Below are 57,671 nucleotides of genomic sequence, written 5' to 3'. Positions count from 1 at the left end.
AGTGCAAAAGACAAGCCATTTTTTGTGAACTTGGCGCTAAGTGTCCCTCACATACCACTGGAGCAGCACGCGCCAGCTAAGTATATGGATCGCTTCGATACCGGAAATGTGGAAGTCGATAATTATTATGCGCACGTGAATGCTGCGGATGAAGGGATTGGAAAGATCATTGACAAGTTGAAGGAGCTTGGTGAATACGACAATACGCTGATCTTCTTCCTATCAGATAATGGGGCTGTGTTTGAATCGCCAATGCCAATGAATGGCATGGACAGAGCATTTAAAGGACAGCGTTATCGCGGTGGGGTGCATGTTCCATTCATCGCTCACTGGAATGGTGTTATTCCAAAAGGGCAAAGCAATGATACGATGATCTCGGCGATGGACATCCTGCCTACAGCGATGTCAGCCGCGGGAATTGATATTCCTGAAAGTTTGGATGTCAATGGACAAAATATCTTGCCGCTACTTAAAGGTGAAGAGCAGCAGCCACACAAATACTTATACTGGGCAGGACCACGAGCACACCATTATGATTCAAAAAATGCCCAGTTTTGGAGTCATTACTGGAAGTGGATTACGTACGAAGAGCAGGAATTTGTACCAAGTAATCATATAGAAAGGCTTTCAAAAGGAGAGTGGGCGATTAAAGATCAAAACTGGTCCCTGCACTACTATGACGATGGGTTAGCGGAGTACGAATTGTATCATTACGCTTCGGATCCAGCAGAGTCTATAAACGTTGCTGACAAGCATCCAGAAAAAGTGGCAGAGCTAAAAGCGGCTTTTTATGAATGGATTAAAGAAAAACCTGCCCCGGTAAATTGGGGTCAAGATCGCTATGAAGTACTGACTGATTCAGCGAAGTAAAGAGTCTAACCAGCCTTAGCTTTAAGGCTGGTTTTTTTGTTGCCTTATTATAATAGGGTAGATTATGTCCAAGTTTATCACCCCTACTACCAGACCGATCATTGCTTACGAACATCCTACTTTTCAAATGCATGCGGAAATCTTTCGTGAGCATTTAGTTCGCCAGATTAAGAAACGCCCTCGGCTCTCTCAATACGATGAATTTATTAAAAATGTATTCTCTCGAAATGATCAAGACTTAAAAGAACAGTGCGATATCTTGCTAAGATATTTTACGGAAGCTTTCGTTCACTACTCGGCCTGGGATTATACTCATGCTTATTACCCGGGAAGACCAAGTCAACAAAATGCACGGACTGATGCGCTCGAAGGGTGTTCAAGGTTTTTGCCATTGCTTGCATCTTGGTTGAGTCAACAGGGTGAGCCGGAACCTATTTTGTATGGACTATCAGGTAAGTCTTTTGATGCGGTTGAAATAATCAAAAAGGCGCTATTGTCGGGGACAGACCGAAACCATCCAGGCTACTGGGGAACGTTAGGAAATTACGATCAAAGAGTCTGTGAAAGTGCCGATTTAGCACTTACATTGTGGCTGAGTCGAAATTGGGTCTGGAACCACTTTGATTCCCGACAGAAAAAGCAGGTTGTTGATTGGTTCTCACAAGTCAATCAATGCAAAACCGTAGACAACAACTGGCACCTTTTTCCTTTAACAGTACAAATTGTGCTGCGAAATCTCACAGGAGATAACCACGTACAACTTGATAGGTACCAAAGACTCAAAGAGTTTTATGTAGGGAATGGCTGGTTTCGAGATGGCGCAAAGGGAAACTATGATTACTACAATGCGTGGGGATTTCACTATTCACTGTTTTGGATAGATCAAATAGACCCAGATTTTGACTCTTGTTTTATCCAACAAGCGGTACGTGAATTTAATGAGAACTACCGGTTCTTTTTCTCTTCTCACGGCGTCCCATTTTTTGGTCGTAGTGTCTGTTATCGATTGGCAGCGCCAGCACCACTGCTGTCAGCACTTCAGTATTCAGAGTCAGGAGTTTCTGTGCAGCAGGCCAAGCGAATCTTCTCCAACTGCTTAAAAACATTTATCAGTAATGGCGCTTTAAGATATGGCTTACCTACTCAAGGGTTATATGGTGCAGACGCGAGGCTGACTGATAATTACAGTGGCCCTGCAAGTAGCCTATGGTCGTTAAGAGCGCTGATTGTTGCATTTTATAATGGACAACAGACAGGCTTGTGGACAACATCGGAGGGAAAATTAGAAGTTGAGTGCTCTGACTTTTCGTTTCATATCGAAAGTATTGATGCGAAAGTGCAAGGTTGTCAGAGAACTCAAGAAGTAACGGTGACATTTCAATATGAATATATTGATCAGCAATCTCCCTTTTCACGCACACTAAAGACACAATCATGGCTAGATCTTGCGAAAGAACGCATTACAGGCAGAGCGAATAGGCCTAAGAACAACTTACTTCGACAAGGGGTGACAAGTTACTCTTCAAAAATGACAGGTTTCTTTTAGTTTCATACTTCTTTGAATTGAAAGTTGTGATGTGATCTAGATCTTATAATTTTCTTTTGTTTTCGTTTAGTATGTAAATTGAAAGCTAATGAAGGATATTTTGGGGTAATTTATGTTTTTAGTCTCTTCGAGAGAAATGCTCTTTAAGGCACAGTTAGGTGGGTATGCTGTGCCTGCATTCAATATTCATAACTTAGAAACTGTACAAGTTATCGTTGAAACTGCAGCTGAAATGCGTTCACCTGTGATCTTAGCGGGCACTCCGGGCACATTTTCATATGCAGGAACCGACTACTTGGTACAGATTTGTCGACAAGCAGCGGTTAAGCACAAGATGCCAATTGCACTACACCTTGATCACCACGAATCTTTTTCAGATATCCAAGCGAAGGTAGAGAGTGGCATTAAGTCGGCTATGATCGACGGCTCACACTTTGAGTTTGAGCAAAATATTGAGTTGGTGCGTAATGTCGTTCAATTCTGCCACAAGTGGGATTGCTCGGTGGAAGCTGAGCTGGGTCGCTTGAGTGGGCAGGAAGATGATTTGATTGTGGACGAAAAAAATGCGTTGTACACCGACCCTGATGCGGCTGTAGAGTTCATTAACCGTACTGGTATTGATTCTTTGGCAATCGCTATAGGGACAGCCCACGGTATGTATAAAGAGGAGCCTAAGTTAGATTTTGACCGCTTGGGTGAAATTCGCTGCAAGACAGATATTCCTTTGGTGCTTCATGGCGCATCTGGTGTTCCAGATGAAGATGTTCGTCGCTGCATTGAGTTAGGTATTAATAAAGTGAACGTAGCTACTGAGTTAAAAATCGCGTTTTCAGATGCTGTTAAGCATTACTTTATTGAAAACCCGAAAGCGAATGATCCGAGGCATTACATTATTCCTGGTAAGCATGCGATGAAAGAAATCGTTCAGCAAAAGATTCGCGTTTGTGGAAGTGAAGGTAAGCTCTAAATCCATCGTGCTTTTCTGATCGTAAAGTGCAAGCATCTCTTGTTGTAAAGCGGTATTGTTCTCAACACCGCTTTTTTATGCAAAGACCCAATGAGTCTGCAATCATAATAATGTAGCTCTTGATTCACTTGATATAGAAAAGCCTCTTTTTAAAGAGGCTTTTTCATTAATAGATGTTAGGTATAAGCATTAAGCACATTCTCTGGTACTTCGGTAGGACGCCACGGATCACCAGTGCGCTCCAACCAAGGAAGTAACTCTTCTGATATCAACTTTTCGACAAGCATTGGCTGCTCTTCGGCTATGTTTTTCATTTGATATGGATCATTGACGTTGTCATGTAAAACATAGGTGATTGGCTTGCCTACCTTTCGATCAGCCACTAGGGTATAGTCTCCCGTTCGGATTCCACGTCGGCCAAAAGATTGACCGCCATATGGCATAAAGGTGTATAGCTGCGATGTCGGTCTTTCGTCGCCTTCGAGGCCTTTTACGGTATTGGCGAAATTGCTGCCTTCGACGGAGCCTGGAATATGTTCTTCTAGTCCCATTAGGCCTAGCATTGTCGGGTAGATATCTGGTGCTGAAAATAGAATGTCGTCTTGGTTCGGGTTTAGTGTCCCTGGCCATCTAAAGATCATTGGGATGCGCATTGCCTCCTCGTAATGAACATTCTTCGTTGGGTGGCCATTCGAGCCCAAGCAGCAACCATGATCTGAAAACATTACAACTAAGGTGTCTTCGGTAAGCTTAAGTCTATCAAGCTCGTCGACGATTCGGCCGACCTGTTCATCGACACCATAAACCATGGCTAAATACTCTTTGAAGTATTTTGGTCCGTAGCCTTCGTCGTATTCTTTGTCCCAATCTACGTTTTTACGAGTATTTAGCGATTCGGACGTTTCCCCGTCAAACTTGTCGAGATACTTCTGAGGTACTTGGTCATAAGGTGAGTGTGGCGGGTTCATCGAAACCACAAGCGTAAATGGTTTGTCATTATCTCGGTATTTGCCACCTTCGTTTCTAAGGTAGCTAATGGCAATGTCAGCTTCATGTTCTGCACTCCACTGATCGACAATAATGGGTTTGTCTCTCGGTGTATCATTTGTCCAGTACATTGGTGTCAAATGCAGATCATACGTTCCATAACTGTACCAAAAATCAAAACCATGGCGACGATCTGGTGCGGTCCAGTCGTTCCAGTATCGACCTCCCAATGGGTTATTGTAGCCAGGAACAAATGGTGGCTCTGGTGCATCTAGATGCCACTTACCGATATAACCCATGCTATAGCCTTGCTCTTTAAGAACATCAGACCAAGTGATGTCTGAACGTTTTAGCTCGATGCCAAAGTCATGGCCGCCAAAATTCCCGGGTACACCTGTGTGGCTGTTGCCTTGAATTCCGTTTCTGTACGGGTATTGGCCCGTCATTAACATCCCTCGAAATGGTGTGCATAAAGGAAAGTTCGAAACTGCCTGTCTGAAGAACACGCCTTGTTTTGCAAGTTTATCGATATTAGGCGTGATAGAGCGATCTTGTTTCATAAAACCCAGTGACTGAGTTCGCATTTCGTCGGGGAACAAGATAAGCAAATTAGGTTTCTTTTTAGGCGTTACTTCATTTTGCGATGTTTCACCTGATGCTAAAGCTTTCGGAGTGAAAGAGGAACAGCCCGAAATTGAAGCAGCAAGGCCTCCGGCACCAGTAACAGCAATGCCTTTAAGTATGTTTCTACGTGATATTGACATAATATTCTCACAACTAGAGTTTTTTCTTGTATTCTTGCGGGGAAGTTTTATTCTATTCGAAAACGTACCTGGTTTACGTTGACTTATATCGCAAGATAGTGAAAGTTACATTTTTACAGTTTCTTCCAACTAGTATTACTGAAGCGCTGCTCAAAATGTAGCTACATGGTGACTCCTATTTCCTTAAATCCTAGTCAGTTCATAGTATGTAGGTAATAGGAGTACTTATTTAGCTTTGTTATTATGACGATAAATGAAACTTTCTTTTAGTAAAGAATCGGAATTTTACGAAAGATTGTGAAAGAGATCTCAATACTATTGCTTTCGTGTTGTTACGAAATCTTTTGGGTGTAATATTAATTTCGAAAGCAAGCGAAAGCTTGTTTTCATAGGAGACTAAAGAGTGAAAAGTGCGATCGAAAGGCGGATGGAAATCGTTGATGTTGTAAACAGTGACGGTAAAGCGCGTGTAGAAGATTTAGCATCTCGATTTGGTGTCTCGAGTGTCACTATTAGAAGTGATCTGAGTTTTTTGGAGAAGAACGGCTATGTAGTGCGTTCTCATGGTTCAGCCATACCAAATACCGGTGCATTAGCTGAGCTGACAATTCAAGAAAAACGCCATCAAAACGCAGGTATTAAGTGCCAGCTAGGCATGGCGGCAGCTGAGCTAATCAATAATGGTGACACAGTTATTCTAGATTCTGGTACTACCACACGTGAAATCGCTTCAAATCTGAAGAATGTGGAAGATGTGGTAGTAATGACCAACGGTCTGGATGTCGCGATGGAGTTGTCATCTGCTTCGGGAGTCGAAGTATTGATGACTGGGGGAGTTCTTCGGAAGAAGGCACTTTCTTTTTCAGGTTCACAGGCAGAAAGCAGTCTAAAAAATTATCGTTTTGATAAAGTCTTTTTGGGTGTGGACGGATTTGATTTACGAACTGGAATTTCAACATACAACGAGCAAGAAGCTAGCCTAAATAGGCTTATGTGTGAAATATCAGAGCAAGTGATTGCTGTAGCAGATTCAAGTAAGTTTGGTAAACGCAGTTGCCATATGATTCGTGAATTTGGAAATATTCATACACTTGTGACAGACACTGATATCCCTCAGGAATATATACAGGGATTACGTGACTTGGATGTAAATTTAATCTTAGTCGAGAAAAAGTAAGTACAACCCCTCTTAAACTAACTCCATAGTCGGCATGCTGGCCTGATTGTGGAGTTAGTACATGAACACCCTTTTAACGATTATTCAACGCCATAAGCAAGGTGAGAACAATGGAATTTACTCCGTGTGTTCTGCACATCCGCTTGTTATAGAAGCGTCAATTCTTCAAGCTAAAAATGACAATTCTGTAATATTGATTGAAGCGACATCAAACCAAGTCGATCAATATGGTGGCTACACTGGTATGACTCCAGAGGACTTTCGAAATTTCGTTTTCGATTTAGCCGAGAAGAATCAATTCCCTATTTCCAACCTCATCTTAGGTGGTGACCATTTAGGTCCAAACCGTTGGCAAGATCTCTCCCCTGCTGAAGCTATGAATAAGGCTGATGCTCTAATTGAAGCATACGTTGCAGCTGGATTTAAGAAAATCCACTTAGATTGCAGTATGTCCTGTGCTGGCGACCCTGTCCCTCTTACGGACGAGGTGGTAGCAGAACGTGCTGCTAGGTTGGCAAAAGTTGCTGAACTTACTGCGGAAAAAGAATTTGGTCGAAGTGATGTAGTTTATGTTATTGGCACGGAAGTACCAGTACCAGGCGGCGCTGCTGAAGAGTTAGGTGAACTAGAGGTCACCACTCCTGAAGCAGCGACAGAAACCATTAATTGTCACTATCACGCATTCAAAGCGCAAGGGCTAGCAGATTGTTGGTCACGTGTGATTGGTTTGGTTGTTCAGCCTGGTGTTGAGTTTGACCACACAGCCGTGATTGATTATCAGCCGGAGAAAGCGCTTGAGTTGAGTAAAATGATCGGTGCGCACAATCATATGGTTTATGAAGCGCATTCTACCGATTATCAGACTCAACGTGCTTATGATGCATTAGTTCGCGACCACTTCGCTATTTTGAAAGTAGGGCCAGCATTAACATTCGCAATGCGTGAAGCTCTGTTCAGTCTCTGCAATATTGAAGAGGAAATCGTAACCAAAGCGAGTTGCTCCCACCTAAAAGAGCATATTGAACAGCAGATGTGCTCTAACCCAAGCAACTGGAAGAAATACTATCAAGGTGACTCTAATCAGCAGCGCTTTGCCCGTAGTTTTAGCTTTAGTGATCGAATTCGTTATTACTGGCCAGATCAACAAATTGCCCGAGCGCAAGACAAGTTGTTTTCCAATTTAACGCATTCAGGTTTGCCTTTCCCTCTGTTAAGCCAGTATTTACCTGACCAGTTTAATGCAATTCGAAATAGCGACCTTGAAAGCTCTCCAAAAGCCATTGTGATCGACAAAATTCAGCAAGTTTTGCGCGCGTATGCGAAGGCTTGCAAGCTTCAGAAATAAGGAAAAATAATGAACAGTTATCTAGGTTATTCGGAAACTAAGCTCAATGAGAATAAAGGTTACTGGACTGCGAAAGAAATTATGCAGCAACCAGAATGTTGGAGAAAAACCTTCAATATCGTCAACGAGTGTAGCGCTCAACTTTCAGACTTTATGTCTCAGTTTATTGATAAGCCCGATTTACGCATTATCTTAACAGGTGCTGGAACCTCAGCGTTTGCGGGCAAAGCGGTTGCTCCAACCCTCACAAAGTTGACTAATCACCGCATCGAAGCCATTGCGAGTACAGATCTTGTTTCCAATCCAGCAGATTATTTTGCGGAAGACCTACCTACTTTGGTCGTTTCATTTGCTCGATCTGGTAACAGTCCAGAGAGTGTGGCTGCTGTTGACCTAGCGGACCAGTGCTTGAGTGAATGTTATCACCTGTTCTTAACATGTAACGCCGAAGGTGAGCTTTATAAGAGTAGTTTAAAAAGTGATAAGCGCTTTGCGTTAGCAATGCCACCAGAAAGTAATGACCAATCTTTCGCAATGACATCAAGCTTTACTTCGATGATGCTTTCACTATGTATCGTTTTTTCCGAAGATTGTTTCAATAAAAAAGAAATTGAAAATATTTGCACTAGTTCTGAGGCATGGATCACCGCAATTAATCCGTCATTGATTACTATGTCAGACGAATATGTTGAGCGGGTGATTTACCTTGGTAGTGGTGGTTTTCAGGGTTTAGCACAAGAGTCTTCGCTTAAGCTTCTAGAGCTAACTGCGGGGAAAATCGTATCGTGCTTTGATTCCCCACTGGGCTTTCGCCATGGACCAAAATCTATCGTTGACGATAAAACAATAGTCTTTGTTTTTGTTTCGAATGACCCTTATACGCGTAAATATGATCTTGACTTACTGAATGAACTGCGTCAAGACAATATCGCTAAGCGTGTCATTGCAATCTCGGCTCAAGCCGATGATATCCCTGTCGACGACAATCATTCACTTGTACCTGATATGTCGGACGCTTCAGACGTACAACTCTTATTCCCCTACATAACTTTCGCACAAATTTATGCGTTTCATAGCGCACTTAAATTAGGAAATACCCCAGATAACCCTTGTCCTACCGGTGAAGTAAACCGTGTGGTTCAGGGCGTTAACATTCATAACTTTAACAAATAACTACAAGGAAGCATTATGACTTCACCAAATATCGTTTGGACTCGTATCGATGAGCGCTTACTTCATGGTCAAATTCGTATCACTTGGGGTAAACATACTGAAGCGAATTTAATCTTGGTGGCAAACGATGAGGCCGCTGAAGGACCGAATGCTGCATTTATGCAGGCAGGAATGAAGGCATCTGCAGGTGGTGAATATGCGGTTCGTTTTTTCTCTATCCAAAAGACGATAGATGTTATCCACAAAGCTTCACCTCAACAGAAGATTTTTGTTCTATGTAACAGCCCTACTGACGTAGCTCGATTAGTCGAAGGGGGAGTGCCTATTACGCACTGTAATGTTGGCAACATGCACTTCCATGAAGGTAAACAGCAAATCGCTAAGACGGTTTCTGTTGATGCTAAAGACATTGAAGCGTTTGAGCGCTTAACTGCGAAAGGTGTGGCTTGTACGATTCAAAATACACCGGATCAGTCACCTATTGATGTTTTGGAGCAAGCCAAGGCGTCTGCGTAACCAACCCGAGGAAATAGATCATGTTTATGGAAGCACTTTTGGTCGGGGTATGGGCATTTTTCTGTGGTATCGATAAATACGATGTCGCATTAAATATCCATCGACCACTAATCACAGGCCCTGTTGTGGGTCTGATAATGGGAGATATGCAGGTTGGCCTAATTGCGGGTGCAACACTTGAACTTGCCTGGCTTGGCCTAGTGCCTAACGCAGGTGCTCAGCCGCCTGATGTGACTTTAGGTACGATTGCCGCTGTCGCATTTGCAGTGATGACAGGTCACTCGGCTGAAGTTGCTATGGGTGTCGGCATGCCTATTGCGGTATTAATGCAGATGCTAGTGATTGGTTTCTTTGCGGTAACTTCTTTCACAATGGGGACAGCAGACCGCTTTGCTGAGCGAGGCAGTAGTCGGGGCATCGATATGTTGTTGATTACCACTATATCGGCGCGTGCCATGTTATATGCAGTCGTTGGTTTTGTGACGGTCTACTTTGGTGAACGAGGTGCTGCTTGGATTGATGAGAATGCGCCGACGGTTCTACTTGAAGGTTTGGGTATCGGTGCACGCATGGTTCCTGCGATTGGTTTCGCAATGCTTCTTAAGATCATGTGGTCAAAGGAAGTAGCGGGTGTGTTCTTTATTGGTTTCGTAATGACAACCTATCTACACCTTCCAATCATGGCAGTAGCGGTATTAGGAGCTTCAGCAGCAGCGTTGTACTACTTCTTTAGCGGCGATGGCCAATCAAATAACAAACAAGCCGAGGAATTTGAAGATGGCATCTAATATCACAACAACGGATACTTTGGATACAGAAGCATCTACGCTAGACACCACGCATGTGAATCTTGTCGATGACATCGATGGATATGAGGATACCACTCCTCGCAAAGTTATCACCAAGAAAGACCTTTGGATATGCTCGATTCGAGGCCTATTCATGGAAGGTAACTTTAACTTCGAACGTATGCAGGCAGGCGGTTTTGCTTACTCCATTATTCCGGCGCTTAAGAAGATCCATGGAAACAACAAGCGTGATTTTGCGAAATCTTTGAAGAACCACCTACAGTTCTTTAACGCTAGTCCAAAGCTTTTTACGTTCCTATTGGGTACGGCAATAGCGATGGAAGAAAACAAAGAAAAACCATCGACGGTCAATGTAGTGAAAGTTGCAGGTATGGGACCTACAGGTGGTATCGGTGATGCGATTGACCACATGACCTTAATGCCTCTGACTCTGGCTTTAGGTGCGTCGATTGCATTGGAAGGCTCAATTGCTGGTCCTTTTGTTTTCTTCGCTCTGTACCAAGCAGTTCACTTTTTTGTTTACTTCTGGCTGATGTTTATGGGCTACAAAGCTGGTACCGCAGCGATGGTGAACTTAAGTGGTGCTACTGAGAAGCTTGCCAAGGCGGCAAATATCATGGGTATTTTTGTTATTGGTGCCTTGTCCGCGACCTTTATACGGGTGAATACCACTGCCACGCTGGAGCTAGGGGGGGCCGAGGTTAACCTACAAACGGACCTCTTTGACAAGATAATGCCGAACTTGCTTCCGCTTTGTCTGGTGTTCTTTATGTTCAAAATGGTGAAGGGCACAGGGTTTTGGGCCAAACCACCAGTGCTTATCTTTGGTGCACTAGCCGGTGGTGTTATTGGCCACGCACTGGGCATTCTTTAGTTCCATATGAGGGGTGATTCGCCCCTCCTTTCTTTGAGGTATTACTATGATAGGTCTGGTTATTTCTGGTCACCTAAATTTTGCTACGGGTATGCAATCAGCAATGTGCGCGATTGCTGGACAACAATCAAAAGTGGAATTTGTCGATTTTGTTGAGAGCATGTCGACGGAGGAGCTAGAAGTTCAACTTAGAGCGGCACGCGATAAAGTGGAAAGCGGTAGCGGAGTGTTGTTCCTAACCGATATCCCAGGTGGCTCGCCTTGCAATCGTGCAATGAACATCATGATGGACACGCCTAATGTAGAGCTACTGGCCGGGGTGAATCTTCCAATGATTGCTAATGCCGCGTTTGAACGAGAAGACACAACGCTGGTTGAGCTAGTTGAAACACTGCAAGAAATTGGCGTGAGCTGTTTACAGAATATGCGCAAGGAGCTCGAAGCTTCGATGAAAGCCGAGCCTATTTTATGTGAAGAAGGCGGACTGTAATATATGCTTTTTGCCGTGAAATGTGCTCGAACATTTACTCACTCTGGCATAGAGACTGATAGCTATGTTGTTGTAGAAGATGGCACGATCCAAGCGATAACAAAGCGAGAACCAAAAGGTATGCAGGTGCATACCTTTCCTAACTTGTCTCTATTACCTGGCTTTATTGATATACACATCCATGGGCGCCATGGCTCAGATGTTATGGATGCCACTTCTGAGTCGTTGCAAACCATCTCAAATGCACTGCCTGCAACAGGCGTTGTTGCGTGGGTCGGTACAACAGTGACTGCACCAATGCCAGAAATTTTACGTGCGCTAGAAAATGTCAAAGCTTACTTACCGCAACAAGATCGTTGTGGCGCTCAATTGCTCGGTAGCTTTCTAGAAGGGCCTTACTTTACTGAAACTAATCGAGGTTCCCATCCTACTTCGTTTCTAAAACCCGCCAACATCGAAGAGCTTGAACTGTTGCTAGCTGCAGCAGATAAGTCATTGCTTCGCGTAGCGCTGGCACCTGAAACTGAAGGTGCTATGGACTGCATTGAATGGCTAAAAGCGCGCAATATTCTAGTTTCAATCGCACATACAGACGCAAATTATGATCAAGTAACAGAGGCTTTTCACAAAGGAGCAGACTGTGGTGTGCACCTGTTTAATGGCATGAGTGGACTGCATCATCGTGAGCCTGGATGCGCCGGGGCAGTTTTGTTCCATGACATGTTGGCGGAGCTAATTGCTGATGGCATTCATGTTAATCCAGTGATGATGCAATTGGCTTATCGAATGAAGAGCTATCGTGGTATTGCTTTGATTACGGATTGTATGCGAGCTGGTGGATTGGATGATGGTGACTATCAACTCGGCGCTCAAATGGTACAAGTGAGAGATGGGCAAGCAAGAACAAAGTGTGGATCGCTTGCAGGAAGCACATGCAGTCTCAATCAAGCTGTGCGCAACATGATATTCAAAGCCGGCGTTCCAGAGTGGGAAGCGGTGCAAATGGCAAGTGCGGTGCCTGCATCGTATTTAGGTATTGAAGACAGATTGGGAGCGGTGGCTGTCGGTATGGATGCTTCATTTACCCTAGTGGATAGTGATTTGAATGTTCATCGCACAATCATTGATGGTGAATGGGTCTATCAGTCGTAGTGGAGACATACAGATAACGGGCTCGAGATAGAACAAACTTTGTTAAGTCATCGTTTCTGCTCTTATTTACCAAGTAGAAAAAGGTCAGAAACGAAGGTGGAAAGAACAAAAGGTCACGCATGAGTATATCTGCCATTGACATGGGTGACCTTTTAGCTAGGTAAGGAGCAAACAATGGTATTTGGAACAAAGAGCGACGTCTTAGAGTCAATGAAAAGGGTTTATCGCTATCAAGCTGAGAACCAGACTCGTAGCGTAGTTCGCCGCAGTGGTAAAACGAGATTCATCAAAGATACAGACTGGGAACGTGGCGTCTTTTGGTCCTGTGTTTCAGCTGCATGGAAAGCGACGGACGATACGGAATATCTAAATGGTGTACTGAATTATGCGTTACATACTGGGTTTAGAACTGGCCCTAATCCTCGCTTTGCTGATGATCACATTTGTTGCCAAGCATATATCGATGTGTATCCAGTGGTAGATAAGATTGAAGCGCTAGAGCCTACTATCAAAGCACTAGATCTGATGGTAGAACAGCCTGACGCTGGTCGCAAAGATTGGTGGTGGTGTGACGCGTTATTTATGGCTCCTCCATCGTTTGCTGCCTTGTCGCAACATTTGGGTGATGACCGATACCTAAAATATATGCACACAGCTTATTGGGATAGTGTAGAGCACCTTCGAGACCCCGAGACAGGGTTGTTCTACCGAGATCATCGTTATATCCCTGATGGCAACGGTAATGAACTGCGTGAAAGTAATGGTGAGAAAGTATTTTGGAGTAGAGGGTTGGGTTGGGTATTAGCCTCTGTTCCTCGCCTAATGGCACGCATACCAGCAGACTTTCATGGCCGGTCTCAATACTTGGCTATGTTTTTGGAACTTGCTCACGAAGTTATTAAGTATCAGCAAGAAGATGGTTTTTGGCGTACCAGTTTATTGGATCCTGAGAGTTTCCCAGCACCGGAAAGTAGTGCAACATCGCTGTTTTGTTATGGCCTTGCTTGGGGGATTAATGAAGGTTTTCTCGATGAGGAAACTTACGTGCCTATTGTCGCAAAAGCATGGGCGGCCTTGCAAACTTGTATTCATGAAAATGGCATGATTGGTTGGGTTCAATTACCGGCATTTAATCCAAGAGACGTTAAGTTTGAGCACAATATTGATTATGGTGCTGGGGCATTTATGCTCGCGGCTACTGAAGTGGTCAGGCTTTGTAAATAGTTGATAAGTCAGTGTTAAGGTCGGTTTTAATAGTATTAAAATCGGCCTTTCTTACATTAAGGAGATGAAATGTACACGAAGTTATTACCCGTTCTGGTTGTGATGAGTAGCTCCGTCTTTGCGATGGAGAATAGTGAAATAACGAATAAAGTTTATCAGATTAAATACGCGAAAGTGATGCCAACACTGGGTGACAGCGTAAGTAGCAGTGTATGGGATAGTGCAAACACGCTTACTGATTTTACCTTGCCTTGGCGAGACGCAGTGCCTCCTAACACTGAGTTTAAAGCGTTATGGAACGACGATGCACTCTATATTCAGTATCGTGTTGAAGACCAAAATGTAGTGATCGGAGAAAACCCAGAGAGAGGGGCGCTAGACTCAGACCGAGTGGAGATTTTTCTTTCTCAGGATAAGCAGTTGTCTAACTATTACACTTTGGAAGTGGATGCAACGACTCAGTTTTATAGTATGCATGCTCAGTATGATTTAGATAGAAAGAAGATTGGCAGTCGTAATGATAAATGGCATTGGGACAATGTTGAAACTTATGGCAGCAAAACCAATAACGGTTACCACGTAGAAATGAAAATACCGCTAGAAACTATTACAAAACTCGACCTTTGGCAGAATTCAGATAAGACGGTACTACTATGTGCGCTGATGCGTGCAGAGTTTACACGTTTGGATAGTGGCGATATTGATATGGCCTGGATGACATGGGTCGATCCGAAGACAGAGAAGCCAAATTTTCATAACCCTGATACATTTGGTGAGTGTCACTTGGTTAATTAGAACTGTTTTGCCGATTTGGCTTCAAAAATCCGTTGAGTGCGTTTTGCCACCAGAATATACAATAGTGGTTCAGGTGGCGTTTAACGAACAATTAATTTCATTGAGAAAAGGTCAATGTGAAAAAAGTAGTGATGTTTCTTGGTTGAGTGTAGTTAGTAAGAGTGTCTTTCTGTTGATTACGTCAATTCGGCGACTTTTTTGAGCTTCTAACTTCAATAATTTTTTAATGAGTTCAACGTGTTCTGCATTGAACAATTCCGTTTGACTTACGGACGTCTCTCTAAATTTACTAGTAGACTTCATCAAATAACTATCGTTAAAGGTCCAAGTGCCATACTCAGATATTTTGAGGTGGGAAATAGAGCCTGTGTGAAGATTAGACCAAATTACGGTGAGCTCTTGTAAGTATGTCCCATTAGGTAAATAGCGAACTTGCGATTTCACGTTAAGGTCACGTAGAGACATTGGCTCGGCAACCATAATGTAGTGAGGAATAACAAGACCTTGGATATTTGTTTGCCATTCTGTTGAAGTTAAAACACGCTCTATATTGAGATCACTTCGGTCGTATAACCACCAACTATACACTGCAGACAATGTAAGTATGATTAGAGTAAGGAGTATCTTCATATCGCACTAACTTTGCAAAGCACATCGTTCATTGGTGCTGTTTGTTGTCTGATTTGCCAAGTGCATTGTCGTATTTTGGCCAGAACGTTCCAATGCGTGAACAAAATTCAACGTAATGACTTTATCTAGATTTGTAGTGACAATGACTTGGGTCGGGCGTTGATCCGATAAAGTGGTTTTGATGTAACGGTTAATACACTGTTCGATAGTTGCTTGCCACTGAGCCAGATTTTGGGAGTGTTCAGGAATGAGAATTTCAACATTGCTAACGTGTCCCACTGTTCTTAATGAGCGGGTTGGAAGATCATTGTATGCGTACACAATCAACGGTAGTAACATGGCCGTCAACATTACGAATGACATCAATATATAACTGCGTTTGATCGCAGAAATTACAGAGAGAATAGGCTTGGTAGTGTCGGCTTCTGTTGTCGTGCTGGCAATGGTAGTTGAGAGGTTCACGTCTTTATGGGGTGGTTGAACTTCACTGAAACCGCCTATCCATTTGTAGCCCCGTCTGGGTACAGTTTGGATAAACTTAGGACACTTGGTGGAGTCGCATAGCTGCTTGCGCAGTGTAGAAATGGCTTGAGTTAAACTAGAATCTTCGACTTCGATACCTTGTTCTCGCCAAACATACTCATGAAACTCGTTACGGCTGATGATTTCATTTGGTCTAGAAATAAATAACTGCAAAATACGGTTCTCATTGCTACCCAGCTGCTGGGTGTCTAAGTTATTGTTTTTCTCTGTAATAGTATGGTCGTTAGGGTTAAAAATATACTCCTGGCCTAGGGTAAACATGCCTTCCATGTTGTTCATGATAAGTTCCTTCGTTTTGTAACAAGTGATTGATTCTGATATGAAAGTAAAAGTGGAAAATAACCTATTGAGATATAGGCTATTTTCTTCATCAATTACAAATTAAACATATAGCTTATCGCTAGTTTGGTATTAGTTCGGTCTCCCCGATTCGGGAATGGATCGTTTTCAACGATATTGGCTAGTGTGTCATCTGGTCTGTGGAATGCCTGTTGCAGGTTGAAGACAAATCCTTTCAGTGCACCAGTCCTAGGTCGATATCGAAGTGTGATGGCGTGTTCATATTCACTGCCATACTTGGTCGCTCCTGTTGCCTTTTCAATAATTGGTGCTTCGCCCCAGTGATATCCGTATTCAACGTACAGATCTGGATGACCAAAGTTTCGGAAGTCGTATCTTAGCTGAACTACTCTTGCGTCCATGCCATCACGTCGAAAACCATGGTAGTTACCGTTGGTCGGTAGGTTCAGATAGCCTTTTGCATTTCCGAATCCATAGCTAAATGAACCGTTGCCATTTTTCCTAGGGGCATCGATATGTGTAAAGCCATACATTAGTTCTAGAGCATCGTATTGGAGACGAAACTCGTAGGACGCAGCGGATGCGTATGTATCAAACGCGGCTTGTCCCTTATCTACGTCTTGTTGCCAAAGGTCACCGGCTGCACGGTTGTAGTAATATTGACCTTTTACATAGACACTGGTTACGGAAGAGAGGGGGTGGCGATACCAAACATCGACATGTGATCGTCTTAGGAAGTCTTTTGCTTCTCCATATGCCGCTCGATATCCAGAATTTTGGTAATTTTTACGAACACGCATTGTGTACAAGTAGTCGTATGTCAATGGATAGGGGTCATAGTAATTGGAGTTACCGGTTAGGTTGCCCATTTTTGACTCATTACCTCCCATAAATCCGGTAACGAAGCCACCATCAAAGATGTAGCCATTTTGACTGTGTTGAGCCATAACACCGCGATAACTAGATAGCAACGCACTGTCTAGGTCTGCTGACGTAATCATACCGGTATTGTAGAAACCGTCTCCGACGCGCATAAAGCCACGTTGTTGACCTTTCCCCCAGTCTAATCGAACGTTGGCAACGGGAAGTTTTCCATAGCCACTCGTGTCATTACACTTATATTGGCCTTTATAGGGTTCCCCTCCGGTCCAAAAACAGTCTTTACTCATGAAGATTTTTTCACCTGCATTCCAGTTATGGACACCGCCAGGATAAGAATCCGCGAGCTTAAACATGTGGTTGTAGCCTACGTCAAAGCTCATTGCGAGAGTACTGTCCTTGGAGAAAGACGCTTTCCCAGATGTATAGAACAGACCTACTGATTGCCCCCACTCATATTGACGATACATGCCATCCACATTTTTATCTGGATAACGAGTATATCTTTCAGTTGATTTCAAATGGTTTAAAAGTGTTAAAGACACTTGTTGTCCTGTAACAAGTTCGCTATAAAACTGGCCTACTGATGTTGCCGAAGCCGTTGGAATGTTTGATAGCAGGGCTATCGATGTTGTAATAGCTAAAGCGTTAGTTTTAAGGGCATTGATTCTTACGCTGCCAGTGTTTAAAAACATGGGTTACATAGTCTCCGCAACTTTCTTAATGCAAAAATTAAATTCGTATTGAATGGTCAAATTGGTTCAATGTTCTTACGTTAATGATACACCTTTCTTTCGATATCTTTCGTGTTTTTCATCACGAAAACATAAATAAGTTGAAAACCCAAAAATATAGTCGTGATCACTGAATTTATAATTTGCTTCTCATACAATGAAAGCATGTGAAAGCCGTGGTGGCTTTTGGTTGCGAATTATACGGTTTAACTTTTTGTTTTCTTACACGAGGGATTTATGATGGCAGTACAGAGTGCCAGCCAGATATCATCACCATCCAAGCTTTCGTTAGCAGTTTTGATTGGATTCTGTTTTGTGACGCCGCAGTCTCAAGCAGAAATGGAATTATTTCCAAGCCAAAGCGTGTTTGTCAGTTCACAGTCAGTGAATCCGCTATTCAACGATTTCAATTTAGTGACACCAGTGCAGAGTACTACTGAGATGCCTGTGATTGATGCGGCTATCCGTGGTGGAGCAGATTCAACGGAAGTTTATGTGTTGAGCACGTTGGTGGAACAGGCGCAGGTTACGGGAAATACGGAGTTAATGAATTTACTTTCATCAGCAGCGACGGATGAAGAAGCGGCAAGACTGGCGAGAGCTTTGACACCAGATCGTAGCGGAGCCAACATATACGCGGTGCTGCAATCTCAAGAAGTGTTTGCTAACGCCATCAAGAAAAGAACTCGCGATAATATTCATGGCATTCCCGCTCAGTCGAATTTTTGGCTGAGTTTATTGGGTAATGACCAGACGTCTTATGTGAACTCTGACGGCTCAAATCGCTACGATGGTTTTAATTCTTCGTCCTACGGCGCCGCTTTTGGTTTTGATAAAATTTTCTCAGGCAATAGTTTGTTAGGTTTGGCGTTTAGCCATCAACATATTGAGACTGGCTCTCGACTTACCGCGAACTCTTCTGAAATTGAGACGCTTCAAGCCGCTGTCTATGGTGAAACAATGTGGCATGACATCAACTTTTCGGGAAGAGGGATTGTTGGGCGTGGCTCTCACAAAATTAGTCGTAACATCGAAGGGGGATCTGACTTTTCTGGCCATACCAATGCTGATGGTCGGACGCAAAGTACCACTGCATCGTTACAGGTGGATATGAGTTACCCTATTTACGTCTCTAGTTTCACTTTCTTACCCGTCGTGTCTTCAAGTTACAACTACGCCATGTTAGATGGTTACTCTGAAGACTACGTCCGCACTTATAACAACAATGGTGTACTTACCAAATCAACGGGTTCAGCTGCTGCGTTGTCATATGATACTCAATTCTACGATGAGCTGTTGTTTGGTGCTGGATTGGAAATCGCACATACCTGGTTTACTGGTATTGGTGCGTTACATAGTCGCCTAGGTGGTCATGTCAATTACAACGCTTTAGATACAGATCTCAATATCACATCTCGCCTAGTTAGTGGGGGAGATAGTTTTACCGTTCAAGCCAATTCTCGCGAAAAACTTCGCTATCAAAGCTACTTCGATATGGTGCTAGAAACAGACGGTAGATTCTCGTGGAGTCTTGGCGTTCAGTATGATTGGGATGACTCCTCAAAGAATGCTATGGCCTATGGTCGAGCGATTTATTCCTTTTAATTACCCTATTAATCAAAGATTTATTTAGATGAATATGTTTAAATTCTCAAAGTTGGCGTTGGTCATTGGTTCTGTAACACTTTTGGGCTGTGGTGAACCTGAGTCCAACGCAAATAGCTTAGATACAAGTTCTTACTTGCAGCCTGGCGGGTATATGTATTTTTTCGAAAATGGTATGCCTAACACGATTTTTTCTTCTAAAGAGAATGCTCTTCAGCTTAATCAAAAATACGCAAAAGATGGCGACCATAGTTTGTCTTGGGAGTTTGTTCCGGGTGCAACGCTGTCTTTTAACCAACCTATTGGTTATCGGCACTTTGTTGAAAATGATGTTGATCAATCGATAAGTACCTTCTCCACTTGGATCTACAATGATACTCCGCAGAAAGAGCACGCACGCTTCGCTTTTGGTACGGGAAAAGAAGTCCAAGCTTATTTCGACATTGATCTGAATTTCTCTGGTTGGCGTCATCTGCTTATTCCATTCCGTGACATGGAGGGATCACCTTCAGAAAGTATGGATTTCTTGCAAGTAAATATGCCAGAAAACATTCAGCCGGGGACATTATATTTTGATCAGCTTATGCCAAGCATTCCGGTTGACCCTCGTTGGCCAACGCGAGACAAGGTAGTACCGTTTATTAATACCGCTGCGGATAGTGCCCCGAATCGTCACTGGTTGGCACATTATCTATACAACGGGTATATGCAAGCAGGATTAGAGCAAGCTAACGCGACAAAGTTGGACAGTACAGCGGTCGCAACGATAAGCAAACGACTTGACTCTTTTATTACTCAAGGACGCAATAACAAAGTGGACTTGGCGGATATTCAGCGTCAATTTGATGCCTTTGAGCTACAAGAAATTGATGGATATGTTGCTGGTAAGACAATAGGCAACGGAAATCGATTAAAAATTTTCCTTGATAAGGGGGTTAATAAGGGACTTCTCAATCAAGAGGGATATGACACTTTATTCGACGTTATCGATGTTCGTAATTACAGTGACTTGGTTTTACAGATCACTCGCGCTATGAATTCCGACGTTTCGGCGCAAGCCAAGAAGGATTTGACGGAGAAGTACATTCTGCTTACTCGATTCGCGCTTGATCAAGGATACGAAGCGGGGAGTGGACTCGGTACTTCTCATCATATTGGCTATGGCTTTCGGCCTTTGTTTGAGGCGCACTTTTTAAATCGGGATGTGTTAGAGCAGAATGGGTTGTTGACTGAAGTGAGTCAAATGATGTCGTGGTTCTCCAATGCAGGGCGCATATTTACCCCTGAGAATGAGTTGACCAACTTCAATGTCGACATTATGAATACGCAGTTGCGCGCCATGCTTTACAGTATTCTGATGCAGCCAAACGAGCAAGTAAAAGCGATTCAATTGGCTCAATTCTCTCAGTGGCTTTCTAAGTCCATAGTTACCTCTGAAGGGATGTCAGGAGGCTTTAAGGTTGATGGCTCAGTATTCCACCATATTCAGCACTATCCGGCGTACGCAAGTGGCGCATTGAAAGGGGTAACTCCTGTAGTAGAGGCGTTGAGTAAGACGAGTTATGCCATTGATACTTCTGCCCACGAACAATTAAAACACGTTGTCGCAATGGGAGAATTGTACAGTTTTGATCAGCATACCCTAATGTCGGTAGCAGGTCGGCACCCAACGGGCTTGCAGACTATTGACCTAGAGCCTTTCCAGCACCTTGCAAAGTCGGGGTCTCCAGATGGTAAGCAGCCAATAGATATTGACATGGCCCAAGCCTATTTACGTTTGGCTCGTTCAAATACACCTTTTAGCAAACAACTAGCCGAACTTGGAATCGAGTCCGCTCCTATTGCTAGTGGTAACTGGGCCATGAATTTCGCCAGCTTGTCGCTACAACGTCGTGATGGCTGGATGGCGGGAGTAAGGGGATTTAGCCGATACCTTGTGGGTAACGAAAGTTATGCTAACGCCAATCGTTATGGTCGCTACATTAACTACGGGCAATTGGAAATTATGTCAGGCGACAGCGATAAGCGAGCCTTTAGCCATGATGGATGGGACTGGAATCGTTGGCCTGGAATTACGTCCGTACAATTACCCTTCGAGCAGTTGAATGCACAGTTGCGTAATGTTGACCGTTATAGTGGTTTGGAAGAAATGCTACTTAGCGAACAATCTTATGCGGGAGGTCTAAGCCATCGAGATAATGGGATGTATGCTCTCAAGCTGCAAGGGCACCCCAAATACGATGGTAGCTTCTATGCCAATAAGAGTGTGTTTTTCTTTGATGACCGCATCGTGGCGTTAGGTTCAGATATTACTACGGAAGAAAGTCGATATCCGACGCAAACAACTTTGTTCCAACATGCAATTCGCCAAGATGAGCATGCTTACGCAGACGGACATGAATTCCCGTCGGAGCTCAAAAAGCTACCAATTGAAAATAAGAGTACAACGGTTTTGATTGACCCAGCGAATAATGCTTATGTGGTTCCACATGGTCAATCGGTGTCCATTAGGCAAGGTGAGCAACACTCAGTTCATCAGAAAAACAGTAAGCCTACCAAAGGGTCTTTCGCTACTGCCGTTATCGATCACGGTAACGCTCCAGAGTCTGGTAGCTATCAGTATGTTGTGTTGGTGGACTCCGATGAGCAGCAAGCAAAACAATTTGCTGAGCTGGTGGCATCTGAGCAGAGTCCAATTGAGGTACTTCAGCAGAATACCCAAGCTCATATCGTGTGGGATAGAGAATCTAGCACCAAGGCTTTTGCCATCTTTGAAGCCGGTGTCTCGATAAATGACGAATTGATCAAGGAAGTAGATGTTCCTGCCATGTTAATGGCGTCCTTTGAAGGCCAGCGACTAGCCTTGTCAGTTGTTAATCCAGACTTCAGCTTCTACCAAGGTATTGATGAAAGCCAGTATGACGAGGGCGGTGTTCTAAAAGAAGTCAGTATTTACTCTCGTCCTTGGAAAGACTCACCGTCTCAGCCTGTTAAAACTAATGTAACACTTAAGGGACAGTGGAAATCTACGGTGCCAACGAAGGGGGTCTACATTGAGTTGGACTATCAAGGTAATACTTTGCTTACGGTAACGACCGTGAATGCACAAGGTGTTCACTTAAATCTGGAGCAAATCTAACCCCATCGTTTTCAAAGAGCCAGAGGCGACTTTGGCTCTCTATAAAGGCAGGTTTGGATCTTGCCTTTGATAAGGAATCTAACATGAAGACAAACGTCTCTTTGCTAAAAATAACGCCAATAGCAGCGATGATTTCCTCATTGCTATTTTGTGGTGTTGCGGTTGCCCAAACGACTGAAGTAGATAAAAACGAAAGTGAAGTGCAACAGGTGGTTGTTGAGCACAACCCTTTAGAGGCTCAAATTATCGGCTTTGTTGACGATACCATGCCTGACTACGTAACGGTAACTGAAGGCTCTCATATAGAGCTAACCAAGAAACGCTCAATTTATGGTGATCAGTCACTAAAATGGGACTGGAAGTCGGGTGATGAGTTACACATTGATCATACTTTTTATTATTACACGCCAGAAGAGTCCTTTAGGGCTTATGGACGTGGTTCGTCGACGGTTTTTTCTGTTTGGGTGTATAACGAAAAGGCGAGTGATGGCGAGCTTAAGTTTGAGTTTGGGTCAAGCAGCAGTAACTTTACTATGAAGCTTAACTTTACAGGTTGGAGAACGGTTGGTTTAGCGTTTCATCGAGACATGTTGGGTTCGCCATCGTCTGAGATGCGAGGGGTTACGGTTACGGCTCAAAACTCTGATGAAGGTGGCGAGTTGTACATTGATCGTATGATGGTCAGTTTAGACGATATTCGTTATCAATGGAGTGATGACATGGTGACCACAAAGATCACCAAGCCTGAAATAGATTATGAGCTGCCAGAAGTTCTCCCAGAGCCTACGATCGAAGAGCTAGTTGCCTTGGACCGAATTAAGTCTGAGTTGATCGATTTTCATGTTGCTAACATGGGTTCAGGCAAGCGAGTGATCAATGATATTCGTAAGCAATATGATCGCTACAATTTGCGAAAAGAGGATGGGGTGATTCGAGGCGCTCACCTTCTGACCAAAAACCAGATCACCATCTATCGTCCAGAACATCTTAATGATACGGACAAAGTATATGTCGATGAATATGAGCGCTTGCGAACGTATGCTGAGTTGATGGAGCGCATCGCGCGACTCTGGAAAGTGACGGAAGATGCAGAGATTAAACAAGAGATGCATGATAAATACATGCTGATGACCGAGCACTTATTGGATCAGGGCTTTCAAAAAGGGGCGAGCTTGGTAGCAACGCACCACTGGGGATACCCAACTCGTGGTTGGTATGCTTCGATTCTTTTGATGGAAGAGCCAATGCGTGAGGCTGGTCTAATGGAGCCAGTACATGAATCACTGATGTGGTTCTCTCGTGAGTTCCGTGACCGTGGCTTTGCAATGAAAGTAGGACCAAAGAGTTCGGATATGGACTACTACAATACCTTGCTTTTGGCCCAGATGATCATGTTATTGCTCGAAGATGACGTGAAAGAGCGTGTGGCTTTGTATCACAAATTCTCAGATTTTATCTCTGGAAACTTAGCTCAAACACCAGTGGGCTATGCTGACGGCTTTAGACCGGATGGTACGGCATGGCGACATCGTGGTAACTACCCAGGATATTCATTTGCAGCGTTACGGTTTGCTTCCTTTAGTGCCTATCTGTTGCGAGAGTCGCCGTTTGAGTTATCACAAGAGGCAAGGGAATACCTAAAGCTTGCGATGATGTCTGCTCGTGTCTATAGCAACCCAAATCCAGGTGTGGGGACAAATGGCCGTCGACCTTTCTTTGGTATTTCTATTGAGCGTGTCGCGAGTGGTTTTGAATGGCTAGCTAAAGCGGGTGTTCATGGTGAGGGCATTGATCGAGAGTTAGCTCAGGCATACCTGCGTATTACTGAGAAAACGGCTGAAGAAGGTAAAAGAATATTCGGAGTGCCTGTTGCTCCGGAAGATCACCCACAAGGCGCTTACACCTTCAATTATGCTGCAATGGGCGTTTATCGCTATCAAGACAAAATGGTTACGATGAAGGGGTGGAACCGCTACGTTTGGTCATCGGAAATTTATCAGCGAGCGAACCGTTTCGGTCGCTACCAGAGTCATGGCAGTGTACAAATTCACAAGTGGGGAAATGAAAAAGACTACGGTTACTTCGAGGAAGGTTGGGATTGGAACCGAATGCCTGGAGCAACAACCATTCACCTACCTTGGGAGTTACTCAATTCACCACGTGAACACACGACTATGCTTCATAATGAAAGTCGTTACAACGGGGCGACGGATCTAAAAGGTAAGTATGGTGCTTTTGGCTTCGTACTTGAAAATCCGACTCGCTGGCCGGAATTCATAGATCCGAGTTTTACTGCTAAAAAATCCGTCTTTAGCTTTGATAATCGATTGGTAATGGTCGGGAGTAACATTAGCAACGGCCGAACCGCATACAATACAGATACAACGCTTTTCCAATATGGCCTCACGGATAAGACACAGTCTATGTATGTCAATGGTGAAAAAATCGAAGCATTTCCTTACTCTACAATGTTGTCTGAGGGAGATTGGGTGATCGATGGCATGGGAAATGGTTACTACATAGTGAAAGGAGGTGACATTCACGTACAACGTCAGCGCCAGGAGTCCTTAGATAACCAACGAATGCAGCCAACGGAAGGTGATTTTGCCTCCGCGTGGATTGACCATGGTAAAGCGCCATCAAAAGCAAAGTACGAGTACATAGTTGTATTGGATGCTACACCAGAGTCTATGGCCAAACTTGCTCAAGAGATGAGCCAGACACCAAGTCAACCATATCGAGTAATTCGCCAAGATGGCAACGCCCATATTGTTCATGATAATGAATCGGGCGTGACCGGTTACACTGCGTTTGGTTTTGTTCGTACTAATGATAAGTGGGTACGCGCTATCAGTACATCTGCTGTGGTGATGGCACAAGAAAAAGACAATATTTTGGCGCTAAGTGTTGCTAATCCTGATTTAAATATGGAGAGCGATACACGCAGTCGTGTTGCCCCTGTCGCTGTTACTTTGATTGGTTCGTGGGAGTTGAGAGAACCAATGGAAAACGTAACAATTCGAAGAAAAGGCCCAACCACGGTAGTGACGGTGAATTGTATAGATGGTATACCCGTTCAGATAGATCTAAATAAAATTTAAAGGCACTTGAAAGAAAAAACCTCCCATTGTGGAGGTTTTTTTCTTTCGAGACGTAGTTAACATATTTTCATGTGCTGTCGTTTTAAGATCACACATTTCATATTGAAAGCTAAAATGTTTTTGTTGAAAGTATGTATAATGAAATTCGAAAGAAAACGAAGGTTTGATGTACATTTGTAGAATTAAATAATTGAGCGGAAGATATAATATGAAATTTAGAAAAAGTGCCGTAGCTGTTGTTGTAATGACAGCACTTCTAGGTTGTTCAGAAGACAATTTAGATATCGGTGAAGACAATAATATTTATCCACCCAGAGCTACCGAGGTTTCGATACCTGCATTGAATGTTGGAGAAACAGCTGAAGGCTTATACACCTATTTCGACCCAAATCCTACTGCTAGGCCGGAAGGGGACACTAAGTATTCTTGGGTGAATCAAAACCAAGAAGTCCTTAGCTCTGAAAGAAGCTTACTATTGTTGAATGAATATGAAGGTCAGACTGTAAACTTTTGTGTGATACCAGTGGCTCAAGGTACCGTCAATAAAGTTGGTGAAGAGCAGTGTAGCAACACAAGGGTCGTTAACCCTCCTCTTGGTGAGCGACCTGAAGCGAGCAATGTAGTTATCGATAAAATGTCGCCAGCAATTGGTGATACACTAACGGGCTCTTACGATTATTTCCATCCTGAAGACACTCCTGAAGGTAATAGTGACATCGAATGGCAAGCTGATCTGCAGGCAATAGCAGGAGAGACTAAATCGACTTTATTGCTTACTGCGGCCAATTCTGAGAATAAATCTATTCGTTTTTGTGTAACGCCGAAAACCCAACAAAATGTGCCCATCATTGGTGATAGAGTTTGCTCAGAAGCTACGAATTTGATAGAGCCAGTACTGGGCTCTGCCCCTGAGGCGCGTAACGTTAAAGCTTTAGGTGAACCGTTTGTTGGCGCTGTAGTGACAGGTAGTTACGATTTTTATGACGAAGATAGAGATTTAGAAGGGGCTTCTACGTTTCAATGGAAGCGAGATAACACAGAAATTCAAGGGGCCGAGAATAAACAATATAGAGTACTCGATACGGATGATGGGACCCGATTGTCATTCTGTGTTACGCCGGTTTCAGCTACTGGATTACCAACAACAGGCAATGAGACATGTGCTCCAATGGATGAAGATATTTCCATTAAGATTGAAACTCCACCAACGGCATCAGGAGTTGGGTTTACAGGTCTACAGGAAGTGGGGCAAACTATTGTTGGTCAATATACCTATCACCAATTGGAGGATGCGCCTGAAGGAAACTCAACAGCATATTGGCAAGTTGGTGGCATTAAGCAAGATACTTGTTCTTCCGCTACCAATTGCGAGCTAACGGTAACAAAGGAACATCTTGGTAACTCTTTGTCGTTCTGTGTAGAGCCCAAAACCCTGCTTGGTACACCATCCGACACTAGTTTCTGCTCTCCAAATACCGATGCTATGGGTATAAAGTTAACGGGGACACTGGAGTATGACAAAGATCTTATTGCAATCGTTTACGGTTATAAAGAATCTGCTAGTACGGGTGATTGGATTGTGGCTATCGATAATCAATCTGGTCCCTCTGGTGATGGTGTCGGTACAGTTCAACACACGGGTAATATTTATACGATAGGGGTTAGGGACGACGTTACTGACTCAAATGGTAATGGTGTTATTGATGATTATGATTGGTTGACGGTTGGTGGGCAATCAGTTGATGCTCGTAACTTCATTGGTAAAGATGTTAAGTATTGTTTATCGACTGAGTATGGTGAGCGTTGTGCGTTCGGTGCTGAGGAAGAAGGCGTGACGGGAGGGCTTTACTTTGATAGCAACGATGCGACGAAGCGAGGGATCGAGCCTATTCGTGTGATGGAGATTGGGGCTTTAGCATATCATCGTCCTTTGACTGTTGCTGAAACACAACTTAAAGATCAGGCAAAAATGGGAGCACTAATTCCTAATGCACATGAAGCAGACATCATTAATGGAATTGAATGGGCGTTATTTAACCACATAGGTTTAGATACAAATCCAGAAATCGTAAAATCTTGTCGCAACCTCTACGCTGAAAGTGGCGATTGGTATTTACCTATGGGCACGCGCAGCACCAGCTATGACAATAACTTTTACGAAAACTCTGGAAATGCTGGGGTTCCTGAGTTTACCAATAACGTAGATGCGATGGTGGTTCTGACTAGTGAGATGGTTAGCTCAAATGGTGAGCCAGGTTACCAAATGGGTCCAGTAACAGGTTGGCCAGTGAGTACATCAGACAACGCTGGTATTGAACGTCGAATCTATACGAATGCAACGCGTCGAAATCAACCTGAGCACGCTCAACACGGTAACTTTTATGCGCTACGTTTTTATGCGGGACCAACCGGGAATACGCAAACATCGACTATAGAGACAGGAGGGTATGTCTCGTGTGTAAAAGTACGCTAATCAATGAGGAACTGGTTGACACTATCAACTGGGGCTGAACCGTTCTGATACTGGTTTAGGCTTTTAACTAAAATGCCCGATGTACTCCATTGGGCGTTTTGTGCTTTAAGGCGCTATAAGGCGTCATCTGATTATAGATATCTACCGATACCGTTAACACCTTTCTTGCCTGTCTTAAGTCGCTTTGGTTCTCTTAAGACGTATTCCATCTTTAAAATACGGCTTACCCTGTCTGTTACTGCATTTTGATAGCAGTCGTATCCATCGGTCATTGAGCATATTGCTAAATATTTTATGTGCAGGGCCGGATACCCCCTTGAGCAGTATTGTGAACTTCTTTAGGGGTGAAGGATAAGAGTTCTTTGCTACGGCGTTACTGTGGAGCTCTTGTTGGGGCCAGTTTCATTTATCCCGTTCGTATATTGTCATAGACATGATAGCAAACGATTTTTCTAGAGTAAGCATCTGTTTCTAAGCTGACATAGCCATCACCTCAGCAAGTAGAAAGGCACTTAATTTCATCAATCCATAGTTGCTCTGGTTTTTCTGGTGTGGCTATTTGTGATTTTGATCGCTGAAACAATATTAACGTTACTGGTAACATAATTATTAACGTTACCCGTAACGTTAATAATTACTCTAACTCGTACCAAATTACTTTTTCATCCTAACGGAAACAAGAAACTAAAAGGATACTTACCATGAAGGCAATGACAAAGACTTTGCTTACTGTTGCAGTTACCAGCCTGTTTTCCGCAACGACCCTCGCTGCAGATTTCAAACTGAAAATTCAATCTTCAGATCCATCGGGTGACCTGAACTACCAAGTTCAACAGAAGTGGGTTGAGCGCGTTGAGAAGATGTCTGATGGCCGAATCGAAATCGATCTTTTGCCGGTAGGTGCCGTGGTGAAGCATACCGAGACCCTGGGGGCAATCAAGATGGGGGTTCTGGACGGTCATGTAACGGCGACAGGTTATTTCTCCGGTAAAGATCCTGCCTTCGGTTTGATCGGTAACATGGTCGGTGCCTGGTCAGATACGACTCAATTGCTGCAATACATGAACTATGGCGGCGGTAACGAACTGATGACTGAGCTATATAAACCCTATGGTGTTCAGTTTGTTGGTGCTTCGACGACGGGCGTAGAGTCCTTTATCTCCAAAAAACCACTGAATGGTGTCGATGATCTAAAAGGTCTGAAACTTCGTGCTCCGGAAGGTTTGGTTCAGCAGGTTTTTGCAGCGGCGGGCGCTACACCGGTTAACTTGCCAGGCTCGGAAGTGTTTACTGGATTGAGTAAGGGCGTGATTGATGCTGCCGATTACACGGTTTTCTCCACTAACCAGAAAGCAGGGATGAATGACATTGCCACACATCCGGTTCAGCCTGGTTTCCACTCACTGCCATTGATTGATATCTCTATTTCGCAGAAAAAATGGGACAAGATGCCAGAAGATTTACAGACAATTCTTAAGACATCGGTACGTGATTTCTCATACGACATGACGACTCAGTTGAAGATTGCGGATCAGGCAGCGGTGAAAGAGGCGGCAGCCAATCCGAAAATCACTATTCACAACTGGTCTGATGAAGAGCGCAAGAAGTTCCGTGAAATCGCAAAAACACAATGGAAAGTCTTTGCGGATCGTTCTCCGAACGCACAAAAAGTTTATGACTCAGTAACCGTATTCTTAGAAACAAACGGTCTACTTTAATTCTTGTCGCTTGTGGGAGGGCTAGGCTCTCCCACCTTTCAATTTAGATAGTGATTGTCATGGATACAAAACCATCAAATAGCCCGCAGGGACACGATGAAGAACCAAGAAACCTTCTCGACAGAGCAGTGATTTGGTTAAGCAAGCTACTCAGCTGGTTGTTCATCTTTACCGTTCTTATCTCTTTTTACGAAGTCGTGATGCGATATGTGTTCAACGCTCCCACGACTTGGGTTCATGAAACCGCATCGTTTATCGGCGGCTCTCTCTTTATCATTGGCGGTATTTACGCCTTCGCGGCTAATAAGCATGTTCGTGTCGTACTTATCTATGACTCAGTCTCTAAGCAAACCAGAAAATACCTTAATTTAGTTCACCATATTGTTGGTCTTGCCTTTGCGGGCATGTTGGCTCACGCCTCTTATACCATGGCGAAAGAAGCGTGGTTTGCTCCTTGGGGAGAGCTTCGATTAGAAACGTCCGGTTCTGTTCTTAATGCGCCATATCCGGCGCTGCTTAAGGGGCTCATTTTTGTCGTGCTGTGTGTGCTGGTGGTTCAGTTTTCTCTGCACCTGATTCAAGAACTTATTGGTCTAAGGAAGAAAAACGATGTTTGATTTGTCTTCTATTGGCATCGCATGGGGTAGTTTGTTGATGCTGGCCATGATGATAGGTCTGTTATTAACGGGCATGCAACTTGCGTTTGTGACCGGTTTTGTCGCCATATTTTTTACCTATGCCTGGTTTGGTCCGGACGCGTTGCCCTTGATTGCCAGTCGTACCTACAGTTTCGCATCCGGTTATGTTTTCTTAGCGGTTCCCATGTTTGTTCTGATGGCGGCATTGCTGGATCGCTCAGGTATCGCTCGCGATCTGTTTGACGCAATGAAGTCTGTGGGCCGAAAAGTTCGCGGCGGCGTGGCTGTGCAAACCTTATTGGTTGCAGTATTGCTGGCTTCCATGTCTGGTGTTATCGGTGGAGAAACGGTTTTGCTGGGTATTCTGGCATTGCCTCAGATGCTTCGCCTTGGCTATGACCGTAAACTGGCGATTGGTACCACCTGTGCCGGTGGAGCTTTGGGCACGATGCTTCCTCCAAGTATCGTTCTGATTATCTATGGTATGACAGCAAGTGTTTCAATTGGCGATCTGTTTAAAGCCTCGTTTTTACCTGCTTTCATTCTTGCTGGATGTTATATCGGTTATGTATTGATCCGCTGTAAGCTGAATCCGGCATTGGCGCCGATTCCAAGCGATATGGGAGAAGAGGACGAGCCTAAGGTCAGCTACTTCAAGGCCCTGTTTTTCCCTTTGCTGTCCGTGGTTGTCGTTTTGGGCAGTATTTATACTGGCGTTGCGTCAGTAACAGAAGCCTCTGCTCTGGGTGTGGTTGGGATCATGATCAGCGCATTGATTCGTGGCGAACTGAATGTGAGCATGCTCAAAGAAAGTGCCATCGCGACGATGAAAACATGCGGAATGATCATGTGGATTGGCATCGGTGCGAGTGCGTTGGTGGGTATCTACAACCTGATGGGTGGTATCGATTTTGTTGAAGAGATGATTCTGGCGCTGAGTGGCGGTAGCCCTTTGGCAACACTGCTTATCATGATGGTGATACTACTGGTACTCGGGATGTTCCTCGACTGGGTGGGCGTTGCTTTGCTGACGATGCCGATCTTTGTGCCAATCATTACCTCTCTTGGCTATGACCCGGTTTGGTTTGGTGTGGTGTTCTGTCTGAATATGCAGGTATCCTTCCTGTCACCCCCGTTTGGTCCTGCGGCATTTTACCTTAAGTCTGTCGCACCGAAAGACATTAGCCTCGGTGAAATCTTTCACTCTCTATTACCGTTTATCGCCTTGCAAGTCCTGGTGTTAGGACTGGTTATCGCGTTCCCGGATATTGCAATGTGGTGGAAATAACTCACTGAGTCAAAATTGTTTCTCGTTTCGTCCCTCCCTTCGTTGGGAGGGCTAAGGTTGGTTTGCCCTATGAAAATAAAAAATGTATTAGTGATGGGTGTCTCTGGGTGTGGAAAAAGCTCTATCGGAGAGCGAATTGCCTCGGCCCTGGATCTACCTTTTCATGATGGTGATGACTTTCACCCTACTGAAAATGTAGAAAAAATGCGTTGTGGAATACCGCTTACCGATGACGATAGACAGGAGTGGCTGAATACCCTCAATCAGCTTTATGTTTCAAACCCGGGGTGTGTGATTGCCTGCTCCGCATTAAAACCCAGTTATCGTGACATATTACGTCGCGATAATGGAGATCTGACTATTGTCTATCTGAAAGGGAATTTTGACACCATAAGGGATCGCATGGAGCGGCGGATGAACCACTACTTTTCGGGTGAGTCGATGTTGAAAAGTCAGTTCGACACGCTAGTGGAACCCGACAACGACGAAGCCCTGATTGTAGATATCGACCAAAGCATAGAGGCGGTCGTAGCGAGTGCACTGGCACAAATCCGAGGGCTAGAGAACCAGACAATCTAAGAGATATGTACCAAACAACATGGGTATATTGATAACATTTTGATAAACTTCATTCAGATAATTAATTGAAAAGTGGCAACATTTAGTGATGGCAAATAAGAAGAAACGGCCAACTCTCCAAGATATCGCCGATCGAGTTGGTGTGACCAAAATGACAGTCAGTCGGGCGTTGAGAGACCCCTCGTTAGTGTCTGAGGCGGTCAGGGCCAAGATTGATCAGGTAACTGACGAGCTGGGTTATATCCCAAACCGTGCTCCAGATATGCTGGCTAATGCCAAAAGCAAAGTAATAGGCGTGTTGGTGCCATCCTTGACTAACCAGGTGTTTGCCGAAGTCATTCGTGGTATTGAATCTGTGACCTCACCGTCAGGATATCAGACTATGATTGCCCACTATGGCTACAGTGAACAACGCGAGCAGGAGAGTATCGAGTCGCTGCTTTCTTATAACGTTGACGGCATCATTCTGTCTGAAAATGTGCACACCGACAAAGCAAGAAAAATGTTGGAAACGGCGTCCATTCCTGTCGTGGAAATTATGGATTCCAGAACCCCTCAGATTGAGCAGGCGGTGGGTTTTGACAACCTTCAGGCATCAAAAGACATTACCGGGCACATGCTGAATAGAGGTCGCCGTAAAGTGGCCTATTTTGCTGCGCGAATGGATGCCCGTACACAACAAAAAATGGCTGGATACCGAGAAGCGATGCTGGAATGCGGCTACGAGCCCTTCACTTTACAAACGGAAGAAGCCTCCTCTTTCACGCTTGGCGCGGATTTACTGCAACGCCTGCTTAACGAACATCCTGATGCGGATGGCATTGTTTGTACCAATGATGATCTGGCCATCGGTGCTCTGTTTGAGTGTCAGCGTCTGGGAATTGAGGTACCTGCTCAGATTTCTATTGCCGGTTTTCATGGCCTGGACATTAGTCAGGCGATGGTTCCCAAATTGACGACGGTGGTGACGCCTCGTGAAGATATTGGCACCGTCGCTGCCCAGCAGTTGATCGCTCGACTACGTGGTGAAGACAATTGGCCGCCGAGTATTGATCTCGGATATCGTCTTCAGCTTGGAGACAGCTGAGGCCTTGCTCACTAGTCGTCACGTTCAGGCGCTTTTGCTCTTGCTTCGTGACCAGTTAATTCAATAAGGAATTTACCTGTGTCAGTATTTCCAGAAGATTTTCTCTGGGGTGGTGCCATTGCTGCGAATCAGGCCGAAGGCGGCTATTTAGAAGGTGGCAAAGGGCTGACCACTGTCGATATGATCCCTTATGGTGACAATCGTATGCCGATCAAACTTGGCTTGCGTGAACAAGTGACACTTGATGAATCGGAGTTCTATCCGAGTCATACCGCCATTGATTTTTACCATCGCTACAAAGAAGACATTGCTTTGTTGGCAGAGATGGGAATTAAAGTGTTTCGAACTTCCATTGCCTGGGCAAGAATTTTTCCAAAAGGCGATGAGTTAGAGCCGAATCAACAGGGAATAGCATACTATCAGGACATGTTTCGTGAATGTCATAAGTATGGTATCGAACCACTGGTGACCTTGTGCCACTTTGATGTGCCAATGCATTTGGTCAATACCTATGGCTCATGGCGCAGCCGTGAAATGATAGGTTTCTTTGAGCGTTACGCTCGAACCTGCTTTGAAGCTTTTGATGGTCTGGTGAAATATTGGCTCACATTCAATGAAATCAATATTTTACTGGCGAGTCCGTTCTCTGGCGCGGGTCTTCTGTTCAAACCGGACGAAAATAAAGATCAGGTAAAGTATCAAGCAGCGCATCATGAGTTGGTAGCGAGTGCTCTTGTGACCAAAATTGCCCATGAGATTAATCCCGAGAACCAAGTGGGTTGTATGCTAGCGGGAGGTAATTTCTATCCTTATTCGTGTAAACCGGAAGACGTCAAAATGGCGCTTGATAAGGATCGTGAGAACCTGTTTTTTATTGATGTCCAAGCCAGAGGCTATTATCCCTCATATGCACAGAGGACCTTTCGTGACAAAGGGGTGGAACTAGAGATCCACGATGGGGACTTAGAGATTCTCAAAAACACAGTGGACTTTATTTCCTTTAGTTATTACGCCTCACGCTGTGCTTCGGCTGATATGAACAATGGCAACACCAGTGAAGCCAATGTAGTGAAATCAATTCGCAATCCTCACCTTGAGGCCAGCGACTGGGGGTGGGTAATTGACCCTATGGGTCTGCGCATCACCATGAACACTCTCTATGATCGTTATCAAAAGCCACTGTTTCTGGTGGAGAATGGCTTAGGAGCCAAAGATGAGGTGGAAGAAAATGGCCGAGTCAATGACGACTACCGAATTGACTACCTGAGGGCGCACATTGAGGCGATGGGGGACGCGATTGAGGATGGTGTACCTCTCATGGGATTTACTCCATGGGGATGCATCGATTTGGTGGCGGCCTCCACGGGTGAGATGAGCAAGCGCTACGGTTTCATTTATGTGGACCTGGATGATTCGGGAAAAGGATCGTTGGCGCGAACACCTAAAAAGTCCTTCTACTGGTACAAGAAAGTCATAGAATCGAATGGCGAAGACTTACGATAAGGCATATTTTTTTGCCTTCATGACCTAAAGGATGCAGTTATGCATCCTTTTTTTTATCGGTACGTTGTTGAAGGAAGCCTAAAGAACGAAACAATATGTTAATTTGGTTGCAGAATGTAACCGCTCATCTTGTACATATCGATGTGACCATGTGTTAATTTTGTTAATAAGCGTAGAAATTAGCAAAAAGCTCGGAGTTTTTGACAAGTAATTCATGAACACTCAAAATACACTGCCTGCCATTGTAGTAGTCCAGTCGTGTTTTACGGCTGGGAAGAGATTGAGGAACACACATGTTTACAGCAACAGATGTGCTAAAAACGGAGTTTGTCGAGCAGCCGCTTGAACAACTCTGGTCACTGATCTCTCCACTCTATATGGTGGATGAGTCTCAATGGTTGAAACAGCTTTTACCTCTGGCTACGCCGCAAGGCGACGAAGCCCAGCAAATCCCACAGAAAACCACACAGCTGATTGAAGCCATTCGAGCCGACAAAAATGCGATTCAAATGATTGACGCATTATTGCTGGAATACAGCCTGGATACTCAGGAAGGCATTCTTTTGATGTGTCTGGCTGAAGCATTAATGCGTATCCCGGATGCAGCAACCGCAGACGCGCTGATTCGCGATAAACTGAGCGTAGCGGACTGGAAATCACACCTTAAGAATTCTGATTCTGTGTTTGTAAATGCGTCAACATGGGGTCTAATGCTGACGGGTAAAGTTGTCGGGCTTGCTGAGTCTGAATCACAAAGCCCAGCCAAAGCGGTTAATCGTTTAGTCAACAAATTCTCAGAACCTGTGATTCGCAAAGCCATGTATCAGGCGATGAAGATCATGGGTCATCAGTTCGTTTTAGGTCGTAGCATTGGCGAAGCTCAGAAGAATGGTAAAAAGATGCGTGATCGCGGTTTTACCTACTCTTATGACATGCTGGGTGAAGCGGCGCTAACCAAATCTGATGCCGACAAGTATTTCAAAGATTACCTGATGGCGATCGAAGCGGTCGGTAGCGATAAATATGGTTTGGATACCAGCCCTGCGCCGTCGGTTTCAATCAAGCTGTCTGCACTTCACCCTCGCTACGAAGTGGCCAACGAACAGCGTGTACTCACAGAACTCTGCGAAACGTTAACTCAGCTTCTCACTCGAGCTCGTGAGCTGGATGTGGCGATCACCATTGATGCAGAAGAAGCGGATCGCCTTGAGCTTTCTTTGAAACTGTTTGAAAAAGTATACCGAAGCGATGTGGCGAAGGGCTGGGGTAAGTTTGGTCTGGTTATTCAAGCTTATTCTAAGCGCGCACTTCCCGTTTTGGTTTGGGTTAACGGTCTGGCGAAACAGCAGGGTGATCTGATCCCACTTCGCCTGGTTAAAGGGGCCTATTGGGACAGTGAAATCAAGTGGTCCCAGCAAGCGGGTTATGACGGCTATCCGGTTTATACTCGCAAAGAAGCGACCGATGTTGCTTATTTAGCCTGTGCTCGATTCCTATTGAGCGACAACGTCCGTGGCAATATCTTCCCGCAGTTTGCTAGCCATAACGCACACACGGTAACGGCCATTGCCACCATGGCTCAGCATACGGACTATGAGTTCCAGCGCCTGCATGGTATGGGTGACTCCCTGTATGATCACGTAATGGACACCTATAAGCAGCCTGTGCGTATCTACGCACCGGTTGGCAGCCATAAAGACTTGCTGCCATACCTAGTGCGTCGTCTATTGGAGAACGGTGCGAACAGCAGTTTTGTGCACCGTCTTGTTGATGCGCGTTGTCCTGTTGACAGTTTGACTGTCCACCCTGTAGACGCACTGCTGTCAAACGACACGCTACACAATGCCAACATTGATCTGCCACCCGCCATTTTTGCTGATCGTAAAAACTCCATTGGTGTTAATGTCGATATTGAAAGCGAAGTGAAAGACTACGAACACAAAGTTGACGTTTTCCGTGCTAAACAATGGCAAGGTGCACCGATCATTAATGGTCAATCGCAATACGAAAGCATGATCAAGGAAGGTGCCGGCGTTGATACGATCACCGCGCCTTACGATCGCCGTATTGTCGTGGGTCAGGTTGCTATGGCTAACCTTGATCATGTTTCCGAAGCTATCCGTGTGGCTGAACAAGGTTTCACTAAGTGGTCAAAGACGCCATACGCAGAGCGTGGTCAGTGCTTACTTACATTGGCAGACAAGCTAGAAGAAAATCTACATGAGTTGGTGGCGATTTGTCATCAGGAAGCGGGCAAGACTATTCACGACAGCATTGATGAAGTGCGTGAAGCGGTGGATTTCTGTCGTTACTATGCCAATCAGCCGCATATCTTTGAAACGCAATCCGTCCTTGGCTTTGATGGCCAGGCAAAAACACTGACGCGCGGCGGTCGGGGAGTGTTTGTTTGTATCAGCCCGTGGAACTTCCCACTGGCGATTTTCCTGGGTCAGGTCACAGCAGCACTTGTTGCAGGTAACACCGTTGTGGCCAAGCCTGCGGAGCAAACCTCTCTTATTGCAGTACGTGCCGTTGAGCTCATGCTTGAATCAGGCTTCCCTGCCGATGCGATTCAACTTATCACAGGACGCGGTGCCGATGTTGGGCAGGCGTTAACGTCTCACGCAGCTATTGCGGGTGTTGCCTTTACCGGTTCGACACCAACAGCACAACGCATCAATAGCACACTCGCGGCACGTCAAGTGGCGCCAGTGCCATTTATCGCCGAAACCGGTGGTCAGAATGCGATGATTGTTGACTCTACCGCACTGCCTGAGCAGGTGGTTCGAGACGTAGTTCGCTCTGCATTCGCATCTGCTGGACAGCGCTGTTCTGCTCTGCGTGTTCTGTTTATTCAAGAAGACATTGCCGAGCGCGTTATCAACCTGATTCAAGGTGCCATGGATGAGCTTAAAGTCGGCTTGCCATATTTGCATGCCACCGATGTGGGCCCAGTGATCGATGCTAATGCCAAGCAGAAGCTGGTCAGTCACATTGAAGCCATGACCAAGCAAGGCAAAAAAGTTGCTCAGTTGACGCTCGACAGCGAGTGTGAGCAGGGTGATTTTGTCTCACCGTGTGCCTTTGAAATCTCGGATATCTCCGTTCTTACTGAAGAACACTTTGGTCCAATCCTACATATTGTGCGCTTTAAAGCGTCTGAGTTACCGAAGGTGGTAGAAAGTATTAACGCGACAGGCTTTGGCTTGACGCTGGGCGTACACAGCCGTAACGAATCCACTTATGAGTGGATTGAGAAACACGCTCGAGTGGGGAACTGCTACATCAACCGTGACCAAGTCGGTGCTGTGGTGGGTGTTCAACCATTTGGTGGGCAGGGTCTCTCTGGTACTGGACCAAAAGCAGGTGGTCCTCATTACCTCTACCGCTTTACTGATGTCATCAACGCCAATGCTAACCAAGTGGCGAAATAAGGAGAATAATCATGGTCAATAACGCAACTATTTTCTCCGATGTTTTGACGGCGTGGGAAGGCTGGAATCTTACTGATTTTGCAGAGCAGCGTGAGTGCTTACTTTCTGCACAGTGTAGTATGAATGAGCTAAACGCAACGCTTGCTAGTGTGATGGCATTTCATATCCAACAAGCCAATGTGCTGTTAGCCAATCCACATGTGATGCCAGGTCCTACGGGTGAAACCAATGAGCTATATGCGGCTGGACGTGGTGTGGTTTTAGTGGTTCTGGAAAGTGAAGCTGCTGAAGCCAAGATTGCGGCGATGGCACAGATCACTGCGGCACTTATCGCGGGTAATGGCGTCATTATCTGCTCTGGCAATGACAAGTTTAATCAAATTTTAAAATCGGCAGTCGAGCGTTCTCAACTGCCTACCAACCTGGTTCAGTTTGTGGCTTTAGAAGAAGCAGCAACCTTCATCGATTTTGATGTGCGTGTTGTGGGTCTTGTAGGCTCTGAAGAAACAGAATGGCAGGTTAACCATCAACTGGCTAATCGCGATGGAGCGATAGGTTTGTTGGTGTCTGAAACGGATCTGGCGTCACTACCGACGTCACACGATCCGAATCTAGTGTTGAGGTTCATAACGGAAAGAACAAGAACCATCAACATCACAGCAGTGGGGGGCAACGCTACTTTGCTTGAGCTAGGTAGCTAGTGGCGTAAGACCACGGAACCCTACCAGCCTCTGACATATTGCTTATGTTGGAGGCTGTATTCTAGGATGAGGAAATAATAATGATTCAAAATAGCTTTGCTATTACGACAACTTTCATCGCCTATTTGGCGGTAATGCTCGCTATCGGTGTGATTGCTTATAAACGCACGTCCAGTTCGAGCGACTACTTTCTAGGCGGACGTTCTCTGGGCCCTTGGCCAGCGGCGCTTTCCGCCGGTGCATCAGACATGAGTGGCTGGTTGTTGCTCGGCTTACCAGGCTATGCTTATGCAGCAGGTATTGAAGCCATTTGGCTTGCAGCCGGTCTTTTAGTAGGCACCTGGTTAAACTGGCTCCTATGTGCAAAAAGACTCCGTACATACAGTATTACTACTGACGCTCTGACCCTACCGGAATACTTGTCTCGTCGTTTTAACGACAATTCTAAAGTGATTCAGGTGGTTTCTGCGTTCTTCATTTTGCTTTTCTTCCTTTTCTATACCAGTTCTGGTCTGGTTGCGGGTGGTAAACTGTTCGAAACGGTGTTTGGTCTGGATTACTCGATCGCGGTGATTGTGGGCACGATTTGTGTGGTGTCATACACCCTGTTTGGTGGCTTCCTCGCGGTGTCATGGACTGACCTTGTGCAAGGTTTGCTAATGGCTGCTGCACTGATGATCGTACCGATAATTGGCTTGCAGGGTGGTTTGGGTCAGCTGGCAACAGATCTGCATGCGATTAACCCTGAACTGCTGACACTTTGGAATGACGCAAAAGGTCAGCCTTTGTCTGCTATCGCTATCATTTCATTGGTTGCATGGGGTCTGGGCTACTTTGGCCAGCCTCACATTCTGGCGCGATTTAAAGCGTCTCGTACTAACAAAGATCTGACGACGGCACGCCGAATTGCAGTGGTTTGGACTGGGCTGTCTATGGCTGGTGCGATGCTGGTCGGTGTGGTCGGTCTGGTATACATCACCAACACTGGCGGTGACGTATTGGCTGATGGTGAGAAGATCTTCATGTTGTTGGTGAATGCACTGTTCCACCCGGTTATTGCAGGTATTCTATTGGCAGCCATTCTAGCGGCTATTATGAGTACCGCGGACTCTCAGTTATTGGTTTCCTCTTCTGCTCTGGCGGAAGACTTCTACAAGCAAATCATTAACAAAGAGGCGACCTCAGAGCAAGTGGTGATGGTAGGCCGTGCTGGTGTTATTCTGCTTTCTGTTGTCGCTCTCGTGCTGGCAATGACACCTGACAGCTCCGTCCTTGGTCTTGTCTCATATGCTTGGGCTGGCTTCGGCGCAGCGTTTGGTCCTGCAATCCTACTCAGCCTGTACTGGTCAGGCATGAACCGTAACGGTGCGATTGCCGGTATCATCCTTGGTGGTGTGACAATCGTAATCTGGAAGCAGCTGACTGGTGGAATCTTCGACGTCTACGAGATTGTTCCTGGATTTATTCTGTCAACATTAGCCATTGTGTTGGTGAGCACTATGACTGGCGGTCCGGAAAAAGCGGTACAAGATCAGCATGAAACCTTTGAGAAGAACCTGGTTGAGTTAGACTAGTCTCTGATCTTGTTTTGATAATATAAAGCCTCGAACTCTGTTCGGGGTTTTTTTATGCCTTGTTGGCTGACTCATATTCAACTTCGTTAAAAGCCGATTTTATCAGTACGCATAGTTGCCACTGATATTAATTTTCGAAAGCAGGTTACCAAAAGTTAACTACTTGAAGTCTTTCAGGCATCGCTTCACAATCAATGGCTCTGTAACACAACATGTCCTGAGGATTGAGTATGTCTACTTCGCTAAAACTTAAAGCAGGTGATGCGTTCCCATCACTTCAAGCAACGTTGTTAGATGGTTCATTAGTAGCGCTAGGTGAGCCGAAAAGTGGCGCTACCTGGCAGGCAGTTTTCGTCTATCGGGGTAAGCATTGCCCGCTGTGCACCAGATACCTGAATGAACTGGAATCATACAAGAAAGCTTTTGCTGATGCGGGCGTGGACATATTGGCTGTGTCTGGAGACTCAAAAGATCAACTGGAAATGCACCTTGAGAAGTTAGATGTGAGTTTCCCTTTGGCTTATGGTTTAACGGAAGAACAGATGAAGCAGTTAGGATTATACATTTCGCTACCTCGTTCAGAACAGGAGACTGACCACAACTTTGCCGAGCCTGGGTTATTTGTGGTTAACGAACATGGCAACTTGCATGTTGTGGACATCTCTAACAATCCGTTTGTAAGGCCTGAACTCGGAGCATTAACTCGAGGTCTTGCTTGGATCAGAGATCCAAATAACCACTATCCTATTCGCGGCACATTGAACTACTAGTCTTCTAATGACAGTGACGGGAGCGCAATCGCTCCCTTTTGTCGGTGTTTATTCCCGAATCTGAATATCGTAAGTTTCAGACCAAACACGCAGGTCATCGAGAATCTTGAGAGCGCTGCGACCAAACTCTGTTAGCTCGTAGCTCACCGCTATAGGCCTATCACTAATGACCTTACGCTCAACCATGCCTTCTAGTTCCAATTCTTTGAGTCGTTGGTCGACCATTTTTTTACTCGCTCCGCCCAATAAACGTGTCAGATCGTTAAAGCGTACCGGGCCATCTTTCAAATGATAGATGATAGAGCCTTTCCACTTTCCGCCGATAAGTCGCATACCTTTTTCAATGGCGCAAGGCTCGCTGCAGACATTTTCGACCGATTTTCTTCCGCGGCTATCAATCTTTATTTGGCTTTCCACAATACGGCTCCTAGGTCACTAAATGGTAACTGGTTGAAACAAAAATACAGGTCACCATATTATACCTAGTCACTAAAATTTCAATAGAAGAAAGTACCAACAAAGAGAAGTCATTATGAGCCAGAAAATCAAATTGGATGTGATATCAGACGTGGTGTGCCCGTGGTGCATTATCGGTTACAAGCGTTTAGAACAAGCCATCAAGGAGCTCGGTGTTGAAGATAAGATTGAGCTTGAGTGGCAGCCATTTGAACTCAATCCGAATATGCCGTTGGAAGGCCAAAACCTGCGGGAGCACTTAGCTGAAAAATACGGCACAACAAAAGAGGACAGCATTCGCGCCCGTGCTCAGCTGACTCAGTTAGGTCAGGAAGTGGGGTTCACATTTGACTACAGTGACGACATGAAGATGCTTAACACTTTTGAGGCGCATATCTTGTTGGAGTATGCCAAAGAACAAGGCAAGCAGACTGATTTGAAACTGCGACTCTTTAGCGCATTCTTTGGTGAGGGCAAAGACATTAGCAATCGTGACGTATTGGCTAGTGAGCTTGAAGCCGTTGGTCTGGATAGCAACGCGGCGCGTGAGCGACTGGATAACCCGAAAGCTCGTTTGGAAGTGCAGCAGGCGGAAGATATGTGGAAGAATTTAGGTATTAGCTCGGTACCGACAGTAGTGTTTAATCGCCAAAGTGCATTAACTGGTGCGCAGCCGGTCGATGTGTACAAGCAGGTTCTGCAAGAATTGCTTGGTTAATGAAAACAAGGATCGGCGCAAGATGGCCTTGGCCGATCCTTCATATCGCTTCCGTTAGCCTGCGTCAGTATTGAGTTCTTGTTCAGCAAGGGACAGCATAGCGAACTCTTCCTCGGCACTTGAGGCAATGAGTTTATTGCGGCTATACAGTCCGTAGTAGACTCCACCGATAACAAACAATCCAAATGTCATGTAGAAAGCGGACGGGTCAAATGCATACACGCCCGTTAGTGCGATTAATGATAACACCAGTGAAATAGCTGACGTCACTACGCCACCGGGTGTGCGATAAGGACGCTCAAGTTCGGGCTGTTTGATCCTGAGAAGGATGTGACTGAGCGACATCAAGGCGTAGGATACAGTCGCGCCAACCACTGCCATCGCTAAGATTAAGTCTCCCTCACCGGTGAGCGATACCACAAAGCCAAAGATACCAGGGACAATAAGTGCGCGAGATGGCACCTTGTTTTTGCTGGTGAGTGAGAGGCTTTGAGGAAGGTATCCTGCACGAGAGAGAGCAAATACCAAGCGGCTGTAACCGTAAATAATCGAGAAGAATGAGGCGACCAGGCCCGCAAGACCGAGCATATTGACTAAGGTGGCAATGGTTGGATTGTTGGTGAGTTTCAATGCATCAACAAGTGGGACGGCACTCGCTCCGATAACTTCTGAGCCTACCGCTCCTGCTAGCAAGAACACCACTAAGATCGCCGTGACCAGCAGGAAAAGCATGGCACCAATAATACCTTTCGGTACGTCTTTGGCAGGGTTCTTCGCTTCTTCCGCAGCCAATGGTACACCTTCTACCGCCAAGAATAGCCACATGGCAAATGGCAGTGCGGCCCATACACCATACCAGCCGAAAGGAAGCACCTCGGTTGCTTGAACGGTTGCTGGTGCGATGTCGAAAAGGTTGTTGATATCAAAGTGACCGATTAGCGCACCGGCAGTGAGGATAATCGCCAGCACAGCAAGCGCACTGATCACCATCATAACCTTTAGAGCCTCACCGACTCCGAATAGATGAATACCGATAAAGGCAGCGTAGAATAGCGCATAAACGATGGGTCCATCGAGACCGACAAGCTCATTAACCGCAGAGCCGATGAAGATGACGATGGCAGCTGGCGCCAAAGCGTATTCGATGAGCACCGCTAAGCCAGTGACGAAGCCGCCAGTCGGGCCCATGGCCTGTCTTGCAAAACTGTATCCTCCCCCGGCGGCTGGAATAGCTGCTGACATCTCCGCCAGCGATAGAACTAAGGTAAAGTACATGACGGCCATGGCGATAGCGGCAATTAAGAAGCCAGCCCAACCCGCCTGTGCGATACCAAAGTTCCAGCCAGCAAAGTCGCCAGAAATAACATAAGAAACCCCAAGCCCTGCAAGCAAAATCCATCCTGCAGTGCCTCTTTTCAACTGTCTTTGTGACAGATATTCGTGATGTTTTGACATAGTAGATCCCTCTACGAGTGAGTGATTAGAAAATTGTCGGTGTGTGTCTGATTGAGTTGTGAACCGCTTTCATCTTGGATGTCAGAGCGGTCTTTAAGATTGACGCCTGACAGATGTAATCGCCTGGCTTCTTCGAGCAGGTACATGGTTCGGTTGCAAGCGTCGTCGTAGCTCAAGCCTTCTGGTCTGATATTGGAAATACAGTTTCGCTCTGAGTCTTTAGAGCCTCGCTTGGCCCCCCAAGTGAGGTATAAGCCCATGCTGTCTGGTGATGATAATCCCGGGCGCTCGCCGATGAGAACCAGTACCATCTTAGCGCCAAAACATTCAGCCACATCGTCGGCGACGGCGACACGACCTTGTTTTACGATGGTGATAGGAGCCAGAAGCCAAGTTCCACTCTCGCTCATTCTGGTCAGTAGTCGCTCAATAAATGGCGCGGCATGATGCTGGATCGCGGTAGACGACAAACCATCGGCGACGACAATGGCAAGATCCGGGGTGAAGTTTGGCGAAGCGGCTTGTTTAACCAAGCGTTGCCAAGATTCTGGATTGAGCTGGCGCCCGAGGTCTGGTCGCTGCAGATACATGAGTCTGTCGCTGATCTTGCTCTCGACTACTTGTGGCACAGACGGGGTTAAGGACTGGACTTGTGGCAATTGTGTTAGCGTCTGTCTTAATGCCGTTGTGTCCAGGGCGCAGTGCACCGCATCCATCGCTTGAGCATGGTCGAGTTGGAACGATAACAGCGCATCGGTTGGTATGCTGTTACCAGTTCTGCCTAGGGCGATACGTGCGGAAGTGAAGTTGCGTAGTTGTTGCCAAGGGCTAGTTACCACGGAATCAGATGTTTGTTTAGTTTTGATATTAATCACTTTGGTCATGGAACGCGCCTTAGCTCACTTGTTTGATAGCTCGAGAGAACGACGATGCCAATTGGTCATTTAGGCGAACCTTGTCGACATCGTGGAAGATCTGCATTTCCATCAGCCATTGCTCAAACTCGGGTGCAGGTCTCAGCCCCAGCACTTTTCGTGCATACAGCGCATCGTGAAATGAGGTGGTTTGGTAGTTGAGCATGATGTCATCAGAGCCGGGAATGCCCATGATAAAAGAGCATTCCGCGACACCGAGCAGTGTCAGTAGGTTATCCATGTCGTTCTGGTCGGCATAGGCATGGTTGGTGTAACAGATGTCGCAGCCCATCGGCAATCCCAGCAATTTTCCGCAGAAATGATCTTCTAATCCGGCACGAATGATCTGCTTACCATCGAACAGATATTCAGGACCAATAAAACCAACCACGGTATTGACCAGTAACGGGTCAAAGTGGCGCGCTACGGCGTACGCTCTTGCTTCGCAAGTCTGCTGATCGACACCATGAAACGCATTGGCGGATAATGCGGTACCTTGTCCGGTTTCGAAATACATGACGTTGTTACCTACTGAACCCCGATTGAGTGAGAGTGCGGCTTGCTGCGCCTCTTTTAGAACAGCGAGATCGATGCCGAAGGTGTCATTGGTGCCTTGCGTTCCGCCAATAGACTGAAATACTAAGTCAACGGGGGCGCCCATTTCGATGGCTTCGATAGTATTAGTCACGTGGGTTAACACGCAGGATTGTGTCGGGATCTTATATTGCTGAATGACCTCATCCATTAAATGCATCAGCTTTACCGCTTGGGGAACGTTATCTGTGGCGGGATTGATACCAATAACCGCATCGCCGTTCCCATACATCAGCCCATCGAAAATGCTTGCTGCGATACCGTTTAATGAGTCAGTAGGATGGTTGGGTTGCAGGCGAGTCGAGAGTCGACTGGGTAGACCAATGGTATTACGAAAGGCGGTGATGACCTGACATTTTTTAGCCACGAGAATAAGGTCTTGGTTACGCATGATCTTACTGACAGCGGCCACCATTTCCGGTGTTAATCCTTTTCTTAGCCTCGTCAATGTATCGGAGTCCGCGTTGTCACTGAGGAGCCAGTTTCGAAAGTCACCCACGGTTAAGTGCGATATTATTTGGAAGGCGTCAGCATCATGGGTATCCATGATTAGTCGCGTGATTTCGTCATTTTCATACGGAATGACGGCGTCATTGAGAAATGTTTTAAGAGGCAAGTCCGCTAAAGTCATTTGAGCAACCACACGCTCTGCCGCAGACTCGGCACAAACTCCAGCCAAGGCATCTCCGGAACGCTCAGGTGTCGCTTTCGCCATTAGCTCTGCTAACGACTGGAAAGTAAATACTCGGTTTCCTTGTTGTCGACGATAGGTCGTTGTCATTACGATTCCTCTGTTTGGTTTGATTCTTGCTGTGTTTCGACATCAATTTGATAGTTAACACTGCGAATAACGTTCCAAGCGACTATCAAAAATCGGCAATCATAAAAATACATAAGAAACATAAGGTTATGGAGTTAATGCTCTAAGATGGAGCATCTCTGACGAATTAGAAGGAGTGGTAGTGATGGGTGGGATTTGCGAACTTGCACCAGAGTTGTGCGTTCGTCCCTCTGATGATGCAAATCAGCAGGCGAACAGCTTATTCAACTGGACCCAAGCCTACGACCAGATAAGCGAGGGAGCCTATTACGGGAAAATTGTTGAACGACGATTTGAAAACATTCATGTATTTCGTGAGGACAGTAATCGTGGATTGAGGCAGGATTGCAGAGTTGAAAAGGGTGGGTTATGGCTTGGGCTTAGTGCTGAGGAAAAGTCTTTGTATCTCAATCATCTTCAGAAAAGTGCTGATCATATGCTGCTTCGCACAGGAGGACTGGATTTTGAGTTGGTCACGCCAGAGAATTTCTCTATCTATGGTGTGGTCGTTGGCGAAGAGACTCTGCAGGCCATTTCAGAGCAGCTCGAGCTAGAGGAGCTAGAGGTTTCTCAACTTAGCCAAGTAGACTCGACAACCCATACAAACCAGCTCAAGCGTTATCTTTCGGCTCTACTGACAAATGAACCCGTTCGTTGGTCTGGCTACACTCATGAGGCGTTATTGAAGGATTTTATTGCCGATTTACTTAACTCATTGAGAGATAGTGATGTTCCCAGAGAGCCGCTGTTCCAGCGTGCCAAAGTGATGCAGCGAGTGAAACAGACGCTTTCAGATTGCAATTCTTCCCATCCCCTAACCGTCAGCGAGCTATGTGATGCGGTACATGTGAGTCGCAGAACATTGCAAAATACTTTCCACTCCTGCTGTGGTATGTCACCCCAGCAATTTATTCACAGGATTCGATTAAATCAGGTGCGCAGAGCTTTATTGAACAGTCACGGCGAGCACTCGGTTTATGATATTGCTTTTAGCTACGGATTTTGTCATTTAGGGCTTTTCGCCGGTAACTACAAGAGGCTGTTTGGCGAGAGCCCGTCGGCGACTCTGACAAACCACAACCGAACCCGATTAAGTACTCATGATTTATTTGATTAAGTTAATGACTGACAGTTTGGAGTAATGCGGCCTGGCTTCACAACGTCCTTGTTGTGCTCTTTTACCAGAAGCATGAACCAGCACCAGTTTATGCAAACTGTTAGTCGAAATCCCTTCGCTCAACGCCCAGTGCTAGAGGAGGAAAGGGAGTACTTAGTCGGTTAGAAGTGCTCGGTTAAATGCGATTCAAATCGAGCAAGGTCATTGTCGATGTCAGCGTTTTTCATCACATCATATGCCGCAAAAGTTGGTAATGCTTGCATGCCAAAAAAGCGGAAGTTGGCGTGCATGTGGAACATGAGATCATCTACGCTTTTGCCTTGGAAAAGGTATTCAGACTCGTCATTGAACGATTCTTCCGGTGCGTTGAAAGTCAAAGATAGCATGTATTTAGTCTCGGTTTGAGTACCACCAGTGCCGTAGTTTTTCTTGGGCTCTTCTTCTGAGCGGCCGTCGAATAGGCACAGCTCGCCACCCATGCCAGCAGTAAACACCTCGTCCATGTACTTTTTAAAGCTCCAAGGCACGCTCATCCAGTTGACTGGCGATTGAATGATCACTCGATCCGCCCACTTAAAGTTATCCAGTTGTGCTGGTACATCAATCTCATCTTGCATGGTGACCACACGTGTTTGATGGCCTTTGCCTTCGAGTAGGGTGATCGCCTTATCGACAAGAGTTGCGTTAAGTTTACCTTCAGAGAATGGGTAAGGCTGGTGCGCATTGATGATTAATATATTGCTCATGGTTTTATGTCCTCTAAATTTCACTATGTCTGGAGTGTGTCCGAGCGCTCTGGTGGTATATTAAAGTAACCTAAAAACTAAAATCAATTAGTATACTTTTAGTAACCTTGAGTTTGGTGACTTTAGGGCACAAAAAAAGCAGCGTTACGCTGCTTTTTATCAATGAGTTAGCTTATATCGGGCACTCTTCCCAGCCACATTCGACATGGTGAACCAGATCGGAGACTTTGTCTGGATTGAGTCGATACTGCTTATCAACGTGAAGTTTGGCAGCAGTGAGTTGTTCAAATAGTTGCCAGTGTTTCAGCAAACACTCATCTTCATCTTGAGTAACTTCAGACCAGGTTTCTTTAAGCATGGGCATCATACATGCTGAGCCATGGGCATACAGCATCATCTGCCATTTGAGTTCTTGTCTGTTCAAACGATCGTCATGTGCTCGACCTTGATTATATTCATCGACCAGCGCCTTCACGATGCATTCGATTTCCCCTTTGCTATCCACAAAATAGTCAAAGAATTCGTTTTCCTGACGCATAGCATCGGCAATGAGCTGAATAGGCTCGCGGACAACCATAATGTGAGCCAGCATTTCAACGGAAAAACGATAGAGCTTCACATTGGTTGGGGTATCTTCTGGTAGTTGCTCGAGAAGGTGCAGGATGTATTTCTGCATGTAGGCGTGCATATGGTCGCTGATGCCGTACCAGATTTGCTCCTTACTACCGAAGTGGTGACGAATCAAACTATGAGACACACCTGCACGCTCACTGATATTACGAATAGAAACTCTCTCATATCCCAGTTCGCAAAACATTTGCGCGGCGACCGTCATGATCAGGTTTTTCGTCTCTTCTGCCGCCATGGCGCTGCGACGACCTTTTTTCTTCTCCACTCGATACCTTTTTAATTAATCAGTCCTATACAGGGTACTGAATTCCCCACCTATCGACAAGATGCACATCGGCGAACGTCACAATGCAGTAGATCTACTTATGCCGGGGCCTGAGGGCTTGTATATAACCAAAAGTGATGAAAAGCATACAAAAAATTATACTGCACGTGCGTGCAATATGTATTGATCTCTTTCAAATTAAACATATACTGCACAACTGTAAAGTTAATTTACTGCACGATCGTAAAGTATAAATTTGGGATAAATATTATGAACACCCATCGTCTATTCAAAAAAGTCAGCGTGCTGATGCTCCCCATATTCGCGGCCATCAGCTTATCTGGGTGCAATCAAGCACAATCAGAAATCAATGAACCAGTGATCAAGCCCGTCAAAGTAGTACAGGTTCCTGAACTCAATTTTGCTCCTGTCAGCAGCTATCTTGCACAAGTCGATGCGACGGATCGTGCTCAACTCTCTTTTCAGGTCGCAGGGCAAATTTCGTCGATAGACGTCAAAATGGGTGAGGCCATTAAGAAAGGTGAGATCTTAGCGACGCTCGATCCAACCGACTATCAAGTTGCCTTGGATGCAAAACAGGCCGAGTTCGATCTTGCAGAATCGCAGTGGCAACGCGCCAAGCAGCTATTTGCTAAAAAGCTGATTAGTGCCGATGAGTTCGACCGCAACGAAACCCAATTTAAAGCCGCTAAGGCGTCATTGGCACAAGCTAAAGCCGATCTTGGTTATACCCAAATCATTGCGCCGTTTGATGGTGTGGTCTCTATGACTTACCAAAAGCCGTTTGAAGTCGTTGGGGCAAAACAGCCGATTTTGAATCTTATTAGCAGTGACGATCTTGACGTGACATTCACTATTCCGGTTACGGAAGTGAAAGCGATGACGCTAGAAGAGTTAAAGAATCAGCATTTTTTTGTCACGCTAGACAGTCATCGTAATCAGCGTATTGAAGCCAGATTCCGTGAAATTGCCATGCAGCCTGATCTTGATACCAACAGCTACGCAGCTGCTGTGACAATAGTTAAGCCACAAAACATCAATGTACTCTCCGGTATGTCTGGACAAGTACATATTCAAAGTGAAGCAAAAGAGCGAGCATTTTCACTGCCAGCCAGTGCGTGGATCAGTCAACAAGCGGCCAGTGGTAAGGTGTGGCGCTTTGATCCCGTGACAGAGCAAATTCACCAAATCCAACTGTCTACCAATGAAAGTGGTGCCGTGACTGCGGGCTTGCAGCAAGGCGATCAAATCGTGGTAGCCGGTGCGGCAAACTTAGTGGAAGGACAGCGAGTTAAGTTGTGGGCGCGTGAGGGGGGCATCTAATGAAGAGATCAATCATTGCTCTCGGCTTAGTATCATTGGCACTAGCGGGCTGTAATTCGGATGTTGCCGTTCGTGAGCGTGCACCTTTGATGGTCGAGTCTATTGAAGTTTCTAAACCCGTAGAGCAGCAATATCGCGAGTTTAAAGGTCAAGTTGTCACCGCTGAGCAAACTAAGCTGTCATTTCGAATCCAAGGTGAAATTGCCCATTTGCTTGTGAAGCCGGGTCAATCGGTGAAGAAGGGTCAGGTTGTTGCCAAACTGAATGATGAAAAGCTCCAGCAGCAATACCGTGATGCACAGGCTCAATATGAACTGGCGACCAAGCAACTGCGTCGTGGTACCGAGTTATATGCGCGAGACATGATTTCCAACTCTGAGCTGGACGAGCTGACATCCAATCGACAATTGGCGAAGGCGCAATACCAGAATGTTCAGCACCAACTTCAGTACACCAGCTTAAAAGCGCCGTTTTCTGGCGTGGTTGCCGAGGTTAACAAAGAGCGTTTTGAAAACGTTGGCCCGGGTGAAACCGTGGTATCCATTTATCAGGATGACAAAGTCTACGTGAAGATCAGTCTATCTGACCACATTTTAGCGTCTATCACTCCTCAAGCTCAGCGCAATGCCTACCAGCCGCGCGCATTTTTCTCTGGCATTGATGAAAGCTACACCATGACCTACCTGGAGCACTCCAGCGAGCCAGATGCTCAAAGTCGTGCTTATGAACTTTGGCTACAAATGCCTCAACCCAAAGAGAAAATCCTACCGGGTACCAGTGTGTCAGTGCATGTGGACATGGTCGCTGCAGGGTTAAGTACGATTCAAGGTTATCAATTGCCAATGACAGTACTGGAAGCTGGCATGGAGCCGAAACAGTTTTTTGTTTGGAAGCATGAAGATGGCAGGGCGATGAAAACGCCGGTGCGTGTTGACCAAGTCAATAGCTTTGGGGTGATCGTCGATTCAGGCGTTGCCCAAGGTGACATTTTAATTAGCTCAAGTCTGAGAAAGCTCAGAGACGGCGAAGCAGTAGCGCTCATGGAGAACAATAAATAATGAGTTTGACCGAGTATTCAATAAAAAACCGCGTCATTAGCTGGCTGTTTCTGGTCATCTTGGCTATTGGTGGTATTCAATCGTTTAACGACTTAGGGCGTTTGGAAGACCCAGCTTTTACTATTAAAGATGCGATGGTGATTTCAACTTATTCCGGCGCGACCTCGACTGAAGTAGAAGAAGAGCTCACGTATCCGCTGGAAAAAGAGATCCGTAAGCTTCCGTACATCAAGAATATCAAGTCTACGTCTTCTGCGGGGCTGTCACAGATCATGGTCAGTATGGAAATGGACTATGGCCCTGATGAACTTCCCCAAATCTGGGATGAAATGCGCCGTAAGATTAACGACTTAAGGCCTAACCTCCCATCAGGAGTAAATTCGATTCAGATCATCGATGATTTTGGTGATGTGTTTGGTGTGATGATAATGCTCACGGGTGATGGCTACGATTATGTGGAGCTAAAACGTTACGCTGATTACTTGAGTCGCGAGCTAGAGCTGGTGGATGGCGTGGGTAAAGTTGCCATCGCTGGTGACCAAAAAGAGATGTTATTCGTTGAGCTGTCGTTAGAGCGTCTATCTGCCCTTAACCTAGACATGAACACGGTTATGGGGCTGCTCAATCAGCAAAACAGCGTGCAATCTGCCGGTGAAATCATGATTAATGGTGAGAGCTTGGCAATTCGTCCAAACGGCAATTTGGATTCGGTTGAGTCGCTAGAAAACCTCATCATACATGGACGTGACACGGGTAATCTTATCCGCTTAAAAGACGTGGCTGATATTTCCAAAGGGATACAAGAAAAGCCGTCAAATGTGATCACCTTTAATGGTAAGCCAGCGATTAACTTGGCGATTTCATTTGGCGCAGGCGTGAACGTGGTCGAAGTCGGTAAGGCGTTAGATGTTGAGCTACAAGCGCTTGAGAGCATTAAGCCAGCGGGCATTAATCTTGACTACTTTTACAACCAGTCGGCGGAAGTCGATAAGTCGGTGCAAGACTTTGTGGTCAGTCTTGCTCAAGCGGTGGGTATCGTAATTGTGGTGCTACTGTTCACTATGGGCATGCGTAGCGGCATTATTATTGGCGCGGTTTTGCTGCTCACCGTGTTTGGTACTTTCATTATGATGAGTATCAACAATATTGAGCTACACCGAATATCGCTTGGTGCACTTATCATCGCGCTGGGTATGTTGGTGGACAATGCGATTGTGATTGTCGAAGGCATCTTGGTTGGACTTAAGCAGGGGCAAACCAAAAAGCAAGCCGCGATGAGTATTGCAAAACAGACGCAATGGCCGCTACTTGGTGCGACCGTTATAGCAATTACCGCCTTTGCTCCAATTGGCTTGTCACAAGACGCCACGGGTGAGTTCATGGGCTCGCTGTTCTGGGTGCTGTGCTACTCCTTGTTCCTTAGCTGGATCACGGCATTAACTCTAACGCCGTTTCTAGCCGATATCTTGCTGAAAGAATCAGACAAAAACGACCAAACTGCCGCCGCAGACCCATACAAAGGTGTGCTGTTTACGGTGTTCCGTTGGTCTTTGGAGTTAGCGCTCAAACTGCGTTGGCTCACCGTTGCGGGCATGATTGCACTGCTAGTTTCCGCTGTCATGGCGTTTGGTTTAGTGAAGCAGTCGTTTTTCCCGCCGTCAAACACGCCAATGTTCTTTGTCGATATGTGGATGCCTGAGGGCACGGATATACGTCAAACGCTGAAGCAAACTGAGCAGGTGGAAGAGTATATTCAGGCCCAAGATAATGTGGAGTTTGTTTCCACAACGGTTGGGCAAGGTTTGCAGCGTTTCATGCTGACTTATCAGCCAGAGAAAAGCTATGAAGGCTATGCTCAGCTGCAAGTGCGAACCACCAGTCGTGACAACATGTTTGATTTACTCAACACGTTGGATGCAGAACTGTCGTCTCAATTTGCTACCCCAACTTTCCAGCTTCGACTGATGGAATTTGGCCCATCACCGGCGTCGAAGATCGAAGCGCGCATCATTGGTCCAGACCCACAGGTGCTGCGCGATATCGCGGTACAAGTGGAAGATGTATTGCTTGCGGATCCTGGCGCAAGAAACATCCGTCATGACTGGCGTGAACGCACCAAGCAATTGGTACCTCAGTTTAATGAATCGAAAGCGCGCCGCTTGGGTATCTCTAAAGAGGATCTATCGAGCACTCTGCAACTGGCATTCGGTGGTAACACGATTGGCGTTTTCCGTGATGGTACGCAAATGCTACCCATCGTCACCAGATTGACGGAAGCAGAACGTGTCGATTACGCATCGCTGCAAAACATCTCCATTTGGAGCCCAATGCTACAAACGTATGTGCCAGTAGAGCAGGTGATTGATAATGTCACGTTGGAATGGCAAGAGCCGATTATTCAACGTCGCGACAGAAAACGTACGCTAACCGTACTCGCTGACCATGATGTATTGGGGGACGAGACGGCGGCAAGTTTATTCGCTCGTGTTAAGCCACAGGTAGAATCACTGCCTCTGCCTGATGGCTACACGATCGAATGGGGAGGGGAGTACGAGTCTTCCAGGGATGCCCAACAAGCGATGTTTAAGTCATTGCCGATGGGGTACTTGTTGATGTTTATCATCACCATGCTTCTGTTTAATTCATTGAAGAAGCCGTTGGTTATCTGGTTCACGGTTCCACTGTCCATTATTGGTGTGGCATTTGGTCTGCTTCTCTCAAATATGCCTTTTAGTTTTACGGCATTGCTTGGTTTGTTGAGCCTGAGTGGCATGATCCTCAAAAATGGCATTGTACTGATGGATCAAATTAATTTGGAGCTAGAGAGTGGCAAAGATCCCTACCAGGCGATTATTGACAGTGCGGTAAGTCGTGTCCGCCCGGTTAGCATGGCGGCCCTGACCACCATTCTGGGAATGATTCCTTTGGTGTTTGATGCCTTCTTTGGTTCGATGGCGGTCACCATCATGGCCGGATTGGGTTTTGCGACTGTGTTGACATTGATTGTGGTGCCCGTTTTGTTTGCCATATTCTTTAATATCAAGCAGGTGAAGTAATAAACCGTCATAAGTATCGTTAAAGCCCACAGTGATGTGGGCTTTTTTTGACGAAATAATAAGTGTACTGTTGATTATGGGAAGCTTTTGGTGATTTTTAGCGGCAAGATGATATGTTTTCTTACATATTTACTTACAACTTCGGTTTTACAGATATGTTTGTAAGTTAATTTCGAAATCTTGATCAAAAATTCGCAAAATAATGACCGCGAATTTGGAATACCCGCCTCATTTTTTGCAATGATCGTTTTGTAATTCAGCCGACCTTTAACACAATGATGGTCAGGAAATGTTCAGACCAGACGGAGACCCCAAGATGCCAACTAACTACTGCGCGGCGTGCAAAAAGGACACAGCACATAAAGCGGTTATGCGACGCAGTCAAAATGACAACCCAACCATCCTCCAGAGCTTTCAACAGCTCATGTCACAGTTAGTGAATGGCAGTGGTTACTATAAGCTTGAACGTCAACTCTATTGTCGAGTGTGCAATAAGCAAAACCAAGAGATAGCCAAACCAGTATTAAGTCAGCAAACGAACTTAGCTTAGTTTTTTCCTGTGTCGTACACGATCCCGCAGCATAGATTTGTTGTGAGTTTGTGATCACAAGTCTATTTACTTGCATAATGATTGATTTACAATCGGATGAATGAAAATTCCTCCGAGATAAATCAATGGCTTCCCTTGCTTTAGATAAGATCGATTTAGAAATACTAAGAATACTCAGCCTTAAAGGTCGCATGCCTATTGTGGAACTGGCGAAGCAGGTCAATCTCACTACGTCTCCCTGTTCTGATCGGGTTAAGCGTCTTGAAAAAGAGGGATTTATTCTTGGTTATCATGCAGAGCTCAATCCTGAAAAGTTGGGATTGGACGTTCAGGTCTTTATTCATATCCGTCTAGATCAGACGAGCTTCTCCATCTTTGATAAATTTGCCAAAGCAGTAGAGCTTATGCCAGAAATCGAAGAGTGTTATTCCCTTTCTGGTGATTTTGATACCATGATTAAGGTGCGTACCAAAGATATGAAGTCTTATCAGGCATTTATGTCTACTAAACTTGGTACCTTACCGGGTGTCATTCAGACGCGCAGTGAAGTGGTCATTGAAGAGCACAAGACCGGATTTGGCGTTAATCCGGAGTTACTCGATACACTGACTCTACCTAAGTAATCATTTGAATTAGTGATTTTAATAACAGCTAAATCCATACAAACCCTTACCTAAATCTGCTTGAAAAAGACTCAGATTTCGGCGTTTTTCTGCACTTCGCCCTACATTCATTTCGTTTTTGAGACATATCCTAATTCGTCGCTACTTTTAGTTTATATGTTCTGGTAATTCTGATATTTACCGACATATATAAATTAGAAATGCCGATTAATAAACCTATAATTCTTTAATGTGTAAGAGTGCATATTGAGTGGCAGGTTAGTTAATCGAAGCAAAGTTTTTATTTTAGAAACTTTTACCAGAAAGTGGTCGGTTTTAAAGGAGCTCGCTATGGGTGTCGCAGCATTGTTGGGACTGTCAAATGTCACAGGTTCATTAGTCCTTGATTCAAAAGGTAAATTGATAGTTCTTCCAGAAGGGGTGGCTCCCCGGCCGGGGGACGTGGTTCTTTCTCATTTGGACAATGAGCCCAGCGATCAGTTGAATGGAGTAGAACTTGCACAACTGAATGTTCAATCCGTAGCCGTTTCATCAGTATCTGGATTCGACGATCAGGACGCAGCGGATATCATCGCACAAATTGAGGCAGGTGAAGACCCAACGCAAGATGAAGACAAGGCTTCTGCTGCTGGCAGTGCTCTCAGCTCCAGTATTTCTGATGCGGCTTCGGTTGAGGCAATGGATCCTCAGGTTCTGGCTGCCACCTTCTTTGAAACGACAGGACTTGAACCTCGTAGCCTGAATGATGCTCAGACTAATACACTCCGAGACATCTTCTCTAATGCCGCTCCCGTTACTGTTTTTGATCTACGTAGTTATGATGAAGAATCGCAAGATAGTGAGTTAAACCTCGATTTTCCCATCGACCCAAATGGTGATGTGCTAACGCTCACCGTCACAGAAATTCCTAAGTTAGGCACCCTAACACTCGCTGATGGTACACCAGTGGCGGTAGGTCAGCCGTTGACGCAAGCTGAGTTTGAGGGCCTGCAATTCGATGCGCCAATGGAATACACCGCAGGTAAAGATGCTGGACAGTTCACTTTCACAGTTGACGATGGTCGTGGAGAGATAAATTCTGTCCAATCGGGTGGTGTCGCCATCACAATCAATCCTATCAATGATATTCCAGTGATAGTCGAACCTGGGGAAGGTAGCGTGACCGAATCTGGTCACTTCGATAACGGCGATATTGACGCAGGAAATGACACGGCGACTGGCCAAGTCGTTGCGACAGATAACGATACTGACTCAGTTCTTGCTTATTCGGTCGCTAACCAATCCGATCAATACGGTTCTATCTCCATTGACAGTAAGACGGGTGAATGGACCTATACCCTAAACAACACTTCTACCGCCACGCAAGCCCTAGCTGAAGGTCAAACTGCTATATCTGAGTTCACGGTTTTGGTTACCGATGACAAAGGTGCGGTGGTGACGGACACGATTGTGATCACTATTACTGGGACGAATGATAAGCCAGAGTTTTCGACTTCAAGTAACTTCTCTGGACAAGTTGTTGAGGCGGGGAATCTTGACGATGGAACGCAGGTGGCTGGCCAATCAATAGTGTCAGGTACGCTTGTTGCGAGTGATGTGGATGCTGACTCCGTTCTGGCGTTCAGCGCCGAAGGCAGCAGCAACTACGGTAGCTTCGCTATCGATCCGGTGACGGGCAAATGGACGTTCACTTTAGATAACAACTCAGACGCCACCCAAGGGCTGAAAGAAGGTCAGTCGGAAGACGTTGTTTTCACGGTGAAAGTGACCGACGATAAAGGGGTGGTGATTGAGCAAGCGGTGACCATCACCATTACGGGTACCAACGACCAGCCAACGTTTGATGTTAGCCGTCAGCTTGTTGGCGCGGTGATCGAAGCGGGTCACGATGACGATGGCAATGTTATATCAGGCACACCCACCGCCATGGGTACGTTAGT

The 57,671-nt window shown here is 45.5% G+C and carries 45 protein-coding genes (1 of these 45 running past the window's edge); 35 read left to right on the top strand and 10 right to left on the bottom strand.

From position 1 onward, the window contains the following. The 3 genes from C4S60_RS17460 to C4S60_RS17450 form a co-directional block, all read left to right on the top strand. Positions 1 to 870: the 3' portion of a sulfatase family protein gene (locus tag C4S60_RS17460; protein ID WP_103881647.1), read on the top strand. The gene continues 735 nt to the left of window position 1, outside the view; the window shows 870 of its 1,605 coding nt (coding positions 736-1,605); its start codon lies off the left edge, out of view; the stop codon is at positions 868 to 870. 64 nt (positions 871 to 934) lie between these two features. Further along, a complete protein-coding gene (locus C4S60_RS17455) occupies positions 935 to 2,416 on the top strand; it encodes a DUF2264 domain-containing protein (RefSeq protein ID WP_103881646.1) in 1,482 nt (493 codons plus the stop codon). Positions 2,417 to 2,528: 112 nt separating this feature from the next. Further along, positions 2,529 to 3,383 carry a tagatose bisphosphate family class II aldolase gene (locus C4S60_RS17450; protein WP_103881645.1) on the top strand — a complete coding sequence of 285 codons (855 nt, stop codon included), beginning with the start codon at positions 2,529 to 2,531 and terminating at the stop codon, positions 3,381 to 3,383. 176 nt (positions 3,384 to 3,559) lie between these two features. Here C4S60_RS17450 and C4S60_RS17445 read toward each other — a convergent pair whose 3' ends face one another. Beyond that, positions 3,560 to 5,134: a sulfatase-like hydrolase/transferase gene (locus C4S60_RS17445; RefSeq protein ID WP_103881644.1), complete on the bottom strand. Its 1,575-nt coding sequence runs from the start codon at positions 5,132 to 5,134 to the stop codon at positions 3,560 to 3,562. A 403-nt stretch (positions 5,135 to 5,537) separates the two neighbouring features. On the opposite strand from C4S60_RS17445, the gene agaR reads away from it, so the two are divergent. From agaR to C4S60_RS17395, 10 genes are all read left to right on the top strand, one after another. Next, the gene (agaR, locus tag C4S60_RS17440; RefSeq protein ID WP_103881643.1) at positions 5,538 to 6,311 is read left to right on the top strand and encodes a transcriptional repressor AgaR; all 774 of its coding nucleotides are present in this window, start codon (positions 5,538 to 5,540) and stop codon (positions 6,309 to 6,311) included. A gap of 61 nt (positions 6,312 to 6,372) precedes the next feature. Beyond that, positions 6,373 to 7,656 (top strand): tagatose-bisphosphate aldolase subunit KbaZ, encoded by a 1,284-nt coding sequence (gene kbaZ, locus C4S60_RS17435; RefSeq protein ID WP_103881642.1) that lies wholly within the window; start codon positions 6,373 to 6,375, stop codon positions 7,654 to 7,656. Positions 7,657 to 7,665: 9 nt separating this feature from the next. Further along, entirely contained in the window at positions 7,666 to 8,829 is a 1,164-nt protein-coding gene (locus tag C4S60_RS17430; protein ID WP_103881641.1) for an SIS domain-containing protein, read from the top strand. A gap of 15 nt (positions 8,830 to 8,844) precedes the next feature. Further along, positions 8,845 to 9,345 carry a PTS N-acetylgalactosamine transporter subunit IIB gene (gene agaV / locus C4S60_RS17425; RefSeq protein WP_103881640.1) on the top strand — a complete coding sequence of 167 codons (501 nt, stop codon included), beginning with the start codon at positions 8,845 to 8,847 and terminating at the stop codon, positions 9,343 to 9,345. Between the two features lie 20 nt (positions 9,346 to 9,365). Then, on the top strand, positions 9,366 to 10,133 hold the full coding sequence (gene agaW / locus C4S60_RS17420; RefSeq protein ID WP_103881639.1) for a PTS N-acetylgalactosamine transporter subunit IIC: 768 nt from the start codon (positions 9,366 to 9,368) through the stop codon (positions 10,131 to 10,133). Beyond that, positions 10,123 to 11,028 (top strand): PTS system mannose/fructose/sorbose family transporter subunit IID, encoded by a 906-nt coding sequence (locus C4S60_RS17415; protein ID WP_208623287.1) that lies wholly within the window; start codon positions 10,123 to 10,125, stop codon positions 11,026 to 11,028. Before agaW ends, C4S60_RS17415 begins: the two co-directional genes overlap by 11 nt. Positions 11,029 to 11,074: 46 nt before the next feature. Next, positions 11,075 to 11,518, top strand: a complete 444-nt coding sequence (agaF, locus tag C4S60_RS17410) for a PTS galactosamine/N-acetylgalactosamine transporter subunit IIA (RefSeq protein WP_103881638.1) — start codon at positions 11,075 to 11,077, stop codon at positions 11,516 to 11,518. A gap of 3 nt (positions 11,519 to 11,521) precedes the next feature. Continuing rightward, on the top strand, positions 11,522 to 12,670 hold the full coding sequence (gene nagA, locus C4S60_RS17405) for an N-acetylglucosamine-6-phosphate deacetylase (protein ID WP_103881637.1): 1,149 nt from the start codon (positions 11,522 to 11,524) through the stop codon (positions 12,668 to 12,670). 174 nt (positions 12,671 to 12,844) lie between these two features. Then, positions 12,845 to 13,894, top strand: coding sequence for a glycoside hydrolase family 88/105 protein (locus C4S60_RS17400; RefSeq protein WP_103881636.1), 1,050 nt, complete (start codon positions 12,845 to 12,847; stop codon positions 13,892 to 13,894). Positions 13,895 to 13,963: 69 nt separating this feature from the next. Beyond that, complete coding sequence (locus tag C4S60_RS17395; protein WP_103881635.1) at positions 13,964 to 14,689, top strand: carbohydrate-binding family 9-like protein; 726 nt, start codon at positions 13,964 to 13,966, stop codon at positions 14,687 to 14,689. A 111-nt stretch (positions 14,690 to 14,800) separates the two neighbouring features. Here the strand turns inward: C4S60_RS17395 and C4S60_RS23970 are convergent, their stop codons facing one another. The 3 genes from C4S60_RS23970 to C4S60_RS17380 all read right to left on the bottom strand — a co-directional run bounded on the left by C4S60_RS23970 (position 14,801) and on the right by C4S60_RS17380 (position 17,736). Next, complete coding sequence (locus tag C4S60_RS23970) at positions 14,801 to 15,319, bottom strand: regulatory protein ToxS (RefSeq protein ID WP_103881634.1); 519 nt, start codon at positions 15,317 to 15,319, stop codon at positions 14,801 to 14,803. A 6-nt stretch (positions 15,320 to 15,325) separates the two neighbouring features. Next, complete coding sequence (locus C4S60_RS17385) at positions 15,326 to 16,141, bottom strand: winged helix-turn-helix domain-containing protein (RefSeq protein WP_103881633.1); 816 nt, start codon at positions 16,139 to 16,141, stop codon at positions 15,326 to 15,328. A 95-nt stretch (positions 16,142 to 16,236) separates the two neighbouring features. Next, the gene (locus C4S60_RS17380) at positions 16,237 to 17,736 is read right to left on the bottom strand and encodes an OprD family outer membrane porin (protein WP_103881632.1); all 1,500 of its coding nucleotides are present in this window, start codon (positions 17,734 to 17,736) and stop codon (positions 16,237 to 16,239) included. Positions 17,737 to 18,012: 276 nt separating this feature from the next. Between C4S60_RS17380 and C4S60_RS17375 the strand changes: the two genes are divergently transcribed. The 14 genes from C4S60_RS17375 to C4S60_RS17310 all read left to right on the top strand — a co-directional run bounded on the left by C4S60_RS17375 (position 18,013) and on the right by C4S60_RS17310 (position 41,385). After that, entirely contained in the window at positions 18,013 to 19,380 is a 1,368-nt protein-coding gene (locus C4S60_RS17375; RefSeq protein WP_103881631.1) for an autotransporter outer membrane beta-barrel domain-containing protein, read from the top strand. 28 nt (positions 19,381 to 19,408) lie between these two features. Further along, complete coding sequence (locus tag C4S60_RS17370; RefSeq protein ID WP_103881630.1) at positions 19,409 to 22,519, top strand: chondroitinase family polysaccharide lyase; 3,111 nt, start codon at positions 19,409 to 19,411, stop codon at positions 22,517 to 22,519. An 83-nt stretch (positions 22,520 to 22,602) separates the two neighbouring features. Further along, on the top strand, positions 22,603 to 25,620 hold the full coding sequence (locus C4S60_RS17365; protein WP_103881629.1) for a chondroitinase family polysaccharide lyase: 3,018 nt from the start codon (positions 22,603 to 22,605) through the stop codon (positions 25,618 to 25,620). A gap of 208 nt (positions 25,621 to 25,828) precedes the next feature. Next, entirely contained in the window at positions 25,829 to 28,093 is a 2,265-nt protein-coding gene (locus tag C4S60_RS17360; RefSeq protein ID WP_103881628.1) for a hypothetical protein, read from the top strand. A gap of 701 nt (positions 28,094 to 28,794) precedes the next feature. After that, a complete protein-coding gene (locus C4S60_RS17355; RefSeq protein ID WP_103881627.1) occupies positions 28,795 to 29,811 on the top strand; it encodes a TRAP transporter substrate-binding protein in 1,017 nt (338 codons plus the stop codon). Between the two features lie 59 nt (positions 29,812 to 29,870). After that, positions 29,871 to 30,428, top strand: coding sequence for a TRAP transporter small permease subunit (locus C4S60_RS17350; protein ID WP_103881626.1), 558 nt, complete (start codon positions 29,871 to 29,873; stop codon positions 30,426 to 30,428). Beyond that, entirely contained in the window at positions 30,421 to 31,737 is a 1,317-nt protein-coding gene (locus C4S60_RS17345; protein ID WP_103881625.1) for a TRAP transporter large permease, read from the top strand. Before C4S60_RS17350 ends, C4S60_RS17345 begins: the two co-directional genes overlap by 8 nt. Before the next feature lie 69 nt (positions 31,738 to 31,806). Further along, the gene (locus C4S60_RS17340) at positions 31,807 to 32,316 is read left to right on the top strand and encodes a gluconokinase (RefSeq protein ID WP_103881624.1); all 510 of its coding nucleotides are present in this window, start codon (positions 31,807 to 31,809) and stop codon (positions 32,314 to 32,316) included. An 88-nt stretch (positions 32,317 to 32,404) separates the two neighbouring features. After that, complete coding sequence (gene gntR / locus C4S60_RS17335; RefSeq protein ID WP_103881623.1) at positions 32,405 to 33,403, top strand: gluconate operon transcriptional repressor GntR; 999 nt, start codon at positions 32,405 to 32,407, stop codon at positions 33,401 to 33,403. Positions 33,404 to 33,481: 78 nt separating this feature from the next. Continuing rightward, on the top strand, positions 33,482 to 34,906 hold the full coding sequence (gene ascB / locus C4S60_RS17330; protein WP_103881622.1) for a 6-phospho-beta-glucosidase: 1,425 nt from the start codon (positions 33,482 to 33,484) through the stop codon (positions 34,904 to 34,906). Positions 34,907 to 35,199: 293 nt separating this feature from the next. Continuing rightward, positions 35,200 to 38,340: a bifunctional proline dehydrogenase/L-glutamate gamma-semialdehyde dehydrogenase PutA gene (gene putA, locus C4S60_RS17325; RefSeq protein ID WP_103881621.1), complete on the top strand. Its 3,141-nt coding sequence runs from the start codon at positions 35,200 to 35,202 to the stop codon at positions 38,338 to 38,340. Between the two features lie 11 nt (positions 38,341 to 38,351). Continuing rightward, positions 38,352 to 39,041, top strand: coding sequence for a 1-pyrroline-5-carboxylate dehydrogenase (locus C4S60_RS17320; RefSeq protein WP_103881620.1), 690 nt, complete (start codon positions 38,352 to 38,354; stop codon positions 39,039 to 39,041). Positions 39,042 to 39,121: 80 nt separating this feature from the next. Continuing rightward, positions 39,122 to 40,615, top strand: a complete 1,494-nt coding sequence (gene putP / locus C4S60_RS17315) for a sodium/proline symporter PutP (RefSeq protein ID WP_103881619.1) — start codon at positions 39,122 to 39,124, stop codon at positions 40,613 to 40,615. A 230-nt stretch (positions 40,616 to 40,845) separates the two neighbouring features. Then, positions 40,846 to 41,385, top strand: coding sequence for a redoxin domain-containing protein (locus C4S60_RS17310; protein ID WP_103881618.1), 540 nt, complete (start codon positions 40,846 to 40,848; stop codon positions 41,383 to 41,385). A gap of 48 nt (positions 41,386 to 41,433) precedes the next feature. On the opposite strand, the gene C4S60_RS17305 is transcribed toward C4S60_RS17310, so the two are convergent. Beyond that, positions 41,434 to 41,802 (bottom strand): winged helix-turn-helix transcriptional regulator, encoded by a 369-nt coding sequence (locus C4S60_RS17305; protein ID WP_103881617.1) that lies wholly within the window; start codon positions 41,800 to 41,802, stop codon positions 41,434 to 41,436. A gap of 115 nt (positions 41,803 to 41,917) precedes the next feature. On the opposite strand from C4S60_RS17305, the gene C4S60_RS17300 reads away from it, so the two are divergent. Next, positions 41,918 to 42,559, top strand: a complete 642-nt coding sequence (locus tag C4S60_RS17300; RefSeq protein ID WP_103881616.1) for a DsbA family oxidoreductase — start codon at positions 41,918 to 41,920, stop codon at positions 42,557 to 42,559. Between the two features lie 54 nt (positions 42,560 to 42,613). On the opposite strand, the gene eat is transcribed toward C4S60_RS17300, so the two are convergent. From eat to C4S60_RS17285, 3 genes are read right to left on the bottom strand one after another with little or no spacing between them, the layout of a single operon-like run. After that, positions 42,614 to 44,014, bottom strand: coding sequence for an ethanolamine permease (gene eat, locus C4S60_RS17295; RefSeq protein WP_103881615.1), 1,401 nt, complete (start codon positions 44,012 to 44,014; stop codon positions 42,614 to 42,616). A gap of 11 nt (positions 44,015 to 44,025) precedes the next feature. Continuing rightward, positions 44,026 to 44,898 carry an ethanolamine ammonia-lyase subunit EutC gene (gene eutC / locus C4S60_RS17290; RefSeq protein WP_103881614.1) on the bottom strand — a complete coding sequence of 291 codons (873 nt, stop codon included), beginning with the start codon at positions 44,896 to 44,898 and terminating at the stop codon, positions 44,026 to 44,028. 10 nt (positions 44,899 to 44,908) lie between these two features. Then, complete coding sequence (locus tag C4S60_RS17285; protein ID WP_103881613.1) at positions 44,909 to 46,303, bottom strand: ethanolamine ammonia-lyase subunit EutB; 1,395 nt, start codon at positions 46,301 to 46,303, stop codon at positions 44,909 to 44,911. 184 nt (positions 46,304 to 46,487) lie between these two features. Between C4S60_RS17285 and C4S60_RS17280 the strand changes: the two genes are divergently transcribed. Further along, a complete protein-coding gene (locus C4S60_RS17280) occupies positions 46,488 to 47,459 on the top strand; it encodes a helix-turn-helix domain-containing protein (protein WP_244183137.1) in 972 nt (323 codons plus the stop codon). A 161-nt stretch (positions 47,460 to 47,620) separates the two neighbouring features. Here the strand turns inward: C4S60_RS17280 and C4S60_RS17275 are convergent, their stop codons facing one another. Continuing rightward, a complete protein-coding gene (locus tag C4S60_RS17275; protein ID WP_103881611.1) occupies positions 47,621 to 48,205 on the bottom strand; it encodes an NAD(P)H-dependent oxidoreductase in 585 nt (194 codons plus the stop codon). A gap of 172 nt (positions 48,206 to 48,377) precedes the next feature. Beyond that, the gene (locus C4S60_RS17270) at positions 48,378 to 49,100 is read right to left on the bottom strand and encodes a TetR/AcrR family transcriptional regulator (protein WP_103881610.1); all 723 of its coding nucleotides are present in this window, start codon (positions 49,098 to 49,100) and stop codon (positions 48,378 to 48,380) included. Positions 49,101 to 49,370: 270 nt separating this feature from the next. Here C4S60_RS17270 and C4S60_RS17265 point away from each other — a divergent pair, with 270 nt between their 5' ends. From C4S60_RS17265 to C4S60_RS17240, 6 genes are all read left to right on the top strand, one after another. After that, the gene (locus C4S60_RS17265) at positions 49,371 to 50,444 is read left to right on the top strand and encodes an efflux RND transporter periplasmic adaptor subunit (RefSeq protein WP_103881609.1); all 1,074 of its coding nucleotides are present in this window, start codon (positions 49,371 to 49,373) and stop codon (positions 50,442 to 50,444) included. Then, the gene (locus C4S60_RS17260; RefSeq protein ID WP_103881608.1) at positions 50,444 to 51,502 is read left to right on the top strand and encodes an efflux RND transporter periplasmic adaptor subunit; all 1,059 of its coding nucleotides are present in this window, start codon (positions 50,444 to 50,446) and stop codon (positions 51,500 to 51,502) included. Before C4S60_RS17265 ends, C4S60_RS17260 begins: the two co-directional genes overlap by 1 nt. Next, on the top strand, positions 51,502 to 54,558 hold the full coding sequence (locus tag C4S60_RS17255) for an efflux RND transporter permease subunit (RefSeq protein ID WP_103881607.1): 3,057 nt from the start codon (positions 51,502 to 51,504) through the stop codon (positions 54,556 to 54,558). Before C4S60_RS17260 ends, C4S60_RS17255 begins: the two co-directional genes overlap by 1 nt. Before the next feature lie 289 nt (positions 54,559 to 54,847). After that, positions 54,848 to 55,108: a hypothetical protein gene (locus tag C4S60_RS17250; RefSeq protein ID WP_244183136.1), complete on the top strand. Its 261-nt coding sequence runs from the start codon at positions 54,848 to 54,850 to the stop codon at positions 55,106 to 55,108. A gap of 125 nt (positions 55,109 to 55,233) precedes the next feature. After that, the gene (locus tag C4S60_RS17245; protein WP_103881605.1) at positions 55,234 to 55,731 is read left to right on the top strand and encodes an Lrp/AsnC family transcriptional regulator; all 498 of its coding nucleotides are present in this window, start codon (positions 55,234 to 55,236) and stop codon (positions 55,729 to 55,731) included. Positions 55,732 to 56,061: 330 nt separating this feature from the next. Then, positions 56,062 to 57,671, top strand: a 1,610-nt coding sequence (locus C4S60_RS17240) for a VCBS domain-containing protein (RefSeq protein WP_208623286.1), incomplete at its 3' end; no start/stop codon positions are given.

The organism is Vibrio hangzhouensis, from assembly GCF_900107935.1.
In the GTDB taxonomy this organism is placed as follows: domain Bacteria; phylum Pseudomonadota; class Gammaproteobacteria; order Enterobacterales; family Vibrionaceae; genus Vibrio; species Vibrio hangzhouensis.
The sequence above is the reverse complement of the archived record's forward strand: the minus strand, read 5'-3'. Positions and strand labels throughout refer to the sequence as shown.

Excerpts from the sequence above, each read along its gene's own strand:
- C4S60_RS17450 (WP_103881645.1), top strand. The coding sequence starts at position 2,529 with ATGTTTTTAGTCTCTTCGAGAGAAATGCTCTTTAAGGCACAGTTAGGT.
- C4S60_RS17275 (WP_103881611.1), bottom strand. The coding sequence starts at position 48,205 with ATGAGCAATATATTAATCATCAATGCGCACCAGCCTTACCCATTCTCT.
- C4S60_RS17375 (WP_103881631.1), top strand. The coding sequence starts at position 18,013 with ATGATGGCAGTACAGAGTGCCAGCCAGATATCATCACCATCCAAGCTT.
- gntR (WP_103881623.1), top strand. The coding sequence starts at position 32,405 with ATGGCAAATAAGAAGAAACGGCCAACTCTCCAAGATATCGCCGATCGA.
- C4S60_RS17380 (WP_103881632.1), bottom strand. The coding sequence starts at position 17,736 with ATGTTTTTAAACACTGGCAGCGTAAGAATCAATGCCCTTAAAACTAAC.
- eat (WP_103881615.1), bottom strand. The coding sequence starts at position 44,014 with ATGTCAAAACATCACGAATATCTGTCACAAAGACAGTTGAAAAGAGGC.
- C4S60_RS17400 (WP_103881636.1), top strand. The coding sequence starts at position 12,845 with ATGGTATTTGGAACAAAGAGCGACGTCTTAGAGTCAATGAAAAGGGTT.
- C4S60_RS17455 (WP_103881646.1), top strand. The coding sequence starts at position 935 with ATGTCCAAGTTTATCACCCCTACTACCAGACCGATCATTGCTTACGAA.
- nagA (WP_103881637.1), top strand. The coding sequence starts at position 11,522 with ATGCTTTTTGCCGTGAAATGTGCTCGAACATTTACTCACTCTGGCATA.
- C4S60_RS17445 (WP_103881644.1), bottom strand. The coding sequence starts at position 5,134 with ATGTCAATATCACGTAGAAACATACTTAAAGGCATTGCTGTTACTGGT.
- putA (WP_103881621.1), top strand. The coding sequence starts at position 35,200 with ATGTTTACAGCAACAGATGTGCTAAAAACGGAGTTTGTCGAGCAGCCG.
- C4S60_RS17350 (WP_103881626.1), top strand. The coding sequence starts at position 29,871 with ATGGATACAAAACCATCAAATAGCCCGCAGGGACACGATGAAGAACCA.
- C4S60_RS17280 (WP_244183137.1), top strand. The coding sequence starts at position 46,488 with ATGGGTGGGATTTGCGAACTTGCACCAGAGTTGTGCGTTCGTCCCTCT.
- C4S60_RS17340 (WP_103881624.1), top strand. The coding sequence starts at position 31,807 with ATGAAAATAAAAAATGTATTAGTGATGGGTGTCTCTGGGTGTGGAAAA.
- C4S60_RS23970 (WP_103881634.1), bottom strand. The coding sequence starts at position 15,319 with ATGAAGATACTCCTTACTCTAATCATACTTACATTGTCTGCAGTGTAT.
- agaW (WP_103881639.1), top strand. The coding sequence starts at position 9,366 with ATGTTTATGGAAGCACTTTTGGTCGGGGTATGGGCATTTTTCTGTGGT.
- C4S60_RS17395 (WP_103881635.1), top strand. The coding sequence starts at position 13,964 with ATGTACACGAAGTTATTACCCGTTCTGGTTGTGATGAGTAGCTCCGTC.
- C4S60_RS17370 (WP_103881630.1), top strand. The coding sequence starts at position 19,409 with ATGAATATGTTTAAATTCTCAAAGTTGGCGTTGGTCATTGGTTCTGTA.
- C4S60_RS17360 (WP_103881628.1), top strand. The coding sequence starts at position 25,829 with ATGAAATTTAGAAAAAGTGCCGTAGCTGTTGTTGTAATGACAGCACTT.
- C4S60_RS17415 (WP_208623287.1), top strand. The coding sequence starts at position 10,123 with ATGGCATCTAATATCACAACAACGGATACTTTGGATACAGAAGCATCT.
- agaF (WP_103881638.1), top strand. The coding sequence starts at position 11,075 with ATGATAGGTCTGGTTATTTCTGGTCACCTAAATTTTGCTACGGGTATG.
- putP (WP_103881619.1), top strand. The coding sequence starts at position 39,122 with ATGATTCAAAATAGCTTTGCTATTACGACAACTTTCATCGCCTATTTG.
- C4S60_RS17260 (WP_103881608.1), top strand. The coding sequence starts at position 50,444 with ATGAAGAGATCAATCATTGCTCTCGGCTTAGTATCATTGGCACTAGCG.
- C4S60_RS17265 (WP_103881609.1), top strand. The coding sequence starts at position 49,371 with ATGAACACCCATCGTCTATTCAAAAAAGTCAGCGTGCTGATGCTCCCC.
- agaV (WP_103881640.1), top strand. The coding sequence starts at position 8,845 with ATGACTTCACCAAATATCGTTTGGACTCGTATCGATGAGCGCTTACTT.
- C4S60_RS17430 (WP_103881641.1), top strand. The coding sequence starts at position 7,666 with ATGAACAGTTATCTAGGTTATTCGGAAACTAAGCTCAATGAGAATAAA.
- C4S60_RS17355 (WP_103881627.1), top strand. The coding sequence starts at position 28,795 with ATGAAGGCAATGACAAAGACTTTGCTTACTGTTGCAGTTACCAGCCTG.
- C4S60_RS17250 (WP_244183136.1), top strand. The coding sequence starts at position 54,848 with ATGTTCAGACCAGACGGAGACCCCAAGATGCCAACTAACTACTGCGCG.
- C4S60_RS17255 (WP_103881607.1), top strand. The coding sequence starts at position 51,502 with ATGAGTTTGACCGAGTATTCAATAAAAAACCGCGTCATTAGCTGGCTG.
- C4S60_RS17300 (WP_103881616.1), top strand. The coding sequence starts at position 41,918 with ATGAGCCAGAAAATCAAATTGGATGTGATATCAGACGTGGTGTGCCCG.
- C4S60_RS17285 (WP_103881613.1), bottom strand. The coding sequence starts at position 46,303 with ATGACAACGACCTATCGTCGACAACAAGGAAACCGAGTATTTACTTTC.
- kbaZ (WP_103881642.1), top strand. The coding sequence starts at position 6,373 with ATGAACACCCTTTTAACGATTATTCAACGCCATAAGCAAGGTGAGAAC.
- C4S60_RS17245 (WP_103881605.1), top strand. The coding sequence starts at position 55,234 with ATGGCTTCCCTTGCTTTAGATAAGATCGATTTAGAAATACTAAGAATA.
- C4S60_RS17365 (WP_103881629.1), top strand. The coding sequence starts at position 22,603 with ATGAAGACAAACGTCTCTTTGCTAAAAATAACGCCAATAGCAGCGATG.
- eutC (WP_103881614.1), bottom strand. The coding sequence starts at position 44,898 with ATGACCAAAGTGATTAATATCAAAACTAAACAAACATCTGATTCCGTG.
- C4S60_RS17345 (WP_103881625.1), top strand. The coding sequence starts at position 30,421 with ATGTTTGATTTGTCTTCTATTGGCATCGCATGGGGTAGTTTGTTGATG.
- C4S60_RS17320 (WP_103881620.1), top strand. The coding sequence starts at position 38,352 with ATGGTCAATAACGCAACTATTTTCTCCGATGTTTTGACGGCGTGGGAA.
- C4S60_RS17385 (WP_103881633.1), bottom strand. The coding sequence starts at position 16,141 with ATGAACAACATGGAAGGCATGTTTACCCTAGGCCAGGAGTATATTTTT.
- C4S60_RS17310 (WP_103881618.1), top strand. The coding sequence starts at position 40,846 with ATGTCTACTTCGCTAAAACTTAAAGCAGGTGATGCGTTCCCATCACTT.